This window comes from Olsenella sp. CU969 (assembly GCF_905219715.1).
In the GTDB taxonomy this organism is placed as follows: Bacteria; Actinomycetota; Coriobacteriia; order Coriobacteriales; family Atopobiaceae; genus Granulimonas; species Granulimonas faecalis.
The window spans coordinates 1-57671 of record NZ_CAJMXC010000001.1 but is presented as its reverse complement, the minus strand read 5'-3'; the positions used below and the strand labels follow the sequence as shown (position 1 = coordinate 57671).

Genomic DNA, 57671 nt, shown 5'->3' with positions numbered 1-57671 from the left:
AAGCCGTTCGACGANGTTCGCGTGCGCCAGGCCTTCTTCTACGCCGTCGACGTCGAGAAGATCATCGAGAACGCCCTCGACGGCCTCGCCCAGCCGGCCACCTGCTACCTGCCCGAGAACTTCCCCGGCTACCACAAGGCCTCCACGGTCTACACCTACGACGTCGACAAGGCCAAGAGCCTCCTCGAGGAGGCCGGCGCCACCGGCACCAAGCTGACCCTCCAGACCACCGACACCGCCTGGATCAAGGAGATCGCCGCCTCGATCCAGCAGGACCTCATCGCCGCCGGCCTCGAGGTCGAGCTCAACTCCCAGAAGAGCTCCGACCTCTAAGCCAACCAGGCCACGNCCGACGCCTCCGGCGTGTGCCCCTACGACGTGGTGCTCGCCTCCGGCGACCCCTCGGTCTTCGGCAACGACCCCGACCTGCTCATGAGCTGGTTCTACGGCGACGGCATCTGNACNCANTCCCGCTACGGCTGGCAGGGCATGGAGAAGTGCACCGAGCTCCAGACCCTCATGGCCAAGGCCGTCACCGAGACCGGCGACGCCCAGCAGGACACCTGGAACCAGTGCTTCGACCTCCTGGCCGAGCAGGTGCCCCTGTACCCGCTGCTCCACCGCGTCACCCCCACCGGCGTCTGGGCCGACAAGATCGACGGCTTCCAGGCCATCGGCTGCACAGGCATCGACCTCGTGGGCTGCAAGGCCAAGTAAGTTCCTTCAAGGTTCCAACCCCGGAGCGATCCGGGACGGGCGCGGGGAGGCACNGCACCATCGCCTTCCCGCGCCCCATTTGTGCACATAGGCAACCCGTTTCTATTGTGAAAGGAGAGACGCAACGTGAACAACCTCATCCGGTTGATAGGACGAAGGCTCATCGCCCTGCCCATCATGGTCCTGGGCGTCACCTTCCTGGTGTTCTTCGTCATGTCGTTCNCCCCGATTGACCCGGCCTACGNNGCCCTCGGCGAGGGCGCCACNCAGGAGGCCGTCCAGATGTACCGCGAGAAGCACGGCCTCGACCAGCCGTGGATCGTGCAGTACGGAGACTTCCTCGGGGGCATGTTCCAGGGCAGCCTCGGCGAGTACGGCGTCAACAGCGCCTCCGTGGCCGACCGCGTGATGAAGGCCTTCCCGGTGACCATGCAGCTCACCTTCCTCGGCCTCATCATCGGCGTCATCGTCGCGTTCATCCTCGGTGNGGTTGCCGCCGTGTACCGGGACAAGTGGCCANACCAGGTCATCCGAATACTGTCGATCGCCTGCATCGCCACGCCGTCCTTCTGGCTCGCCGTCCTGCTGATCCTGGTGTTCTCCTTCAACCTCAAGATCTTCCCGGCCTCCGGCGCCCTGCCGGCGTTCCTCACCGGCGGCTGGTGGATGCGCATGATCCTGCCCGCTTTGGCCCTCTCGGTGCCCCTCGCCGGCCAGCTCACCCGCGTCATCCGCACCTCCATGGCCGAGGAGCTCGACCGTGACTACGTGCGCACCGCCGTGGGCGCCGGTGTCCCCCGCAGCGAGGTCATCGTCAAGAACGTGCTCCGCAACGCCATGATCACGCCGGTCACCGTTCTCGGCCTGCGCATCGGCTACCTCATGGGCGGCGCCGTGGTCATCGAGGTCATCTTCAACCTCCCCGGCATGGGCATGGCCATCCTCGACGGCGTCACGTCCAACTACCCCACGCTCGTCCAGGGCGTCACCCTCGTGGTTGCCCTCGCGTTCATCGTGATCCACATCGTGGTGGACATGCTCTATATCCTTATCAACCCCCGAATCAGGAGCGTGNAACGTGGCTGAGACCGTCAAGCGCCGCAGCGGCATCTCCCGCCGCTGGCACGCCATGAGCATCGGCTCCCGCATCTCCATCGTGGTGCTCGTCCTCGTGGCCCTCGTGGCTATCTGCGCCAACTTCCTGGCGCCCCACAGCCCCTTCGAGATCTTCAAGTCCCGCCAGGCCCCCAACGGCGAGTTCCTCTTNNNCACCGACGAGAAGGGCCGCGACATCCTCTCCCGTATGATGTTCGGCGCCCGCTACTCCTTGGCTATCGGNTTCGGCGCCACCCTCCTCGCCCTCGTGGGCGGCTGCATCATCGGCTCCGTGGCCGCCGTGAGCCGCAAGTGGATCTCCGAGGTCATCATGCGCATCATGGNCGTGGTGATGAGCTTCCCCGGCATCGCCCTGGCCGCCGTCTTNGTGTCGGTCTTCGGCAACTCNGTACCCTCCATCGTGCTGGCCATCGGCNTCATCTACATCCCGCAGGTGACCCGTATCGTCCGCGCCAACGTGGTGGCCGAGTACGGTGAGGACTACGTCCGCGCCGTCGTGGTATCGGGCGCAAAGGCCCCCTGGATCCTCGTCAAGCACGTNATGCGCAACTGCATCGCGCCCATCCTCGTGTATGTCATCGTGCTCGTGGCCGACGCCATCATCCTCGAGGCCTCGCTGTCCTTCATCTCCGCTGGCATCCAGGAGCCCACGCCCACCTGNGGCAACATCCTGTCCGACGCCCGCTCCGGCGTCCTGGCCGGCCGCTGGTGGCAGGCGCTCTTCCCCGGCCTGGCCATCATGACCACGGTCCTCTGCCTCAACATCTTCTCCGAGGGCATCACCGACGCCATGGTGGCGGCGCCCAACGCCCCCATCGAGGACGACGGCAAGCACGCCCGCAAGCAGGACCGCCTCCTGTTCGACCCGGTCGAGGCCTACAAGCAGCAGGCCGCCTCCCTCGACAGGTCCCTCACGGCCCTCGCCGCCGTCGAGGCCAGGCGCGACGACCGCCACAAGCCCGACTACGACGTGCAGCCGGTGCTCGAGGTCAAGGACCTCTGCATCAAGTTCCCGCGCCACGGCGACNTCAACGTGGTCGACCACGTGAACTACGCCGTGCGCCCCGGCCAGACCATGGGCCTCGTGGGCGAGTCCGGCTGCGGCAAGTCCATCACCGCCCTCACGATCATGGGCCTCATCGACTCCCGCGCCCAGATCTCCGGCGAGATCCTCTACCAGGGCAAGAACCTGCTCGAGATGGATGACGCCGAGCGCAACGCCCTCCGCGGCCACGACATCGCCATGATCTACCAGGACGCCCTCTCCGCCCTCAACCCGTCCATGCTCATCAAGAACCAGATGAAGCAGCTCACGGACCGCGGCGGCACCCGCTCCGCCGAGGAGCTCCTCGAGCTCGTGGGCCTCGACCCGGCCCGTACCCTCGAGAGCTACCCCCACGAGCTCTCCGGCGGCCAGCGCCAGCGCGTCCTCATCGCCATGGCCCTCACCCGCGACCCCAAGGTGATCATCGCCGACGAGCCCACCACGGCCCTCGACGTCACCGTCCAGAAGCAGGTCATCAAGCTCCTCAACGACCTNCNGGCCAAGCTCGGCTTCGCCATGATCTTCGTGTCCCACGACCTCGCCCTCGTGGCCGAGGTGGCCAACTACGTCACCGTCATGTACGCCGGCCAGGNCGTGGAGCAGGNGCCCACCATCGAGCTGCTCATGCACCCCACCCACGAGTACACCCGCGGCCTCCTCGGCGCCGTGCTCTCCATCGAGGGCGGCTCCGGCAGGCTCCACCAGGTGCCCGGCGTGGTCCCGAGCCCCAAGGACTTCAACGACGGCGACCGCTTCGCGCCGCGCTCGAGCCACCCCACGGTGGGCCTNNACGTCCGCCCGGTCCTCAAGAAGATCCCCGGCACCGAGCACTACGTGGCCGAGCTCCCCGACAAGGACCTCGCGGCCGCCGGCCTGACCTCCGTCGTCAACACCCCCAGCACCCCGAAGGGAGATGCATAAAGCCATGAGCGAGACCCAGAACCCCGCCGTGAACGACGGCACCGTCGACGGCGTCACGCCCATCATCTTCCNCGATGATGTGAAGGTCACCTTCAAGACCCGCACCGGTTCCCTGCTCCACCCCAACCTCGTGCAAGCCGTCAAGGGCGTCACCATGCGCGTCATGCCCGGCAAGACCCTGGGCATCGTGGGCGAGTCCGGCTGCGGCAAGTCCACCACGGCCAACGTCATGTGCGGCCTTCAGCCGCCCACCTCGGGCAAGGTCTTCTTCAAGGGCAAGGACGTGACCAAGCGCACCGCGGAGGACCGCAAGCACATCGGTTCCGTGCTCTCCGTGGTCTTCCAGGACCCCGCCACGGCCCTCAACGCCCGCATGAGCGTCCACGACCAGCTCCTCGACCCGATGCTCGTGCACAAGGTGGGCACCCCCGAGGAGCGCGAGGAGCGCATCCAGGAGCTCATCGGCCTCGTCGGCCTGCCGTCGAGCGCCCTCGACGCCCTGCCCGGCCAGCTCTCCGGCGGCCAGCGCCAGCGCGTGGCCATCGCCCGCGCCCTGTCCATCGGCCCCGACTGCATCATCGCCGATGAGCCCACGAGCGCCCTGGACGTCTCCGTGCGCGCCCAGATCCTCAACCTGCTCACCGACCTCAAGGAGCAGCTCGGCCTGGCCATGGTGTTCATCAGCCACGACATCCAGACCGTGCGCTACATCTCCGACGAGATCTGCGTCATGAACGGCNGCACCGTGGTGGAGCACGGCCCCGCCAAGCAGATCTTCGAGCACCCCCAGGACCCCTACACCAAGCTCCTGCTCGGCGCGGCCCCCTCGTTGCTCCACCCCAATCTTGGGAAAGCTTCCTGAGGCAGGCCGATAGGCACCGAGGGCCCGGCGCACCGCCGGGCCCTTCCATAGACAGCCAGACCATGAAAGGACCCCTGTTTCCCATGAGCTCAGACTTCAAGATTCGCGGAGTCGTCCCTCCCGTCGTCGTCCCCCAGCTCGACGACGGCTCCATCGACCACGAGGCCTTCGAGCGGCACCTCAACCGCATGATCGACGCCGGCATCGACGGCCTCTTCTTCCTGGGCTCGTCGGGGCAGGTCGCCTTCTTCGACGAGGAGACGCGCCTCGAGGTGGTGCGCGAGGGCATGCGCATCAACAACGGCCGCGTGCCCGTGATCGCCGGCTGCACCGACATGCNGACCGACGCCGTCATCGCCCACGCCCGCTCCATGGCCGAGCTCGGCGTCGACGCCATCGTGGCCNCNGCCNCGTTCTACGCCATCCCCGGCCCCGGCGTGGTGGCCCGGCACTTCCGCGCCATCCACGAGGCCGNCGACNTGCCGCTGTTCGCCTACGACATCCCCGTCNGCGTGCAGACGAAGCTCGACTGGCGCCTGCTTGCCGAGCTCGGCGCCGAGGGCACCCTCGCCGGCGTCAAGGACTCCTCGGGCGACGACGTCTCCTTCCGCTTCCTCATCCGCGAGAACGACCGCATCGGCCACCCGCTGACGCTGCTGACCGGCCACGAGGTCGTGGTCGACGGCGCCTACCTCGGCGGCGCCGACGGCTCCGTGCCCGGCCTCGCCAACATCGCCCCCGAGCCCTACGTGGAGATGTGGCGCGCCGCCGAGGCCGGCGACTGGGCCCGTGTGCGCGAGCTGCAGGACTACCTCGCCGACCTCATGCTGATCACCCAGGTGACCACGGGCGTGGGCGGCTACGGCGCCGGCGTGGGCGCGTTCAAGACGGCCCTGCGTGAGATGGGCGTCTTCTCCAGCAACCGCATGCCCGAGCCCGTCGCCGAGCTCGAGGGCGAGAACGTCGAGGCCATCCGTCAGGTCCTCGCCACCTGCGACCTGCTCTAGCCCGCAGAGAGGGGGGAGACNATGGAGCCGNCCACCGTCNTCGCCGTCGACATCGGCGGTACCAAGATCGCATGCGGCCTCGTGACCTTTACGGGGGAGGGGGTGCCGGTCGTCGAGTCGGTCGAGCGCGTCCCCACCAACCCGCTGCGCGGGGGGAAGGCCGTGCTGGCCGACGTGATCGCGGCCGTCAAGGCGGCCTGCGCCCGCTCGCCGCGTCCCGTGGCAGGGGTCGGCATCTCCACCGGCGGCGTCGTCGACCCGCGCACGGGCGACATCACCTACGCCAACGAGATGATGCCCGGCTGGTCGGGCACCCCGCTCGGCACGGCCGTCGAGGAGGCCTGCGGCCTGCCCTGCAGGGTCCTGAACGACGTCCACGCCCATGCCCTCGGCGAGGCCCGCTGGGGCGGCGGCCGCGGCTACGAGTCCGTGCTCGTGGNGGCCGTGGGCACCGGCATCTCCGGCGCCATCGTGGACGGGGGCGTCTTGTCCCTGGGGGCCCACGACATGGCCGGCAACGTGGGCCACATGGCCTGCGAGGAGGCCGCCGGCATCGAGTGCACCTGCGGCGCCGTGGGGCACCTCGAGTCCGTGGCCGCCGGNCCGGCCATCGTGGGGGAGTACGTGCGCCTCTCCGGCACCGACGCCGACCCGGAGGGCAACCCCGTGGGGGGCGCCTACATCTCCCGGGCCGCCGAGGAGGGCGACGAGGCCGCCGTCGCGGCCGAGACCCGCAGCGGCCGCGCCCTGGGCGGCGTCCTCGCCTCGTCCGCCAACCTCATCGACCCCGAGGCAATCATCCTGTCGGGCTCCGTGGTCCAGTGCGGCCCCGTCTGGCACGACGCCNTCGCCTCCGGCTATGCCGACCGCGCCATGGCCCCGGTCCGCGACCTCCCCGTCGACCGGGGCCTCCTCGGCGACGACGCGCCGCTCATCGGCGCGGCCGAGCACTTCGTGAAGGACGGCTATGGCGACCTCTCCTAGCCGCGACCCCCGCCTGCGGCGGGAGAAAGGCAATCNTGCGATGACAGCCCAAAACCTCATCGACTCGCTCCGCGGCGGCCTCGTCGCCTCGGTCCAGGCCTACCCCGGCGAGCCCATGCGCCACCCCGAGACCATGGCCCAGATCTCTCGGGCCTGCGAGCTTGGCGGCGCCTGCGCCATCCGCTGCCAGGGCCTCTCCGACATCTCCGCCATCAAGGGGCGCGTGGAGGTCCCGGTCATCGGCCTCTGGAAGGAGGGCCACGACGGCGTCTTCATCACGCCCACCCTGCGCCACGCCCGGGCCTGCGCCATGGCCGGCGCCGACATCGTGGCCCTCGACGCCACCGACCGCCCGCGCCCCGACGGCCGCACCTTCGAGGAGACCGTCGCCGAGCTCAAGAAGGAGGAGGTCCTCGTGNTGGCGGACTGCTCCTCCATCGAGGACGTGCGCCGTGGCTTCGCCGCCGGGTGCGACCTCTGCTCCACCACGCTCTCGCACCCCGGCGCCGCCATCGACCAGGCGGCCGGCCAGGGCCCCGACCTCGACCTCATCCGCCAGGCGGTGGCCGAGTTCCCGGGCCGCCCCGTGGTCTGCGAGGGGAGCGTCCACTGCCCGCAGGACGCCGCCGACGCCGTCGAGTCCGGCGCCTGGTGCGTGGTCGTGGGCACCGCCATCACCCACCCCACGTCCATCACGAGCTGGTACGTGGGCGCGGTGAACGGGTCGTAGCCCAACGCCCCCGAGACGGCCATTTCCCAAGACCGCAACCGCCCGCCACGGTCTTGGGGAACAATCTGGAGGCGGTCGGTCCCCGAGACCGACCGCCTTTCATTTTGGTGCGAAGCCGTCGTCTCCTTGCGGTTTGGGGTCGTCAGGTCGTCCTGCGCCCGCCCATCCCGGTCGCCCGGGGAGAGCGGTGCACCGGGTACAGGGTCTTCATAGGGGCGGGGTAGAATCGCCCCGACTGCCGTCCGATGGAGGTTCCTATGGAAGACGAGGCCNTACGCCTCACCCACGGCCTTGCCGAGGCCACCCGCACGAGTCCCGAGGANTGGTACCTTGTGTACAAGGCCCGCTACGCCNTGGANGTGGTCTTNGAGGCCCTGGNCGCGTCGGANCCTTCGGTGCGCTCGGTCGTCACGCAGCCTTTCACCTGTTGCACCGCCGTGGACCCCATCCTCGTGGCCGGGCTCGTCCCGGTGTACGGCGACATCGATGCCGACACGGTGTCCCTCGACCCGGCCGTGCTGCCCCTCGGGGAGGGTGTCGGGGCCGTCGTGCTCCAGCACTCCTTCGGCATCATCGACGACGCCTCTTCGCGCGAGTTGGTCGAGAGGGCCCACGGGGTCGGGGCCCTCGTGCTCGAGGACAGCGCCCATTGCGCCACTCGCATGGCCCTCACCGACCAGGGTCGTCCCGTGGCCGACGTCTCGGTCCACTCGTTCGGTGCCGAGAAGATGCTGCGCACCTCGTTCGGGGGTGCCGTCTGGATCAACCCCCGTGGTCGCCGGCCCCAGGCCCTCTCCATCGCCCGCGAGCGCCTCGCCGCCCTCGAGCCAGTGTGCGGAGGCGTGGCCAGGGCCGCGCGCCTTTACCTCAACGAGAACCGTGTCCTCAACCGCCTGCCCCGCAAGGCCGCCGTTTTCCTGCGGCCCAGCCTGGTNGNGGCTAGGCTCCTCGAACCGGCCGTGGCNGACANGGAGATGGCCGGGGGGCTTCTTCACGGCCCCANGGCGCCCGATCGATGGATCTGTGCCCAGGTGAACAACGAGCTCAAGCGGGCCCCGCAGAACATGGGATCGCGCCGGGAGGTGGTCTCGGCGTTCATCGAGGCCNTTGGCGGCTCGGTACCGTACCCGGCGGCCCAGGGCTCCGACCCCGTCCAGCCNCTCCTGCGCTTCAGTGTGGTCGCACCCTCCACCGAGACGTCGCGCGAGGTGATCCGCAGGGTCAGGGAGCTNGGTTACCTCGCTGAGGACTGGTACCGTCCGTCACTCTACCCCGGTGTCGTCGACCCCGGAGCCTACGGTCTCCCCGCGGTCGGGACCCTGCCGGTCTGCGACCGGGTGACCGCGGGCATCGTCAACCTGCCCACCGAGGTCCCGGTCGACGCGGTGGCACCCATGGCTGAGGCCGTCAAGCAGGTTCTCTGGACCCCATCGAACATGTAACGGAGGAAACGATGCCCGCTGTCACCATCANCGACGAGAGCCAGGTCCCCGAGCTTCTGCAGCCCGTGTGCATCGGAGGCGACATTCTCGGCTACTCCTATGCGAGGTCCTTCCACCGCCGGTGGGGGGTCGACCCCGTCATCCTATCNGCCGTCGACGTCCAGGTGACNTCGTCGAGCCGCCTGTGCGACTACCGCGTCGTCCCCGACCTTGGGGAGCCCGGCCGGCTCCTCGAGGAGCTCCTTGCCCTGGGCAAGGGGCTCAAGGCCGCCGGCAAGCTCGGCATCGTGCTTGGTTCGGCGGACTGGCACGCCAGGATCCTCTCCGAGCACGCCGAGGAGCTCTCCGAGTTCTACGCCGTGCCTTACCCGGACTTCCCCCTCCTCGACCGCATCACCGACAAGGGTGAGTTCTACCGCATCTGCGAGGAGCTCTCCATCCCGTACCCCAAGACCTGGACCGTCCTTGCCTCTGAGGGCGACCTGCCTGACGACCTGCCGTTCCCGCTTGTGGNCAAGCCGGNCAACNCGGCGNCCTACGACCNGCTCGAGTTCCCGGGCAAGGAGAAGGTCTACGCCGTCGACGATCGTCGCGGCCTCGACGAGGTCATGGGCTCCCTCGCCCGTTCCGGCTACTCCAAGGAGGTNGTGCTCCAGGNCTTCGTGCCTGGAGGTGACTCGGCCCTGTGCTCGCTCACGGTCTTCACCGACCGGCATGGCGAGGCCCGCGTGGTGTCCGGCGGCCGTGTGGTCATCCAGGACCACTCGCCCATCCTCATCGGCAACCCCTGCTGCATCATGGGGGAGCGGGTGGAACAGATAATCTCCGATGCCAAGCGCTTCCTCTCTCATGTGGGCTATCACGGCGTGGCCAACTTCGACATCAAGTTCGACGAGCGTGACGGCTCCTACCGCTTCTTCGAGGTCAACACGAGGCCCGGGCGCAACAGCTGGTACGTCACCTTGGGCGGCGTCGAGTTCACCGAGCCCATCGTCCGCNACTTCGTGCTCCACGACCCCATGGAGTACCGCGNGGCCTTCGACCCGTTCCTCTATACGGTGGTTCCCAGGAAGGTCGTGGCCGACCCCGTCGCCGACGACGGGCTCAGGGCTCGCGCCCTCGAGATGTTCCGAAAAGGAAAGGCCGGCTATCCCTACGGCAATCCCGATGACACCCTCAAGCACCGGGTGCTNGCGCGCCTTCTGCTGTTCAACCAGGTGAGGAAGTTCAACATCCATCTCGGCAAGGGGACGAGGGTCTAGGGATGTGGAGGCCTCCCGCAGCTGTAAAACCCTTCAGTTTGGCGCCCTGAAGGCCTATGATAAGATGCGACACTGGGTACGCAGCCTGACGAGGGACGCCTTGGCGCCCCATATCCATATCAAGGAGCGATTCCATGAAACGAGCCCGTAGCGTTTGCGCCGCCATCGCCGCCACGGCCTTTGCCCTGACCGTCGTGGTGGCCGTGCCGTCCCCGGCCGTCGCCGAAACCTCCTCGGAGCTTCAGGCCCAGCTCGACAAGGCCAAGGCGACCCGCGACGACTACTACGCCCAGGCCGAGGCCGTCTCCGACCAGCTCAACGCCACCCGCGAGCAGCTCTCCGAGACCGAGTCCCAGATCGCGGACACCCAAAAGAACATCGACAAGGTCCAGGAGGACATCAAGGTCAAGGAGGCCGAGCTGGCCAGACGCCAGGCGCTCCTTGCCGAGAACGTCTCCGAGAACTACAAGTCCGGCGGCGTGTCGCTGCTCTCCCTGGTCCNCGAGGCCAACTNGTTTGACGATTTCGTGACCAGGGTCTACTACGCTGACAAGATCAGCGAGACCCAGGCCNCCAACATNGANGANANCNACCGCCTGCGCACCGATCTCGCCGTGAAGAAGGGGGAGCTCGACAACGAGAAGGCCACCCTCGAGGACCAGAAGTCCCAGCAGGAGCAGCTGGTCTCCCAGCAGGAGGCCCAGCAGGCCGACCTCAAGAGCAAGGTCGACGAGGCCGACTCCTATGTCAACAGCCTCGATTCTCAGGTGAAGGAGGCCCTGGCCCAGGAGGCCGAGGCCGCCCGCCAGGCCGCCGAGCGCGAGGCGGCGGCCGCCGCTGCCGCCGCTGCCGCCAACTCCGGCAGCTACTACTCCGGTGGCGGCACCTCCGGTGGCGGCACCTCCGGCGGGGGAACCTCGGGCGGTTCCGTCTCTTCCGGCGGAAGCACCTCCGGCTCTGTCGGCGGGCTCACCTCTGCCCAGCGCAACACCATCCTCAGCGCCGCGTACTCCCTGGTCGGCAAGGTCAACTATGTCTGGGGCGGCGAGAATCCCTCCACCGGTCTCGACTGCTCCGGCTTCACCCGCTGGTGCTACNCCCAGGCCGGCATCAGCCTNCCCCNCANCTCCGCGTNCCAGCGCGCCATGGTCTCCGCCGNCTCCGGGCTCAAGTCGCCCTCCAGTGNCATCCCCGGCGACATCGTCTGCTGGGAGGGCCATGTGGGCATCTATGCCGGCGGCAACACCGTGATCGACTGCAACTGGCCCCCTGACGGCGTGCGCGTGGCAACCATCTGGAACACCGCGGGCAGCCGTCTCTACGGCGCGGGGTCGCCCATCTAAACGGGTCCGCACCCTCGTGCTCCGCGTCGTCCCTGCAGGGGCCGCACCCTCTCCGGTGCGGCCCCTCTTCTTTTGGCCGCCGGGGACGTCGGGCCCCTGAGGCCGCGGGCCATGGGAAAGGCCCGTCCGGAGCGGTGACTCCGGGCGGGCCCGTACACGTCTCGTGCCTTGGGTGCCTCAGCGGTCCTTGATTCTCTTGGCACCCTTGAGCGCCTTGTAGAAGAGGCCCTTGACGGGGATGTCGCGGTCGGGGGCCACATCCACCACGTCCTTGGAGAACTTGGTCTTGAACATGTTGAGCCCCTTGAGGTTGGGGGAGAAGTCGTTGCCGATGCCCATGANGTCGTAGGTGGTGCAACCCAGTCCGGCTAGGATGAGGCAGGTCTCGAATACCTCGGCGTCCACGAAGTTCTTGACGCCCTCGAGCATGCGGGAGGCCCCGTAGTAGCGGGTGGCGCGGGTACCCTCAATGACGTTGAGCGCCCAGCACGCGAGCTCGCCGTCGATGCGGCCGGCGGTGAGGCGGGCGCGGTCGGGGCCCAGGATCTTGAGCATGTCCACGTAGTCCTTGGCGGGGGAGGGGGTGAAGCCGTCGCGGGCACAGGTCTCCTCCATCACCGCGTAATAGGGGGCGAAGTCCTCCAGGGCCTGGGTCGTCTCATCGGCCACGGTCTCGTTTGACTCGCGCAGAGACTTGCGAACGTCCCTGCGGCCGCGGGTCTTGAACTTGGAGAGGATCTCGTCGGCGTCGCCGTGGTCGAGGTCGATGACCACGGTCTGGTTGTAGGGGCTGGTGGAGAGCACCGGACGNCTCGAGGGAATCTCGTGCTCCACGGCCATGCGGATGAAGGCCACCTTGGGGTCGCGCCTCTTGACGTAGGCCACCAAGGCCCGGGCAAGCTCCTCCTCCCGGTCGGCCGTGGGCGGCACGAGCCATACGGGGGCGTGGTGGCCGCGGAGGTAGTGGTAGCCGTGGGTCTCATAGTCCATGAACGANGCTACGGCCACGGGCCTGCCGTCCTGCTCGAAGGCCACCGACCCCCAGTAGGTGCGGTCGGTGATGGTGGACTCGTACTCGCACCAGTCCTCGGTCTGCTCGACGGGGAGCGGANGGTCNTGCTCCTTTGCTGCCTCCTCGACCCTGGCTGCCGAGATCTCATGCAATTCCATGTTGTGATACCTTTCCTCCACNCGCTGCGCACGGGACCGGTNGTGCGCACCTATGATAGCCGCGGGCCCCCNTGGGNCCTCTACCGGGCAACCTGTTATGGAGGATCTTTGGACCGACCGCGCACCGCCCAGGACGGCGCCGTTCCCGACGGCGCCCCCTCCCTCGCCGAGCAGGTGTCCCGGGTCCCTACGGACCCGGGCTGCTACCTGTGGAAGGACGCCTCGGGCCGCNTGCTCTACGTGGGAAAGGCCAAGAACCTGCGCGCCCGCATGCGGCAGTACGTGAACGGCGACGACGAGCGCGCCATGATCGCGCTCATGATGCCCCAGGTGGCCTCCTTCGACTACCTGGTGGTGGGCTCCGAGCACGAGGCCCTGGTCCTCGAGATCAACCTGATCCAGCAGTACCACCCGCCCTACAACGTCGCCCTCATGGACGACAAGAGCTACCCCTTCATTGCCGTCACCGAGGGCGACCTCTACCCGGCCATCAAGTACACCAGGGAGAGGCATCGTCCCCACACCCGTTATTTCGGCCCCTACACCGACGCCCGCGCCGCCCGGGAGGCCATCGACACGGTCCGCAAGCTCTGCCCCCTCTGCATCGGAACCTGTGCCGAGTGGAAGCGCGTCAAGCGCCTCGCCGACGCCCACCCGGAGCGGGCCGACCTCCTGCCCATGGAGCTCGCCGAGTCGGGGCGCCCCTGCTTCGACTACCACGTGGGCCGCGGCCCCGGCGTGTGCGCGGGCGCGGTCTCGCCCGAGGAGTACCGCGAGAACGTGCGCACCGTGGAGGGGTTCCTCGAGGGGCGCCGCACCGCCCTCAAGGAGGCGCTCCGCGCCGAGATGGACGCCGCCGCCCGCGACCTGGACTTCGAGAAGGCCGGCCGCTACAAGCGTCGGCTCGACCTCGTGGGCCACCTCGACAACGACCAGAAGGTCGTCTTCCGCAACCCTGTGGACGCCGACCTCGTGGGCCTCTGGCGCGAGGAGACCATCGCTGGCGTGTGCGTGTTCGTCGTGCGCGAGGGCCGCATGGTCAGGAGCGCGGAGTTCATCCTCGACAAGGGCATGGACGTCGGCGAGGAGGAGCTGCTCTCGGGCTTCCTCAAGCGCTACTACGGGCGCACCGACGAGGTGCCTCCGGCCATCGAGGTGCCCGCGCTGCCNGACGACTCNGAGACCCTCGAGTCATGGCTGGGGGAGCGCCGCGGCCACCGGGTGCACCTCCACGTGCCCCGGCGCGGCGAGCGGGCGCGGCTGCACGAGATGGCGTCTGCCAACGCCCGCCACGCCCTCATGCGCCACAAGATGCGCACGGGTTACGAGGACGACCGTGCCAACCGTGCCCTCCTCGAGCTTGAGAGCGCCCTGGCCCTCCCCGAGGCCCCCCTGCGCATCGAGTGCTTCGACATCTCCACCATCCACGGCCGCCACACGGTGGCGTCCATGGTGGTGTTCACCAACGGCCGGGCCGACAAGTCGCAGTACCGCCGCTTCAAGGTGCGCACGCCCCTGGAGGAGGCCAACGACTTCGCGTCCATGGCCGAGGTCCTGGGGCGCCGCTACGCGCCGGAGCGCATGGCCGACGGCAGGTTCGGGTCCAGGCCGGACCTCCTCATCCTCGACGGCGGCAAGCCACAGCTCACGGCGGCCATGGGCCAGCTCCAGGCCCTCGGGCTCGACATCCCGGTGGCCGGCCTCGCCAAGTCCGACGAGGAGCTCTTCGTGCCGTGGGACGACGCACCCGTGGTGCTCCCCAGCGGTTCGCCGTCGCTCTACCTCGTCAAGCGCGTCCGCGACGAGGCCCACCGGTTCGCCATCACCTACCACCGCGAGCTCCGCGGCNAGGCCATGACGGCCTCGGTCCTNGACGAGGTCCCCGGGGTTGGGGAGGGTCGCAAGAGGGCCCTGCTCAAGGCCTTCGGGTCCATGAGGGGGCTGCGGAAGGCCGCCCTGGAGGAGATCGAGNCCGTCCCCGGCATTCCGGCGCGGGTGGCGGCGGACGTCTACGGGACCCTCCGCTCGTGGGAGGAGGAGCTCGGCCGCGCCCGCGCGGCGGGCAGGGGGTCCGCCGACGGGTGACCACGGCGCGCCCCTCCGTGCCGGGGGCGTTGTCCCCTGACGGCCCGGCGCCGGCACGGCACCTGTCATACTTGCACCCGAACCCGCCGAGAGGAGCTCACATGGAGAGGACCGAGGACGTTCCCGACGTCGTCGTCATCACGGGCATGAGCGGTGCCGGGCGCACCGAGGCNATGCACACGTTCGAGGACCTGGGCTANTACGTTATCGACAACCTGCCGCCCTCGCTGCTGCTGCCGCTCTCCCGCGTCGTGGGCATCGACTCCGGCGTCGGGCGCCACCTGGCCGTGGTCTGCGACCTCCGCAGCCAGGGGCTCTTCGACGAGCTCCAGGACTCCCTCGCCGAGCTTGCCGACCACGAGCTCTCCTCGGCCCTCATCTTCCTCGACAGCTCCGACGAGGTCCTGCGCCGCCGCTNCGCTCTCTCGCGCCGCCGCAACCCCATCGNCAAGGAGGGGGAGAGCAACCTCGCCGCCATNGCCCGCGGGCGCGCCCAGCTCGAGGACGTGCTGCACCGCGCGGACTACGTCATCGACACCTCCAACCTGCGCCCCATCGAGCTGCGCCGCCGCCTCCAGGGGCTCTTCTCCGAGCTCACCGACCAGCAGCTCATGGAGGTCCACGTCTTCTCCTTTGGGTTCAAGTACGGCATGCCCGAGGAGGCCGACCTCATGATCGACGTCCGCTTCCTGCCCAACCCCTACTGGGACCCGGCCATGCGCCGGCTTACGGGCAAGGACGAGNAGGTGCGCTCCTTCGTGCTCGACCACCCGCAGACCAAGGGGTTCCTGGGGGCCTGGGAGCGGCTGCTCGACTGCGTCATGCCCGGCTATGTCGCCGAGGGCAAGAGCTCGCTCTCCATCGGCGTCGGGTGCTCCGGCGGCCAGCACCGCTCCGTGGCCCTGGCCGAGGCGACGGCCGCGCACCTGGAGGCCGAGGGCTACCGCGTCACGGTGTCCCACCGCGACCTCCACCGCGCCCAGCGGGGCTGACCATGTCGTTCACCGCCGAGGTCAAGGACGAGCTCTCCCGCGTCGAGGGCGGCCCCGAGGCAGATGTCTCGGAGCTCTCCGCCCTGGTGCGGGTCTGTGGCACCCTCTCCTTCTACGGCTCGGGCGCCTACGCCGTGCGCGTGACCACCGAGACGGGGGCCGTGGCGCGCACCGTCATCCGCCTCTCCCACAAGGTGTTCGAGCTCGACACGCAGCTCACCGTGCGCCGCTCCGTCCTGCACAANACCGGNNACTACNTCATNGAGATGCGCGACCAGCCCGGCCTCGAGGACGCCCTCGTGGAGCTCGGGGTGCTCGTCCCCGGCCGCGGGCTCGCCTCGGGCGTCCCCGGGCAGGTGGTCTCCACGCCGGGGCGGCGCGCGGCCTTCCTCCGCGGCGCCTTCATGGCCGGCGGCTTCATCGCCGACCCCCGCGGCGACTTCCACCTCGAGATGGCCGTCACCGGCGNNGCCCTCGCCGAGGCCCTCGTCTCCGTCTGTCGCGACGCCGGTGTCCAGGCCCGGCTCAACCGCCGCCGCGGCGCGTTCGCCATCTACATCAAGAGCTTCGACGACATCGTCCNGTTCCTCCTCGTGGTGGGCGCTGCGCGCACGGCCCGGGCCGTCTCCAACGTGCGGCGCATGAAGTCCGTCAAGAACGACGTCAACCGGTCCGTGAACGCGGAGATGGCCAACGCGCGCCGCGCCTCAGGGGCCGCCGCCGAGCAGCTCGCCCTCATAGACCGCGTGNAGGCCGGGCCNGGCCTNTCCNGACTGCCCCCGGCCCTGCGTGCCTTCTGCGATCTCCGCCGCGAGTACCCAGACCTCCCCCTGGCGGAGCTCGGCCGCCGCGCCTACCCGCCGCTCTCCAAGTCGGCCCTCTACCACCGGGTGCTCCGGCTCGAGGCCCTCGACGCCGAGTGGCGNGACGGCGGGGGAGGGGCCGGCCGATCCGGCGAGGATGGATAAACTACAACAAATATTCTTGCTACCTCCCTGCCNGTAATTCAAAGTTGTCCACTCGCCCGTAGACAATCATGGGCCCTAACTGCAGATTCAGAGTCATTTGTGGGTTCTCGGGCCCGGCGTGCCCCAAACGGGTTACTATGCACGCAGTGGTTCAAGTCATGGCCCTCGACCCGGCCGAGAGGCTCGGTCNGGGAGGGGCCGCGAAAGGAGAAGCGCATGGCAGTCAAGGTTGCGATTAACGGTTTCGGTCGCATCGGCCGTCTGGCCTTCCGTCAGATGTTCGGCCACGAGGGCTCCGAGATCGTCGCGATCAACGATCTCACCAGCCCCGACATGCTGGCCTACCTGCTCAAGTACGACTCGACCCAGGGCAACTACGCCCGCGACCACAAGGTCGAGGCCGGCGAGGACTCCATTACCGTCGACNGCAAGACCATCAAGATCTACAAGGAGGCCGACGCCCACAACCTGCCGTGGGGCGATCTCGACGTCGACGTCGTCCTCGAGTGCACCGGCTTCTACACCTCCAAGGCCAAGGCCCAGGCCCACATCGACGCCGGCGCCAAGAAGGTCGTCATCTCCGCTCCCGCGGGCAACGACCTCCCCACCATCGTCTACAACGTCAACCATGACATCCTGACCGCGGACGACGACATCATCTCCGCCGCCTCCTGCACCACCAACTGCCTCGCCCCGATGGCCAAGNCCCTGAACGACTACNCCCCCATCAAGAGCGGCATCATGGCCACCATCCACGCCTACACCGGCGACCAGATGATTCTCGACGGCCNCCAGCGCAAGGGCGACAAGCGCCGCAGCCGCGCCGGCGCCGTCAACATCGTCCCCAACTCCACCGGTGCCGCCAAGGCCATCGGCCNGGTGATCCCCGAGCTCANCGGCAAGCTCATCGGTGCCGCCCAGCGCGTNCCCGNNCCCACCGGCTCCACCACCCTCCTGTTTGCCGTGGTCGAGTCCGACAAGGAGGTCACCGTCGACTCCATCAACGCCGCCATGAAGGCCGCGTCTGACCCCGAGACCTTCGGCTACAACGAGGACCNGATCGTCTCCACCGACATCGTGGGCATGACCTNCGGCTCGCTCTTCGACGCCACCCAGACCATGGTCCAGGATCTCGGCGACGGTCAGTACCTCGTGCAGGTCGTCTCTTGGTACGACAACGAGAACTCCTACACCTCCCAGATGGTCCGCACCATCAAGTACTTCGAGAAGTTCGTCGCCTAAAGCGGCACCTTCCCAGCGTCTCGCGGCCGTGAGGCGCCCATAGCGTCAGCCAGGGGCGCGGACGAGGCCCGAAGCCCAGTCCGCGCCCCTTCCATTGCAAACCGATAAGGAGGAGTCCCATGGCGTTCACCAAGAAGACCGTCAAGGACGTCGACGTCGACGGCAAGCGCGTCCTCATGCGCGTCGACTTCAACGTGCCGCTGGCCGACGGCGTCGTCACCGACGACACCCGCATCAAGGCGGCCATCCCCACCATCCAGTACCTCGTCGACCATGGCGCNAAGGNCGTGCTCATGAGCCACCTCGGCCGCCCCAAGGGCGACGGCGTGGAGCCCGAGCTCTCCCTCAAGCCTGCCGCCGAGAAGCTCGCCGAGCTCACCGGCCTCGACGTGACCTTCGTGCCCGACACCTACGGTCAGGAGGCCGCCGACGCCGTGGCCGCCATGGAGCCCGGCCAGGTCGTCGTGCTCGAGAACGTCCGCTTCGACAAGCGCGAGAAGAAGAACGACCCCGAGATCGCCGACAGGCTCGCCGCCCTCGGCGACATCTTCGTGCTCGACGCCTTCGGCACCGCCCACCGCGCCCAGGGCTCCGTGGTCGGCCCCGCCGCCAAGCTGCCCGCCGTGGCCGGCTTCCTGCTCGAGAAGGAGGTCGACNCCCTCACCAACATCTTCGAGGCCCCCGAGCGCCCCTTCGTCGCCATCGTCGGCGGCTCCAAGGTGTCCTCCAAGATCGGCGTGCTCGACCACCTNCNCGACNCCGTCGACACCCTGATCATCGGCGGCGGCATGGCCTACACCTTCTTCCTCGCCAAGGGCTACACCGTGGGCACCTCCCTGCAGGAGCCCGACTGGGTTGACCGCGCTCGCGAGATGATGGAGAAGGCCGAGAAGAACGGCGTCAAGCTGCTCCTTCCCGTGGACAACGTGGTCGCCGACCACTTCGGCCCCGACGCCGTGGGCGTCGTCGTCAAGTCCAACGCCATCCCCGACGACATGATGGGCATGGACATCGGTCCCGAGACCGCCCAGCTCTACGCCGACGCCATCGCCGGCGCCAACACCGTCTTCTGGAACGGCCCCATGGGCGTCTTCGAGTTCGACCAGTTCTCCGACGGCACCAAGGCCGTGGCCGAGGCCGTGGCCGCCAACGAGGACTGCACCTCGATCATCGGCGGCGGTGACTCCGTCGCGGCTGTCAACAAGTTCGACCTTGCCGACAAGATGAGCTGGATCTCCACCGGCGGCGGTGCCTCCATGGAGCTCGTCGAGGGCAAGGCCCTTCCCGGAGTGGAGGCCCTTCTCGATGCCTAACAACACGCGCACCCGCCTCATCGCGGGCAACTGGAAGATGAACAAGAACTACACCGAGGGCGTGCAGCTGGTCCAGGACCTGGCCAACGAGCTCGGCCACGACACCCACGGCGTCGAGGTCGTCGTCTGCCCNCCGGCCACCGACCTCAAGGGCNTCTCCGNCGNCATCGNGTTCGACCGCGCCCCCTTTGGCCTCGGTGCCCAGAACGTCTNCTGGGAGGCNTCCGGNGCCTTCACCNGTGAGNTCTCCTGCGACATGCTCAAGAGCGTCNGCTGCACCCACTGCATCGTGGGCCACTCCGAGCGCCGCGACTACTTCGGCGAGACCGACGGCGACATCAACCTCAAGGTCAAGGCGCTGCTGGCCGCGGGCATCGTGCCCATCTCCTGCTGCGGCGAGTCCCTCGAGGTCCGCGAGGCCGGCAACCAGGTCGACTTCGTCGTGGGCCAGATCCGCGCCGACTTCGACGGCGTCGAGCTCGAGAGCGGCGACCAGCTCGTCGTGGCCTACGAGCCCATCTGGGCCATCGGCACCGGCAAGACCGCCACGCCCGAGGACGCCCAGGAGGTCNGCGGCGCCATCCGCGCCGCCCTCGTCGACATCTTCGGCGCCGACATCGCCTCCCAGATCCGCGTGCTCTACGGCGGCTCCGCCAAGCCCGGCAACGTCGCCGGCTTCCTCGCCGAGGAGGACGTCGACGGCGCCCTCGTGGGCGGCGCCTCGCTCGTCGCGGCCGACTTCGCCGCCATGGTCGAGAGGGCTGCTGAGTAATGAGTTCCAACAAGGGAAAGAAACCCGCCCTCCTCGTCATCATGGACGGCTTCGGCCTCGCGCCCACCGGCCNCNAGAACGCCGTGAGNCAGGCCAAGCTGCCCTATATCCAGTCGCTCCTCGCCACCTACCCCCACACCACCCTGGGCGCGTCCGNCGAGGACGTGGGGCTNCCCGACGGCCAGATGGGCAACTCCGANGTGGGCCACCTCAACATCGGCGCCGGCCGCATCGTCTTCCAGGAGCTCTCGCGCATCAACAACGCGGTGCGCGACGGCTCCATCGAGGAGAACCCGGTGCTCNCCGACGCCATGGACGCCGTGAAGGAGAGGGGCTCCGTGCTGCACGTCATGGGCCTCGTCTCCGACGGCGGCGTGCACTCCTCCATGGAGCACGCCGAGGCCGTCGTGTCCATGGNCGCTAANCGCGGCGTCCAGCGCGTGCGCATCGNCGCCTTCACCGACGGCCGCGACGTCGACCCCCAGTCCGGGGCCGGCTTCATGGAGTCGCTCCAGGCCTTCTGCGCCAAGGTCTCCGAGGCCACCGGCGCCGACGTCAAGATCGCCACGGTCTCCGGCCGCTACTGGGGCATGGACCGCGACAACCGCTGGGAGCGCGTCGAGCGCGCCTACGACGCCATCGTCGGCGCCGAGGGCGTCGAGGTGGCCAGCGCCGCCGAGGGCCTGCGTGCGTTCTACGAGAAGGACCCGCGCGGCGACGAGTTCGCCGACCCCATGGTGGTCGNGGNCGCGGCCCTCGGCACCCACGACGGCGACGCGTTCATCTTCTTCAACTTCCGCCCGGACCGCGCCCGCGAGATGACCCGCGCGCTCACCGACGCCACCTTCGACGGCTTCGAGCGCCGCTCCACCCCCGAGCTCTCGTGCTTCGTCACCATGACCGAGTACGACCCCGAGCTCGACGTCGAGGTCGCCTTCCCCAAGACGGTGCCGGCCCACGTCCTGGCCGACGTCATCTCCGACAACGGCCTCAGGCAGCCCCACACCGCCGAGACCGAGAAGTACGCCCATGTGACGTTCTTCCTCAACGGCGGCGTGGAGGAGCCCAAGGAGGGGGAGACCCGCGTGCTCGTCCCGAGCCCCAAGGTCGCCACCTACGACCTCAAGCCCGAGATGAGCGAGCCGGAGGTTACCGAGCGCCTCGCCAGGTCCATCCGCGAGGACGCCGCCGACCTCTACGTGGTCAACTACGCCAACTGTGACATGGTGNGCCACACCGGCGTCGNCCAGGCCGCCACCGCGGCNTGCGAGGCCGTGGACGACGGCCTCTCCCGCATCGTCCCCGAGATCCTGGCCAAGGGCGGCTTCGCGCTCATCCCCNCCGACCACGGAAACGCGGACNATATGTACGACGTCTCCTCCACCGGCGAGCGCAAGCCCTTCACGGCCCACACCACCAACCGCGTGCCCCTGATCGTCGTCGACCCCGACGCCAGCCTGTCCGGCGTCGAGGACGGCCGCCTCTCCGACATCGCCCCCACCATCCTCGCGATGATGGGCATCGACCGTCCCGAGGAGATGACGGGCCGAGTGCTCGTGAAGGAGTAAGGAACCGTGGCGTCCCTCGCGACGCTGTGGTAGCCTTATGGGCTGTGATCTCAGACCGTCTGCCCGGCCCCGCCCCGCGCGGGGCCGGGTCGTGCAAGGAGGAGTCCCCGTGGGTCCCTTGAACATCGCCCACATCGTCGTCTGGGCCCTGTCGGCCGCCGCGTCCATCGTCTTCGTGCTCATGCACTCGGGCAAGTGGACCGGCGTGTCCGACATGATTGNCAGCTCGATGTACAACTCCAACGCCGGCTCCGGCGTGTGGGAGAAGAACCTCGACCGCCTCACGGTGGTCAGCTGCTGCGTCTTCGCGGCGACCCTCCTGATCTTCATGCTCACGTTCCCTCAGGGGAGCCTGGGCTAGGCCCTTCGGGCAATGCGCGTACCGGGACCGCCGCCCCTCCGTGGGGCGGCGGTCCTTCTATTGTGTGTCGATGCGTGAAACATCGGTTCNTTCCGCCGACGACTGTATAACTCGAGCCGTTTGACGCATAAACCCCCGGACCACCGCATGCCGGCGCCAGCNGGACGAGCGGGCCGNCGNCGCCCGCGCTGACCCAAGGGGGATCTATGAATGGCATCGCAGGTACGAGCGGCGTGACGAGGCGCACCTTCCTCACGGGGTGCGCCCTGGCCTCCGGGCTCGTCGCGCTCTCCGGCTGCANGNAGAGCGACGGCGCCTCGGCNGGGGAGGGCGGCGGCAAGCTCTCCTACTTCATCACCAACCCGCCCTCGATCGACCCCTTCAACGCGCAGGATGTGGCCGGCTGCATGGTGGCCCGCCAGCTGTTCGACCCCATGTGCACCTACGACTTCGACAAGCAGGAGCTCGTGCCCTGCGCCGGCGAGTCGTGGAGCAGCAACGACGACGGCACCGTGTGGACCTTCAAGGTCAAGGAGGGCAACACCTTCCACAACGGCGAGACCGTNGACGCCGAGGCCTTCAAGCGTGCCTGGAACCGCCTCTGCAGCCCCAAGACGAGCGACTCGCCGTCCGTCGTGAGCTACTACCTCAAGCTGGTCAAGGGCTACGAGGACGTCGTCTCTGGCAAGGCCGACGAGCTCGCCGGCGTCTCCTGCCCCGACCAGTACACCNTCCAGGTGGAGCTCTCCGAGCCCTTTATGGACTTCCCCATGATCTGCTCCATCATGCCCACGGCCCCCGTGCCCAAGGCCGCCCTCGACGACTTCCAGACCTTCTTCCGGGCGCCCATCGGCAACGGCCCCTACACCATGGACGGCCCGTGGGAGGACGGCCAGTACATCAACCTCAAGACCTACGAGGATTACAAGAACGGCGACAAGCCCAAGATCGGCCANCTTACGTTCAACATGCAGAAGGACGTCGAGACGGGGTACCGCGAGTTCCAGGCCGGTAACGTCGACATCTGCGACATCCCCACGGCCCAGGNGAANNGCGCNCACGAGCAGTACNGCGTCTCCGAGGACGGNTACACCATCACCCCGGGCAAGCAGTGCCTGGACGGCGACCAGCCCTCCACGTACTACCTCGTGCTCAACCTCAAGGACCCCGNCATGGCCGACGTCANCCTGCGTCGCGCCATCTCCCTGGCCATCGACCGTCAGANCATCTGCGACTCCGTGCTCCAGGGCACGCNCCTCNCGGCCACCAACCTCTGCCCGCCCCCGTGCCGCGGTTACGAGGAGNGGCAGTGGGCCTGNTGCAAGTACGACCCCGACCAGGCCACGGCCATCCTCGACCAGTACTACCCCAAGGACGCCAACGGCAGCCGCGGGGTCAAGGTGACCNTGATGTACAACGTCGATGGCTCCCACAAGGAGATCATGGAGGCCGTGCAGGGCAACCTCAACCAGGTGGGTATCGACGTGGAGCAGAGCACCCTCGAGTGGGCCAGCTACCTCACCAAGCTCCAGTCCGGCGACTTCCAGATGGGCCGCAACGGCTGGGTGGCCGAGTACCCCTCCATCGACAACTTCCTGTACTCGCTGCTCTACACCGGCAACGCCGACAACCTCTCCGGCTACTCCAGCCAGCAGGTGGACGACCTGATCATGGAGGCCCGGGCCACCAGGGACGACGACCGCCGCTACCAGCTGCTGCAGGAGGCCAACAAGATCGCCGGCGACGACGTGCCCATGGTCCCGCTCTTCTACTACAAGTTCGCCAAGGTGGGCTCCAGCCGCATCGCCCATGCCTACCTCTCGCCCATCGAGCAGTCCTCCGCCGCCACCTGGGAGCTGCAGGCCTGACGCAGACGGCGGCGCCATCATAAAAGACCGTGGTTCCTGCATAGGCCCCCGGCGCACCGGACGCGGTGCGCCGGGGGCCTTCCCGTGGGTAGGGGAGGAGCCCGGTCGCGCCATGGGGTGCGCACCGCCGCCCCTACATNGGAAAATAAGGCACCTTCNTTACACCTGCCCGCACTGCCTTGGATTTCGGAAACGTTACAATCCATAAAATCAATGNAGGCNANCCGCCGTTTTCCTTGCATATCAGGAAACTTTGAGAAATACTTTTGTCCCATGCAGACGCTCCATGGAGGTCCGTAACCTCCGGCGATTGCTGGCCGTGCCGAGGGNATGGNCAANAGACAGAAGGAGAGAGCATATGAGTGAGCAGGTGAAGATCGGCCGCCGNACGTTCCTCAAGGGGTCCGCCGCGGCGTCCGCGCTTCTNGCGCTCGCGGCTTGCAAGAAGGCCGACGACGCCCCCACTGCCGAGGCCGAGGGCACCGGTGCCACCGCCAAGGTGTACATCAACAACCCCGTCTCCATCGACCCCTACAACTGCCAGGAGTCCGAGGGCACGCAGGTCTGCTACCAGATCTTCGACAGCCTGACCGACTACGACTACGAGAAGGGCGAGCTCGTCCCCAGCGCCGCCGCCTCCTGGAAGGCCAACGACGACGCCACCGAGTTCACCTTCACCCTTGTGGAGGGCGCCAAGTTCCACAACGGCGACCCTGTNGACGCCGAGTCCTTCAAGCGTGCCTGGACCCGCCNGGTCGACCCCAAGACCAACGAGTCGTCCCCCTCGGCCGTCAACTACCACATCGCCATGGTCGACGGCTACGACGCCCTCGTGGCCGGCGAGACCGACGAGCTCACCGGCGNCNNCTGCCCCNACGAGAAGACCCTNGTGGTCAAGCTCACGGTGCCCTATGCCGACTTCCCCTACGTGGCCAGCCACCCGGCCCTCGGCCCCGTGCCCGCCGTGGCCCTCGAGGACTTCGACACCTTCTTCCGCGCCCCCATCGGCAACGGCCCCTTCATGATGGACGGCAAGTGGGAGGACGGCCAGTACATCAACGTCAAGCGCTTCGAGGACTACGTGGGCGACAAGCCCTCCATCNCCGCGGTGCAGTTCAACATCCAGAAGGACATGGAGACCGCCTACAAGGAGTTCCAGGCCGGCAACTACGACTTCTGCGANGTNCCCACCGCCCAGATCAAGAGCGCCCAGGACACCTACGGCGTCTCCGAGGACGGCTACACCATCACCCCGGGCAAGCAGATGCTCCTGGGCGACGAGGCCTCCGTCTACTACCTCACNGTCAACAACAACGACCCGGTGCTCAAGGACCCCAACCTGCGCAAGGCCATCTCCCTGGCCATCAACCGCCAGGCCATCTGCGACACCGTCTTCTCCGGCACCCGCACCCCGGCCGCCAACATCGTGCCGCCCGGAATCGCCGGCTACGAGGACGACGTCTGGGAGTACTCGCACTACGACAAGGACGCTGCCGTCAAGCTGCTCGACCAGTACTATCCCGCCGATGCCGACGGCAAGCGCAACGTGAGCTTCCAACTCTCGTTCAACGGCGACGGCAACCACGGCGACATCATGGAGGCCATCCAGGCCGACCTCGTCGCCGTGGGCATCGATGCCCAGCTCGACCAGGGCGAGTGGGCCGCCATTCTCGACCGCTACCAGAACGGCGACTACCAGGCCNGCCGCCTCGGTTGGATCNCCGACTACCCCATCATGGACAACTTCCTCTACCCTCTGTTCTACACCGGCAACGGCGACAACCGCTCCCTGTACTCCAACCCCGCCGTCGACGAGGCCCTCGACAAGGCCCGTCAGACCACCGACGACGACGAGCGCATCGCCGCCCTCCAGGCCGTCAACAAGACGANCTCCGAGGACTTCCCGGTGATCCCGATCTTCTTCTACAAGCACACCTNCGTGGGTTCCGACAAGGTCAAGAGCGCCTATGTGGACCCCTCCAAGAAGATCAAGCTTCGCGCCGCGNAGATNGAGGGCTANGNCCAGACGGCCGCCTCGGTGGATATACCGCCGCCTTGATTGCATAACGAGGCACCGGGTCTTTCAGGCCCGGTGCNTTATTTTGTTCGTTTCGTTGGCAAGGCGCGGGTCAGATGGGTCCTCGGTGCGCAAAACGCCCCGTGGATTGCTTCGAAACTGTTTCCAGTAGGTAGTAGGGTGCATAGGAGGGGCTTGGATTTGCATTAGGCGGCTATACTTGCCCAAGGCCCTGTTTTAGCCAAAATAAACGGAAAAGCAAGGCTTCGTATCGGCCCAGGACACGGGAGACACCGAGTATGGTCAAGTACATCCTGAAACGTCTCCTGCAGTTCATCCCGGTTTTCATCGGCGTCACGATCATCCTGTTCGCCATGGAAAACATCGTCCCCGGCGACCCGATCAAGCTGATCGCCGGCGACAAGGCTCTCAATCCGGAGACTGAGCTGCAGCTGCGCATCGCGAACCATCTCATCGAGACGGATTCCGAAGGCAAGCCCCTGTACGACGCGGATGGAAACACCATCCCCACGCCCCTCTGGAAGCAGTACGGCTACTACATCAACGGCCTGCTCCACGGCGACCTCGGCAACTCCTACAGCCGCAAGCTCCCTGTGACCCAGATCTTCGCCGACAAGTACCCCTACACCGTGAAGCTCGCCCTGGTGGGCATCGTCATCGAGGCGGTGGTGGGCATCGGCGCCGGCCTCATATCGGCCATCAAACGCTACTCGTTCTGGGACGTGCTCGTGACCCTGGTCACGGCCGTCCTCGTGGCCATGCCCGCCTTCTGGCTCGGCATGCTCCTGCAGCTCTTCTTTGGCGTGGTGCTCAAGAACGCCACAGGGGGGGCTTCTACCTGCCCATCTCCGGTGCCGGCGGCCCCAACTCCGAGTTCGAGAGCTGGGTGCACTACATCCTGCCCGGCATCACCCTGGCGGCCGTGTCCACGGCCTACGCCGCCCGCATCATGCGTTCCCAGCTCCTCGAGGTCATGAACCAGGACTACATCCGCACCGCCAAGGCCAAGGGCCTCTCCCGACGCCAGGTCATCCTGCACCACGCCCTCAAGAACGCCCTGATCCCCGTGGTCACCTACATCGGCATCGACTTCGGCGCCATGCTCTCCGGCGCCATCCTCACCGAGACGGTGTTCAACTGGCCCGGTGTGGGCTATGAGATCTACCGTGCCATCACCCAGCGCGACTGGCCCATCGTCATGGGCGGCGTCACCATCATCATCGTCGTGGTGATGGTGATCAACCTCGTCGTCGACGTGAGCTACGCCTTCCTCGATCCAAGGATCAGGTACGGCGCGCCCAAGGACCAANGCTAGGGGAGGGGTAGACCCATGGAGAAGAANCAGCATGGGGCGGACCTCGACCGCGAGGCCGCCAAGGAGCTCAGAGAAGAGACGGACAGGGCCTACGAGGTCCACGAGGAGGAGGCCCAGGCCGCCGGCGAGCGGGTCTCCCTCGACCACGACGACTCCGAGGCGGAACACCACCGCGACTTCCGCGGCGCCTACAACGCCGTGGTCGNCGAGGTGGACAATGACAACTCCGCCCGCACCCTCTGGGGCGACGCCTTCGGGCGTCTGCGCAAGAACAAGCTCGCCGTCATCGGCGCCGTCTGGATCGTGTTCATCGCCATCGTGGCGATCACGGCCGACCTCTGGGTCCCCCAGACGCTCGGTTCCCCCATCGCCATCGACTCGTCGCAGATGGCCGACCTCGCAAGGCTCCCCCCGTCGCCGGAGCANCCCTTCGGCACCGACTCCCTCGGCCGTGACGTGCTCTGCCGCGTGATCTACGGCGCCCGCGTGTCGCTGATGGTGGGCCTTCTGGCCACGGCCATCTCCACGGTGCTCGGCCTCATCATGGGCGCCCTCGCCGCCTACTACGGCGGCATCTGGGACACCATCATCATGCGCCTGGCCGACATCTTCCTGGCCTTCCCCTACACGCTCTTCGTCATCGCCATGCTGGCGGTGCTCGGCCAGGGCATCCAGAACGTCTTCATCGCCATCGGCGTCCTCGGGTGGCCCTCCATCGCCCGCGTTTTCAGGAGTGCCATCCTCTCGGTCAAGGAGAACGACTACGTCGACGCGGCCCGCTCCATGGGTGCCTCCGACCTCCGCATCGTCGCCCGCCACATCTTCCCCAACTCCGTGGCCTCCATCGTGGTCTACGCCACGATGAACATCGGCGGCGCCATCCTCACCGAGAGCGCCCTGAGCTTCCTCGGCATGGGCGTCACTCCGCCCAACCCCTCGTGGGGCTCCANGATCCAGGACGGGCAGACCTACCTCGCCACCGAGCCCTGGCTCATGCTCATGCCCGGTATCGCGATCCTGTCCACCGTGCTCGCCTTCACCCTGCTGGGNGACGGCCTGCGCGATGCCCTCGACGTCAAGATGAAGGATGCGTAAAGACCCATGGCCAAGAAGCAGAACGAGTCCGTCAAGGACCTCAAGACGGCCCCCATCCCCGAGGGCTCCCATCTTCTCGAGGTGGACGACCTCAAGATGTACTTCCACACCCAGGACGGCGTGGTCAAGGCCGTCGACGGCGTGACCTACACCCTCGACCGCGGCGAGACCCTCGGCGTGGTGGGCGAGTCCGGCTCCGGCAAGTCGGTGACCGCCATGACCATCATGGGCCTCATCGACATGCCCCCGGGGCGCATCGAGGGCGGCGACGTGCGCTATCGCGGGCGCTCCCTGCTCGAGATGACCGAGCAGGAGATGCAGTCCATCCGCGGCAACGACATCGCCATGATCTTCCAGGACCCCATGACCTCGCTGAACCCCGTCTACACCATCGGGCGCCAGCTGGGGGAGGGCCTGAGGATTCNCCGCGGCTATTCCAAGAAGCAGNCNCTCGACCGGGCCACCGAGCTCCTCGAGATGGTGGGCATCCCCAACGCCGAGCAGCGCGTGAAGGACTACCCGCACCAGTTCTCCGGCGGTATGCGCCAGCGCGCCATGATCGCCATGGCGCTGGCCTGCGACCCCGACATCCTCATCGCCGACGAGCCCACGACGGCCTTGGACGTCACCATCCAGGCCCAGATCATCGAGCTCATGCAGAAGATGCAGGAGAAGAACGGCAACGCCATCATCATGATCACCCACGACCTCGGCGTCGTGGCGGACATCGCCGACAAGATCATGGTCATGTACGCCGGGCGCCCCGTGGAGTTCGGCACCGCCGACGAGATCTTCTACTCGCCGATCCATCCCTACACCTGGGGCCTCATGCGGTCCATCCCCGAGCAGGTGACCGACGAGAAGAAGCCGCTCACGCCCATCAAGGGCAACCCGCCCTCGCTGGTGAACGTGCCCAAGGGCTGCTCCTTCTCGCCGCGGTGCCCCTACGCCACCGACCTCTGCCGCACCGAGAGGCCGTCCCTGTACACCACGCCGTCGGGCCACTACGCGCGGTGCCACTACTGCAACGACCCCGAGTTCGTCGCCAAGAACTCGCCCAAGAACTCCCGCAGCGCCGACGTGGCTNACGGGGCCAAGAACGTCGACGGAAGCGAGGCCTAAGCCATGGCAGACAAGAAGGAGCCCCTGCTCTCCGTTCAGCACCTGACCAAGGAGTTCCCCGTCGACTCCGGGGTCTTCGCCAGCCGCATGGCCAAGAAGGTCTCGGCCGTGCAGGACGTGAGCTTCGACATCTTCCCCGGCGAGACCTTCGGCCTCGTGGGCGANTCGGGCTGCGGCAAGTCCACCACCGGCCGCTGCATCATGCGCCTCACCCACCCCACGGACGGCCGCGTGGTCTTTGACGGCAAGGACGTCGCCTCGATGCACAAGAAGCAGCTCAAGGCCGTCCGCCACGACATGCAGTACATCTTCCAGGACCCCTACGCGTCCCTGAACCCCCGCATGACCATCGGCGAGATCGTGAGCGAGCCGCTGGCCATCCACAACGAGATGGACAGCAACGAGGAGCGCATCGACTACGTCCGCCAGCTCCTCGACATCGTGGGCCTGAACCCCGAGCACATCAACCGTTACCCCCACGAGTTCTCCGGCGGCCAGCGCCAGCGCGTGGGCATCGCCCGCGCCTTCGCCCTGCACCCCAAGCTCATCATCTGCGACGAGCCGGTCTCGGCCCTGGACGTCTCCATCCAGGCCCAGGTGCTCAACCTGCTGGGCGACCTCCAGAAGGAGTACGGCACCGCCTACCTCTTCATCGCCCACGACCTCTCTGTGGTGCAGCACATCTCGGACCGCGTNGCCGTCATGTACCTCGGCAACCTCATGGAGTGGTCCGACTGGTGCACGCTCTACGCCGAGCCGTACCACCCCTACACCCAGGCGCTCCTGTCGGCCGTGCCCGTGCCCGACCCGGATGTGCAGCGCAGTCGCGAGCGCATCATCCTCGCCGGCGACCCGCCCAGCCCCATCGACCCGCCGAGCGGCTGCCGCTTCCACACGCGCTGCCCCATCGCCCAGGAGATCTGCTCCCGGGAGAAGCCCGAGATGCGCGAGGTGGCGCCCGGCCACCACTGCGCGTGCCACTTCGCCAAGCCGTTCCCCATCCAGGGTTCCTCCATCGAGCTCTAGGACGGGCTCCGGGCACGACGCCTTCGACCGGGCGCCCAGCGGGGCGCCCGGTTTTTGTTTCCCGCCGCATACTTTTCTGCGGCTCCGGGCACAGGTAGAGTGACATACAGGGCGACAGTGAGGTTTTGAGACGTGACTTCCACGGATGAGGGGCGCGCCCACGGGGCGCCCATCGCACTTTCACAGGCGGAGGTGGGGCGCACCTACCGCCTCGTCTCCTTCGACGGACTCCNCGNGGCCACGGCGCGCCGGCTCGAGTCCGTGGGCATGACCTGCGGCACCCAGGTGACCGTCCTCAACAACAAGAGCCGCGGCACCGTGATCGTGCGGGTGCGCGAGACGCGCTGGGCCATGGGCCGCTCCATCAGCGGCGGCATCCTCGTGGAGCCTGCCGTCGGCGCCCCCGCCGACGGCCTCGTCTCCGAGCGGCATTTCGTGGCCACCGCCGCGAGCTGCGCCATCGGCGCGCCCGGCATGGACTCCGTCTCCGCGGGGGAGAGCGGCTTCGAGGGGGGCGAGGGCCGATGAACGCCTTCGAGGAGCACTTCACCTACGAGCCCGTGGGGGCCGAGCCCGGCCCCGAGGTGGGNCACCCGGGCATGACCATCGCCTTCGTGGGCAANCCCANCTGCGGCAAGACCACGCTCTTCAACGCCTACACGGGCTCCAACCTCAAGACCGCCAACTGGCCCGNCGTCACCGTGGANGNNAAGNNGGGCTCGNCNCGGNTCGAGGGCTACGAGGTGCGCCTTGTGGACCTCCCGGGCACCTACTCCCTCACGAGCTACACCATGGAGGAGGAGGTCGCCCGCAACTACGTGCTCTCCGGCGACGCGGACGTCATCATCGACGTNGTGGACGCCTCGTCCCTCGAGCGCTCCCTCTACCTCACCCTGCAGCTCCTCGCCCTCGGAAAGCCCGTGGTCGTGGCCCTCAACATGATGGACGTCGTGGCCAAGCGCGGCATGGAGATCGACGTTCACCGCCTCTCGGAGACCCTGGGCGCACCCGTCATCCCCGTGAGCGCCCGCAGGCGCGAGGGCCTGCAACCGCTNCTCCACGCCGCCTACNACCACCGCGGNGTGGCCCACGACCCCATCCAGCACTTCCACCCGGTGGACGACGGCATGGCCGAGAAGCACGCCGAGAACGTCATGGTCTACTCCCGCGACCTCGAGGGGCGCATCGACGCCGTGCAGGCGGCCNTCGAGGGGCGCTACCCCGACGTCGCGAACCCCCGCTGGTANGCGACGAAGCTCCTGGAGGGCGACGTCGCCGTGCGGCGCGACTACCCCCTGGACGTCCCCGAGCTCGAGGAGGACCTCNAGGAGCGCTTCATCGCCGAGCGCTACGACTTCATCAGCGGCGTGGTGGCCGAGTGCGTGTTCANCCGCGAGCGCCGTGCCGAGGCGACGGACCGCGCCGACCGCGTCCTGACGAGCCGGGTGTGGTCCATCCCCGTCTTCCTCCTCATCATGGCCGCGGTGTTCGGGCTCACGTTCGTCCTCGGCGACGCCGTGAAGGACGTCTTCCAGACATGGCTCGACCTCTTCAACGGCTGGGTGGCCGACGGCCTTGCGGCCCTCGGCGCCTCCGAGGCGGTGGTGAGCCTCGTGTGCGACGGCGCCATCTCCGGCGTGGGCACCGTGCTCACGTTCCTGCCCAACATCTTCATCCTCTTCTGCGCCCTGGCGTTCCTCGAGGACTCCGGCTACATGAGCCGCGTGGCCTACGTCATGGACGGCATCATGGGCGCCCTCGGGCTCTCCGGCCGCGCGTTCATCCCCATGATCCTGGGCTTCGGCTGCACCGTCCCCGCCATCATGAGCTCGCGCACCCTTGAGAGCATGCGCGACCGGCGCCGGGTCATGCTCGTCACGCCGTTCATGAGCTGCTCGGCGAGGCTCCCCATCTACGTGCTGCTGAGCGGCATGTTCTTCGGGCAGTGGGCCGGCCTCGCGGCCTTCTCCATGTACGTGCTCGGCATCGTCGTGGCGCTCCTCGTGCTGCTGGTGCTCAAGGTCATGGGCCACGCCACCGACGACGAGGGCGGCATGCTCCTCATCGAGCTCCCCGAGTACAAGATGCCGGACGCCTACACCGTGTGGGTGTACGTGAAGGACAAGGTCCTCGACTATCTGGAGCGCGCCGGCACCGTCATCTTCGCGGCGTCCGTGATCATGTGGGTGCTCCTGAACTTCGGGGCCACGGGCTACGTTGGCGAGAACGTGGACGGGTCGTTCGCCGCCGTCGTCGGCCGCGCCATCGCGCCCGCGCTGGCACCCTTCGGCTCCGGCGACTGGCGCCTCGCCGCGGCGCTCCTCGCCGGCATCTCCGCCAAGGAGGTCGTGGTCTCCAGCCTCTCCGTGCTGTTCGGCGTGAGCGGCACGGCCGTGGGCACGGCGNCCCTCCACGACGCCCTGCTGGGCATCGGGTTCGGCCCGNCNNACGCCCTGGNGTTCATGANNTTCTGCCTGCTCTACGTGCCCTGCATCGCCACGATCGCCACCATCAGGAGCGAGAGCGGCTCGTCGCGCTACGCCCTGTTCGCGGTGGTGTTCCAGCTGGCAGTGGCCTGGGTGGTGGCCTGGCTCGTGTTCCTGGTGGCCGGGTCGCTGCTGGGCTGAGCGGGCCGCAGCCTGTGCGTGGGGGAGGGTCTGTCCGACGGGGGCAGGCCCTCCCTATCTGTGCCGCCGTCCCGGTAGGNCTCAGGGACGAANGTCCAGGCGGTGTCGACGGACGGGTCGAGCTCCGGNAGCCCCTGCCAGAGGCGCTTGGGCATGAGGTGCACGCGGAGGTCGTAGCCGCGCTGGTCCCTGCCACGGCCGGGGAGGGACNCGGCGTNGTAGAAGCCCTTCCAGAGGGCGCGGACGTAGGCCTCCTCGCGGTGGGTGTCGTCCANNCTGNGGCACGCCTCGCGCGCCGCCTCGCCGTCGAGGCGCACGAGGGCGAGGCGGCCGCCCTCGTGCAGAACGGCCGAGCCGTGGGCCGGGTCGACGATGCAGAACCGCTCGGTGCCCATGCGGCGGCGGAAGTGCCCGGCCACGAGGGGCACGACGTCCGCCTTGGGGCGGTAGACGGCCAGGTACTCGCCAGTGGACAGACGCGAGAACCGGATGAACTGGCGCGCGTGCTCGCACTCGCCGGCGGCGGCCGTGGCGAGTTCCTCGGCNCGGGCGATNGCCGGGTCGCTGTTGTGGGTGCCCACGGCCGGCCCCCAGGTGAAGCCGCCGCGGAGGTAGCGGTGCAGGGCCTCCGCCATGTCGGGTTCGTCCACCATGGACGCCACGAGGCTCACGAGGTGCCGCGGGGAGTGCACGTAGCGGGGCAGGCCGCGCCCGGAGGCCATGGGGGCCGTGGCGGCGAGGAAGCCGTCCAGGACCCGCTGGGCCACGGCGGGGTCCGTCCCCACGGCGGCGGTCGCCTCCCCGAGCCGGGGCTGCCCGGCACCCTCCGCCTGCAGGCGCACGGCGTCGGGGCGCAGCCNGGCCAGGTAGGCGGCGCCCACGGCCGTGAGCACGCCCTCGGCGCTGGCCTCGCACGAGAGGCAGAGCGGCCCCCGGGCCCCGAGGGCCGCTAGGTCGCGGAGCACCTCCGGGGGCAGGGTGGCCTCAGAACAGGGCGAGCTGCCCNTCGGCGGCGCGGCGGGTGCGGTTGTAGCGGGAGCCTCGGGCATCGGATACCACCTTCTCCCGTATGAGCTCGGGGTCGGCGGGGCTTCGCGGGTCCCTCTTTCCCCCGCAGGTGAGGAAGTGCCGGGCGCGGCGCAGGGTGAGCCGCAGNCGCTCGAGGTCGTCGAACCCCNGNTGGTGGCTCCTGCGGGCGCGGCAGATCTTGCGGGCGCCCTCCGGGCCGATGCCCGGCACCCGCAGGAGCTCCTCCTTGGTGGCCGTGTTGACCTCCACGGGGAACTCGTCGATGTGGGCGAGGGCCCAGGCGAGCTTGGGGTCCACGTCCAGGTCCAGGAAGGGCGCCTCGGGGCTCACGAGCTCGTCCGCCGTGAATCCGTAGAAGCGCATGAGCCAGTCCGCCTGGTAGAGGCGGTGCTCGCGGCGCAGGGGCACCGGCGTCTCGGGGTGGGGGAGCCGGCCGTCCTCCACCACCGGCATGTAGGCGGAGAAGAACACGCGCTTGAGCCCGTAGGTGGAGTAGAGCGAGGAGGACAGCTTGAGGATGCGGTTGTCGTCCTCGGGGGAGGCGCCGACGATGAGCTGGGTGGACTGCCCCGCCGGGGCGAACGGGGCCGGGGCGCCGGGCTTGCGGCCGCCGCGCCTCCGGAGGCCGCCGCGGGCGCCGGGGAGGCCCCTGGGCGCCGGCGGGAGGTCGGGCCTCACCGTCGAGAGGTGCGAGCCGCCGCCCAGGTAGCCGGGGCCCGTGGCGCCGAGGAGGCGCTCCCGCTCCATGGTNTCCCGGATCTGGCGCATGGGGGAGAGCACCGTGCCCGCGCGCTTCTCGGGGCAGAGGGCCTCCAGCGACCCCGAGCTGGGGAGCTCGATGTTCACGGAGATGCGGTCCGCCAGCCGTCCCAGGGCGTCGAGAAGCTCGGGGGAGGCGCCGGGGATGGCCTTGGCGTGGATGTAGCCGTTGAAGCGGTGCTCCTCTCGGAGGAGCCGGAGGACCTCGATCATGCGCTCGCACGTGCGGTCGGCCCCGCCGAGCACCCCGGAGCTCAGGAAGAGCCCCTCGATGTAGTTGCGGCGGTAGAAGTCCATGGTGAGCTGCGCGAGCTCCGCCGGCTCGAACGTGGCCGTGGCGTGGGGGTTGGAGCGGCGGTTGACGCAGTAGGCGCAGTCGTAGGAGCAGGCGTTGGACATGAGCACCTTGAGCAGGGTCACGCNGCGGCCGTCCGGCGTGAAGCTGTGGCAGCACCCCGCGGCGCTCGCGGCGCCGAGGGACCCCTCCCGCGGCCCGCGGTCCACGCCCGACGACGTGCAGGCCGCGTCGTACTTGGCGGCGTCCGCCAGTATGGTGAGCTTAGAGAGGGTGTCCACGCCGCCTCCTGGTAGAACGGGTGTTCCTTCTCCTCAGTATAGCAGGGGCAAACGGATGTTCGGCCGCGATCAGAACNCGGCGAACCTCGGCCCGTGCACCACGCAGAGGTCCCGCCCGCTGGCGAGCTCCGTGACCTTGGCGCGGAACGCCTCCTCCTCGCCGGCGCGGAAGTCGCAGGTGAGCTGCACCTCGTCGGTAAAGATCTGGCCCACCACCTTGCCGCCGGCGTCTCTGGCCATGCGTCGCACNTGGTCGTACCAGGCGTAGGGGATGCAGCAGGCGACGCGGGTCACGGGCCGCATCTCCACCACGATCCCCTGGGAGCGGGCTTCCTCCACGGCGCCCGCCACGGCGCCGCCGTAGGCGCGCACCAGCCCGCCGGGCCCCAGGAGCGTGCCGCCGAAGTAGCGGGTGGTCACCGCGCAGACGTCGGCCAAGCCGGCCCCGCGGAGCGCGTCGAGGGAGGGGAGGCCCGAGGTCCGCTGGGGCTCGCCGTCGTCGCTCGCGCGCTCCTTGCCCGAGGCCAGCACCCAGGCCGGCACGTGGTGGCGGGCGTCGTGGTGGAGGGCGCGCACCTCGTCGACGAACCCCTCGGCCTCGGCCTCCGTCTCCACGTGGCGCAGGGCNGCGATGAAGCGGCTCTTGCGGTCAACNAGCTCGAAGACGGCCTCGGTTTCGGGTTTCAGGGTGAGATAGGTCTTCACGGGGCGCTCCTCGGGGTGTCGTCGGTCTGGTGCAATGCTATACTGCTTGGTCGCGAAGCGGGCCGGACGGCCGCGCCCCTCTCCGGGGGTGAGGAAAGTCCGGGCTCCATAGGGCAAGATGCCGGCTAACGGCCGGGCGGAGCGATCCGACGGAAAGTGCCGCAGAAAAGAAGACTCCCACTGGCCCGCAAGGGTTAAGGGAAAAGCTGAAACGGTGGTGTAAGAGACCACCAGCACCCCGGCAACGGGGTGGCTTGGTAAACCCCATCCGNANCAAGCGCAAATAGGAACGCCATGGGTTGGCCCGACCCGCGTTCGGGTTGCGCGCGAGAGAAGGACCGCGGCGACGCGGCCTCGAGATAAATGGTCGTCTATTACAGAACCCGGCTTACAGGCCCGCTTCGCACCTTCTCGCACACAGGCCCGCCGCCCCCACGGGGACGGCGGGCCTTCCCCGTGGGGCCCGTGCGGAGGGGCTCAGGAGAGGCCGGCCACCTCGGCCTCCAGGGCNTCCATGTCGCCGGTGAAGTGGAAGGCGTGCATACCGGCCCGCTCGGCGCCCACGCAGTTGACCGCCGTGTCGTCCACGAACAGGCAGCTGGCCGGCTCCACGCCGAACCGCTCGCAGAAGCGCAGGAAGATGATGGGGTCAGGCTTCATCATGTGCTCCTCCGCCGAGACGAGCGCGCCGTCCGCCACGTCGCACAGCGGGATCCTCGGAGCGAACTCCGAGCGGAACCTCGAGCTCACGTTGGAAAGGATGTAGACGCCGTAGCCCCGCNCCTTGAGGCGCCGGCCGAGCTCGTTGACCTCGGGGATCACGGCCTGCATGGAGGGGAAGCGCCGGAGGGCCTCGGCCGCCGCGCCGTGNAGGCGCTCCGGTAGGGCGTGGCAGGCCTCCATGAGCACCGTTTCGGGGCCGAACACGCCGGCGTCGGAGAGGGTCCAGGCGCTCCCCTTGAAGAGGGCCTCGAGCACCAGCCCCGCGTCCTCGTCGTTGTCCGTCACGTTGCGGGCGTAGACCTCGGGCTCCCACCTCAGGAGCACCCCGCCCATGTCGAAGACGACGTTCCGCACCGTGCCCGTTCCCTGTGGCGCCATGGCCCCTCCTCGTTCGCTCCCGTGCCTTCGGTCACGGCTCCCAGTGTATCCCCAACGGCCGCGCCCCCCTGCCCGGTGCTACGCTGGATGGGCGAAACCCCGGCTTCGAGAGAGGTATCCCATGGCACACGTACCTGCCGACTCCGTCACCGCCCAGGACCGCGAGGCCTGGCTCGCCCGCTTCTCCCGCGAGCGCGCCAACGTCGTGGCCAAGAACGCCGTCACCTCCGTGGGCATCCGCGCCGCCGCCCGGGTCCCCGAGGGTGTGGCCGCCAACGCCATGGGCTTCGACGTCGAGGTCCCCCAGGGCGACCGCTGCGACCAGCAGCGCTCCGGGCGCTGCTGGATGTTCGCGAGCCTCAACACCATGCGCCAGGCCGTCATCGAGCGCCTCGGCCTCAAGACCCTCGAGCTCTCCCAGAGCTACCCGCTCTTCTTCGACAAGCTCGAGAAGGCCAACTGGTTCCTCGTGAACGCGATCGACACCGTCGACGAGCCCCTGGACGGCCGTCTCGTGTCGTACCTGCTTCAGGACCCCGTGGCCGACGGCGGCCAGTGGGACATGTTCCGCTCCATCGTCAAGAAGTACGGCGTGGTGACCAAGGAGGCCATGCCCGAGACCGCCTGCTCCCGCAACACGTCCGAGCTCGACCGCTACCTCACGCGCTACCTGCGCGGCTGCGCCATGCGCCTGCGCCGGGCCCACGGGGAGGGCGCCGACGCCGCCGAGCTTGACGGCCTGCGCCGGGCCATGATGGCCGACGTCCACTCCATGCTCGTCACCTGCCTCGGGGAGCCGCCCGCGAGCTTCGAGGNGNGCCTGCGCGACAAGGACGGCAGGCTCGTGCTGCACGGCACCTACACGCCCCGCGAGTTCTTCTCCGACGTGGTGCAGATGGACGTGGACGCCCTCGTCTCGTGCATCAACGCCGAGACCGCCGACAAGCCCCTCATGCACGCCTTCACCGTCGACCGTCTCGGCAACGTCGTGGAGGACGGCGGCGTGCGCCACCTCAACCTCCCCATGTCCCGCCTCAAGGAGCTCGCCGTGGCGCAGCTCCGCGACGGCCGCCCCGTGTGGTTCGGGTGCGACGTGGCCCAGAGCTACGTGCGCGACGAGGGCATCATGTCCTGCGGCGCCCTGCAGGTGGACGAGCTCTTCGGCTTTGCGGTGGAGGGCTGCATGGACCGCGAGGAGCGGCTGGACTACGGCGAGTCCGTCATGACCCACGCCATGGTGCTCGAGGGCGTGCGCCTCGACGCCGAGGGGCGCCCCGAGGTCTGGAAGGTCGAGAACTCCTGGGGCAAGGATCACGGCCGCGAGGGCTTCGACACCATCACCGNCGCCTGGTTCGACCAGTACGTCTACCAGGTGGTCGTGGACCGTCGCTACCTCACCGACGNGGAGCNCTCCGTCATGGACGGCGCCGAGGCGATCGTGCTCGCGCCCTGGGACCCCATGGGCTCCCTTGCCTGACGCCCCCCGCCTCCGGTCGCCCGACGGCCTCGCCGCCCCTCCGGAGGCCGGGTTCGTCCTGCGCACCCTCGAGGACGCCGGCCACAGCGCGTGGGTCGTGGGCGGCTGGGTGAGGGACTCCCTCCTCGGCCGCCCCGTCCNCGACGTCGACGTCGCCACGAGCGCCCGTTGGGAGGACGGCGCCCGCGCCCTGCGCGCGGCCGGCATCCCCGTGGTGGAGACGGGCACGGCCAACGGCACCGTGACGGCCGTCGTGGGGGGCGTGCCCGTGGAGGTGACCACCTACCGCGTGGACGGCGCCTACAGCGACGCCCGCCACCCGGACGCCGTGCGGTTCGTGGACTCCGTGGACGACGACCTCGCCCGCCGGGACCTCACCGTCAACGCCATGGCGTGGCACCCGGAGAGGGGCCTGCGCGACCCGTTCGGGGGTCGCGACGACCTCGCCCGCGGCCTCGTGCNNTCCGTGGGCGACCCGGACGCCCGCATGGCCGAGGACGCCCTCAGGGTGCTTCGGGCCGTGCGGTTNNCGGCGCGGCTCGGCTTCTCGGTGGAGCCGGCCACCCAGGCCGCCGTGGACGCCCACGCTCCGGGCCTCCGGCACGTGAGCCGCGAGCGCATCGGGTCCGAGCTCCGNGCTCTGCTCGCCACCGGCCGCGGGGGAGGGGCGCTCCGCACCCAGCGGCCCGCGCTCTTCTGTGCCGTGCCCGAGCTCGNCGCCATGGACGGGTTCCCCCAGCGCACGCCCTACCACTCCATGGACGTCCTGGGCCACGTGGCCCGCGTCATGGACTACGTCGAGGTCTACACGGGCGGCACGGCCACCGAGCACCTGCGGTGGGCCGCGCTGCTCCACGACGTGGGCAAGCCCGACCGCCTCACCTACGGCCCCGAGGGCACCGCCCACTTCTTCGGCCACCCGGCCCGGAGCCGCGACATCGCGCGGGAGGTCATGGCGNGGCTCGCCGTGCCGCGCGCCGTGGCGGTGCCCGCCCTGGNCCTCGTGCGCCTGCANGACCGGCCCGTCGCGGACGACGACCGCTCGGTGACCTCCATCCTCCGCGACCTCGACCGCCTGGCCCCGGCCATGGCGCCGGGNCTCTTCTTCGAGCTCATGGCTCTCAAGCGCGCCGACGCCGCCGGCAAGGCGCCCGCGTACCGCGGCTACGCCGTGGAGGTGGACGCCCTCGAGGCCCGCGGCCGCGCCCTCCTGACCGCCGGCGTGCCCCTCAGGCCCTCCGACCTCGCGGTCTCGGGCGCGGACGTCATGGGGGCGCTCGGCCTGCCCCCGGGCCCGGCCGTGGGCCGGGCGCTCCGTGCGGCCCTCGACGCCGTGCACCGGGGCGAGGTGGGGCCTGGGCGCGACGAGCTGCTCCGTTGGATCGAGGAACATGGGGATGATTCATCCGTTTGCGGAAAACCTTAGACCCTTCACCGAATTCCGGAGNGGGGGGACACTNGCCTTGCACGTGNCGGATCGGATGCCGCCCCTTGCCCTGCGTCGAAAGGTGCTCCATGGGCGAACCCCGTTACACCGCCGCCGAGGCCGATAGGCTGGAGAGGAACCGTACCGCCCTCTGCTCCGTCGTAGGCGGGAGGTCCCGGACGAGGCGCCCCGAGGATGGTCGCACGNTCGGCCTCGAGCTCGAGCGNATCGTCATCGACCCCGTCACCGGCACCCGCGTGGCCTTCGACGACGTCCTCGGCATCTCCACGCTCCTCGAGCGCTGGCAGCGCTACTTCTCGCCAGACGAGCGTGTCCTCGTGGACGGCAGGGTCTTCGGCTACGCGGGCACGGTCGACGTGGGCTGCGGGCGCTCCGTGGGCATCTCGGTCTCCTTGGAGCCTGGCGGCCAGCTCGAGGCCTCCGTGGGCCCCTCGTCGAGCGTGGTGGACCTCCTCGGCGCCCTCGAGGCCNTCGACGAGCAGTTCCTCGCCATCTGCGACGAGCTCGGCGTGGAGTGGCNGCTCGTGGCCCTGGGCTGCGACCCCGTGACGGCCGACCCCCGGGAGGTGCCGCTCATCCCCAAGGAGCGCTACCGCCTCATGGACGCCTACCTCTCCCGCACGGGCCGCTACGCCCGCGACATGATGCGGCTCTCGGCCTCCACCCAGGTCTCCATCGACTGCGGCGAGGAGGACTCCATGGTGGGGCAGTTCCGCCTGGCCGTGGCCCTGGGCCCCATCCTCTCGTTCCTCTGCGACAACGTGAGCTCCTGGCGCGGCCTCGCCCCCTGCGACACGCCGTCCATGGTGCGTTCGCGCATCTGGGACTCCGTGGACGGCGACCGCTGCGGCGTCGTGCCCGGCACGTTCGACGGGGACTTCTCGCCGGAGTCCTACGTGGACTGGCTCATGGGCGTGAGGCCCATCCTGTTCACGGACGACCACGGCCTCACAATCTCCACCTGCTCCGCCACCGAGGCCGACATCATGGCCATGCGCGACCTCTCCGGGGGCGAGGTCGCGCACATGTTGTCCATGGTGTTCCCCACGGTGCGCCTCAAGGGCATCGTCGAGATGCGCGACNCCGNCTCCATGCCGCCCCGACTCGCCGCCGCCCTCGCCGCCTTCGTCAAGGGCGTCTTCTACGACGCCGACGCCTTCGGGCGGGCGAGCGCCCTGCTCGTGGACGGCCGCACCGAGGAGGACGTCCGCATGGCCTACTGGCAGCTTCGTACCCTCGGCTGGGAGGCGGAGGTCTACGGCACCCCCATGACCACGCTCGTGCAGCGCCTCATCCAGCTCGCCGAGAACGGCCTCACCGACCACGACGAGCGGCGCATCTTCCACGGCCTTTCGAGCCTGTGGCAGTCGCGGCTCGTCCCCAGGGACCTCTACCTCAAAGGATAGGCCCCGCGCGGGCCCGAAAGATTGGATTGGCCATGCTGTTGTTCGACCGCATCCTGCCCATCGTGCTCCTCGTCGCCGCCGTGGGGGCGCTCTTCGCCTCGGTGGTCGTGGTGAGGCAGCAGCACGTGGCCGTCGTGGAGCGCTTCGGCCGCTTCAACCNCGTGCTGCGGCCGGGTCTCAACCTCCTCGTCCCGGTGGTGGAGACGGCTCACGACGTCTCGCTCATGACCCAGGACCTCCACCTGGACTACGACGCCAAGACCAAGGACAACGTCACCATCGGCCTCGAGGTGGCCATCCAGTACCNGGNGGACCAGGAGCCNTGCGCCGACGTCCGGGAGTCCGGCATCTACAAGTCGGTCTACACCCTCGCCGACCCCGTGGGACAGATAAAGGACTACTTCGCGGACGCCCTGCGCTCCCAGATTCCCACCCGCGACCTCGAGACCGTCTTCTCCGAGAAGGACGCCATCGCGAGTGCCATCGGCGAGGACGTCAAGGAGAAGATGGTGGGCTACGGCTACGCCATCGTGACCACGCTCATCACCTCCATCAAGCTCCCGGCCGACGTCCAGGCGTCCATGAACCGCATCATCACCACGGCCAACGACCGCGTGAGCGCCACCAACGAGGCCGAGGCCGCCAAGGCACGCTCCGTCATCGCCGCCCAGGCCGACGCCGAGTCCATGAAGATCCAGGGCGAGGGCATCGCCCAGCAGCGCATCGCCATCGCCGAGGGCCTGGCGCGCTCGCTCTCCACCATCCAGGAGTCGGGCCTCTCCAGCAACGAGGCCAACATGCTGCTCATGTTCACCCAGCGCCTGGGCATGCTCGAGAAGTTCGCCGAGAAGGGCTCCTCGACGCTCCTCATCCCCGAGGACCTGGGTTCCACGGACGTCATGGCCCAGGTCATGGCGGCCATCGAGGCCGAGCGCCGGGACGGTGGAAAGGCCTAGGGGCCCCACGGGGTGTCCCTTAAGGGAAACGGCGGCCGGTGCCGGGGGTACACACCCGGCACCGGCCGTTTTGCATATCCGCGAGGAGAGCCCATGGGACAGCGTCCAGAGTCTAGCCCGAGCCCCGTCCGACCGCTCGACGGGAGGGCGCGGCTCGTCGTGGCCCTCATGCTGTTCTCCATGTTCTTTGGCGCGGGCAACCTCATCCTCCCGCCGCTGCTGGGCCTCCAGGCCGGCACGGCCGCCGTGCCGGCCACCGTGGGGTTTCTGGTGTCGGGCATCGGGCTGCCGGTCCTCGCCGTGGTGGCCGTGGCCCTGGCGGGCGACGCCCGGGCGCTCGCCGGCAGGGTCTCGGCGCGCTTCTCGGCCGTGTTCGTGGCCCTGGTCTACCTCTCCATCGGCCCGCTGCTGGCCATCCCGCGCNCGAGCTCCACGGCCTTCGAGATGCTCTCGCCGCTCCTGCCCGACGGTTCCAAGGCCGTGCCCCAGCTCGTCTTCTCGGTGGCGTTCTTCTCCGTGGCCTTCGCCATGGCGCTCCGCCCGGGGCGCCTCTCGCGGTTCCTCGGCAGGGTGACGGGCCCGGCCCTCGTGGCCCTCATCGCCGTCCTCGCCGTGGCGAGTCTNGTGGACCCGCTCGGCGTGCCGGGGCCCGTGCAGGCGACGTACGCGGCGTCTCCCGCCGTGGACGGCTTCGTGACCGGCTACCAGACCATGGACCTCCTGGCGGCCATGACCTTCGGCCTCGTGGTCGCCGAGAACCTGGGGTCCCTCGGCGTGGCCGACAGGGGCGCCCAGGCCCGCGAGGTCTCCCTGGCGGGCCTCGGCGCCGGCGCCCTCATGGCGGTCATCTACTGCGCGTTCTCGTTTCTCGGGGCCACCATGGGCACCGTGGCGCCCGGCGCGTCCAACGGCGCCGAGGTGCTCACGGCCGCGGCCTACGGGCACTTCGGCACGGCCGGCGTGGCCCTCGTGGCCGCCATCTTCCTGCTCGCGTGCCTCAACGTCTGCGTGGGCCTCGTGAGCTGCTGCGGCACGTACTTCTTCGAGACCTACGGCGCCGGCTCCCCGGAGCCCGGCACCCACCGTCTGGGGCGCGCGCCTTACGTGGCGTGGGCGGCCGCGTTCGCCGCGTTCTCCTGCGTGGTGTCCAACGTGGGGCTCACCCAGATCCTCGCGCTCTCCGTGCCCCTGCTCGAGGCGCTCTACCNGCCGGCCATCGTGCTCGTGCTCATGGCCTNCGGCGCCGGGGCGTTCGACCGGCGGCCGTGGTGCTGGCCGGCGGCCGTGGGGTGCGCCGCGGTGCTTGGCGTGGCCCAGGCCGCATGTGGGGCCCTGGCCCCCGGCACNCCCACCGGGCTCGACTGGCTGCCCCTGGCCGGCGTGGGCCTGGGGTGGGCGGTCCCCACGGCCGTGGTCCTCGGCGTTACGTGGCTGCTGTCGCCGAGGCTGCCGGCGCGCGGGTAGGGGAGCGGGCTGCGACGGACCCCCGTCTGACCTCCCCGAGCCGCGGAAACGGGCCGGTGGCANATTCGTCGCGATTGTGGGTTGCACGGCCTAGGGCATTGCGTTAATGTAACTACTCGCGNCGAGCAATCGGCGCACAGGGATATTGGGATGTCGTCTAACGGCAGGACAGCGGATTCTGGTNCCGTCAATGGGAGTTCGATTCTCTCCATCCCAGCCATCCCCTACGGCCCGTTCGTCTAGCGGTTCAGGACGCCGCCCTCTCAAGGCGGAGATCACCAGTTCGAATCTGGTACGGGCTACCNGGCCCGTTCGTCTAGCGGTTCAGGACGCCGCCCTCTCAAGGCGGAGATCACCAGTTCGAATCTGGTACGGGCTACCAAACGTGACCGCGGGTCCCTCTGGGGCCCGCGTTTTTGTCTCGCGGCAGTTCGTCCATGCCTGCCGCCCTGCTGGCCCCGCTTTTCNCGTNGAGCGCACGGCACAGCGTCAGGGCGCGCGGCGGTTCAGGTATAACCATCAGAATGAGCTTGAGGAATGCCGTCGGAGAGGGGAGGGGTATGGACGAGGGACGTCGCGACGGGGTCGACACCGCGTCTTCCGCCGACGCCCCCCAGGACCGCCCCGTCGACCCCGTCGTGGACGTGGACGGCCTGGAGCTCCCCGCCGACGGCCCCGCGCCCCAGGCCCTCGAGGCCGCGGAGCAGCCGCTGGAGGACGCCCTGGGCTTCTTCGACGTCGACGGGGCTGATGCGGGGAACGCCGAGCCCGCCGAACACGCCTCTCAGGCTCCCGGTGCCCGCCCAGCCGACGAGACCGCCCGCCGCGCCAAGCCCAAGGGCCTCCGCATCGGCGTGGCCGGCGCCGCCCACCGCGCCCCCAAGAAGGCCAAGGCCGGTTCCAAGGCCGCCGCCAAGCCCGTCCCCAGGCCCAAGGGGTCCCACGCGGGCCCGCGCACCCGCGTGGGCGAGGAGGAGAGCCGCGACAAGGCGAAGGCCCGCAAGGGCGCCCTGTTCATGGCGGCGGTGCTCGCCGCCAACATGCTCTGGATCGTGGTCTCGGGGCAGTTCGACGAGTTCGTCCGCGCGCTCCACAACGCCGAGGCCGGCTGGTTCGTGGCCGGGCTCCTCGTCATGGGGCTCAACTTCGCCTTCGGGTCCCTGGCCTTCGTGCTGGCGGCCTACATCGACCCCGACAGCCCCCTGGGCCTGCGCGACTGCATGTCCGTGGAGGCCAACGGCGTGCTCTTCGGCAATCTCACGCCCATGAGCACGGGCACCATGCCGGCCCAGATCTTCCGCCTCACACAGGCCGGCCTCGACGTGGGCGAGGCCTCCGCCACGCAGCTCACGCGCTTCGTCATCTACCAGGCCGGCGAGGTCGTCGTGGCCGCTGTCCTGCTGCTCCTGCGGTTCGACTTCTTCCTCGAGACCTACGGCGACATCGTCTTCGTCAACATCGTCGTCTTCATCATCCAGACGGCCCAGGCCCTCGGCCTGCTCTGCGTGTGCCTCTTCCCGCGCTTCGTCAACCGCGTGGGTCACTGGGGGCTGGGCTTCGCCAGCCGCCACGGCTGGCTCTCCCGCGAGCGCGTCGAGCGCTACGAGGACGTCCTCCAGACCCAGGTGATGTCGTTCGGGGGCACCTTCCGCGACTCGTTCCGCCACAAGGAGTCCCTCGCCCTCACGCTCCTGGTGACGCTGGGGCAGATGCTCGCGTTCTACGCCGTGCCGTGGTTCGTGCTCCGCGCCTTCGGCGGCGACGCCGACTTCGTCACGTGCCTCGCCGCGGCCTCCATGGTGCAGATGATCGGCAACTCCGTGCCCCTGCCCGGCGGCACCGGCGGCAACGAGGCCGGCTTCGCGCTCTTCTTCGGACCCATCTTCGGCAGCGCGGCCGCCGCCGGGTTCATCGTCTGGCGCCTCATCACGTTCTTCATCCCCACGGCCGTGTCGCTGCCGCTCACCACGCTGCGCTCGTCGCACCGCCGCTCCATCTACCAGCGCTGGCAGCGGTTCCGCACCCGCAAGGGGCGCGTGGCGCACGTCTCGGTGTCCAGGCGCGGCCGGAGGCGCTGAGGCCGGACGAGCCCGCCCGCCTTGCCTGCCCACCTGCCCGCGGGCGCGGCCGCCTACGGCAGCCGGTACCCCTCCGCCGGGTCCACCGTGCCGTCCTGGAGCGCCCGGATNAGGCCCGGCGCCACGTGGCAGTAGCCGCCGGGGTTGCGGTCCAGGTAGCGCTGGTGGTACCCCTCGGCGGGATAGAAGCTTTCCACGGGGCCCAGCTCCACGGCGAACCCGGGATGCCTTCTCGCCACGGCGCCGGCCACGGCGAGTACCTCTCGCTCCGTGGCGCCGTCGCCCGGCTCCCAGAAGACGCCGGTCTGGTACTGCTCGCCCACGTCGTTGCCCTGGCNGTNCCTGGCCGTGGGGTCGATGACGGAGAAGAACGAGAAGAGCAGGGACCGTGCGACGTCTCCGCCCCCGCGGAAGGTGCAGCGCACGCACTCCCTGAAACCGGTGCCGCCGGCGCACACGCGCTCGTAGACGGCGTCCTCGGGCCTGTCGCCGTTGGCGTAGCCCACCACGGTGGACGTCACGCCGGCCATGCCCTCCATCAGGTGCTCGATGCCCCAGAAGCAGCCTCCGCAGAGGTACAGGGTCCTGTCCATGGGGTCCTTTCCGGTCGCGGCCTCAGGATCCGAGTCGCTCCACCAGCCCGCGCATCCGCTGGCGCACGGTGGGGGAGGACNGCTTGGTGGAGACCATGGTAGCCGCGCCGCAGNGCGCGGTGTAGCCGTAGAACGTCACGAGGAGCCATACGAGGTAGCCGGCCGTGGCGGCGGAGCCGAACACCGGCCCCAGGAACAGCGCGAAGGAGGCCTCGACGCCGCCGGTGCCGCCCGGCAGCGGGATGGAGCTCGCCACGAACTGCACGAGGGAGCCCGCGGCGCAGGTGACGAGGGGGTCCTGGTGGATGCCGAAGGCCCCCAGCACGAACCACGGCGACACCCACAGGCACGCCTGCTGCGCCATGGAGAACGCGAGCATGACGGCCATGGCGCCGCGGTGGCGCACGGCCGTGCGGAACGTGGAGGAGAACTGCGCCACCTGCGTCCTCACGGAGGAGCGCCAGCCCTCCGTGCGGCTGCGGANGCCGAAGAGGCTCCTGCGGTCCACGAGGTCCAGGGCGGAGAGGGCCACCTTGGTCACCCAGTCGGGGAACAGGCAGGNGGCGAGCAGNACCGCCATCTGGGCGGCCTTGAAGGCGAACAGGAACAGGTTCACGAACATGACGGCGCCCACCTGCGCGTAGAAGCGGTCCCAGGTGAGGGCCAGCAGCGCGCCGCCGAGCACGATCTCGGCCGTCTGGAACATGAGGAAGCGCGTGATCTGCACTGCGCCGGCCGCGCCGAGCTCCAGACCGCCCTTGACCAGGCGCCAGATCTGGCCCGGCACGGCNCNCGCCATCATCGGGGTGAGGTTGCCGAAGAAGGTGCCGGCGGCCTCCGCCGAGCACAGGTCGAGGAAGCCCGCCGGGGCGTCGGGCGTCACCGCCACGGTGGTGACGAAGGCAAGCGTGCCAAAGAGCAGGTAGGCCACCATGACGGCGAAGGTGGCCCAGACCCAGGGCGCCTGGACCCGGCCCAGGGCGTCCATGAGCGCCGGGCCCCGGCCGCTGCCCTCGATGTAGACGAGGAGGGAGGCGAACACGGCCGCCATGAACAGCGCCCCCACGACGGCGCCCTTGCGGTCGGGCTTGGCCTTGGGGCCGGGGGCCGCCGGGGCCCGGCCGCCCTCGGGGACGGCGCGCCCCTGCTCCCAGGCCTCGAGCGCCGCGACGGCCTGGCCCTTGGTGGCGTAGTCCAGGACGTCGGGGGCGTCTCCCGTCTTTGGCGGCGTGTGGGGGACCGGTGGCACGGGCGGCTCCTCTCCGGGTTCGGGGCTTGTCTGGGTAGGTCCCTACCCAAAGAGCGCCTGCCGCCGCATCGGGCCGCCGGAGCGGTGTATCAGGGACTCAGTCCCAGGAGCCGCAGGCAGCGCAGGCGCTCGGGCAGGCNGCAAGGCCCCCCTGGGCGGTCTCGCGGAGGCTCACCGGCAGCGCGTTTCCCACGAGCGTCATGGCCTGCACGGCCTCGTCGAAGGGCACAGGGCAGCCCACGGACGAGAGCGCCAGCTGGGCCGAGGTGAAGGCGTTGGCCACGCCGATGGCGTTGCGGTTCTGGCACGGGAACTCCACGAGGCCGCCCACCGGGTCGCACACGAGGCCCAAGAGGTTGCCGAGGGCGATGGAGGCCGCTGTGAGGCAGGTCTCGGGGCTGCCGTAGAGCATCTGGCAGAGGCCGGCCGCGGCCATGGCGCTCGCGGTGCCCACCTCGGCCTGGCACCCGCCCTCGGCCCCCGATACGCTGCCGTTGGCCATGACGACGGCACCCACGGCCGCGGCGCACCAGAGGGCGCCCTCCAGCCGCTCCTGCGCCCCCAGGGCGTCGGCGCAGGCGATGAGGGCGCCGGGCACGACGCCGGCCGAGCCCGCGGTGGGGGCGGCCACGATGACGCCCATGGCCGCGGAGCGCTCGAGGACCGCCATGGCGCCGGCCACGGCGGCGGAGAGGGCGCCTCCCAGGAGCGGGGCGGCGAGGGCGCCCGAGCGGCGCTCCACGGCGCGGGCCTGGCCGTGGAGGAACCCGCCCAGGGAGCGCTCGGGGCGCTCCACGGTGGCGCGCACGGAGACCTCCATGGCCCGGCGCACCCGGCCCATGGTCTCGTCGGCGGCCCGGGCCCCGCCCACGGCGAGGCAGGCCTCGCGCTCGCGCATGACCGAGCCGATGGACGCGTGCCGCTCCCGGCAGAGGGCAANGAGGTCGGCGCCGCAGGAGAAGTCGGGCCCCTGGGGCCCCTCGGCCGCAACGGGGAGGGCGCCGGGGATGGTGAGGGACGTGGCGAAGATGACGCCGGGGGCGGCCCCCACGGCGTCGACGAGCTCGGCGGGCAGGGCCTCGTCGAGCTCGGCCACGGTGTAGGCGTCGCCGCCCCGGGCGTCGCGGAACGTGCGGATGGTGGCGATGTTGATGGAGGCCGCCGACAGGGCCCCCGTGAGGCGCGCCAGGACGCCCGGGCGGTCCCCGTGGTGCACGAAGAGCGTGGGGTACTCGCCGGCCACGTCCACGGCCACGCCGCCCACGGCCGAGAGACGCACGCGGCCGCCGCCCACGGACTCTCCGCGCACCGTGAGCGACCCGCCGTCGGCGAGGCCCATGGCGATGTCCACCGTGTTGGGGTGCAGGCCCGTCCCCTCGTCGGACGTGCGGAACGAGAAGGCGAGGCCCTGCTCTGCCGCCAGGGAGAAGGAGTCGCGGATGCGCCCGTCGTCGGTGTCGAGGCCGAGCATGCCGGCCACCAGCGCCTTGTCGGTGCCGTGCCCCAGGTAGGTCTTGGCGAACGAGTTGTAGAGCGTGAACTCCACGGAGGACACCNGCCCGGGGGCGATCTCGCGGGCCACGCGGGCCAGGCGCAGGGCGCCCGCCGTGTGGGAGCTGGAGGGCCCCACCATCACGGGGCCGAGGACCTCGAAGGCGCTGGGCAGCATGGCGGCTAGGCCTCCCTGGAGCCGGCGGCCACCTTGGCGATGGCGGCGTCNAGGCGGGCGAGGCCGCGGGCTCGGCCCAGGAGCTCTATGGAGGCGCCCAGGGGCGGCGAGACGAGCGAGCCNGTCTCGGCNGCGCGAACGNCCGCGAAGAACTTGCGCTTGTTGGTGCCGAGCTCCTCGGGCAGGGCCTCGAGGGCGGCGTCGACGGACCCGGCGTCGAAGTCGGCCAGGCCCTCCAGGGCGGCCCTGGCGGCGGCGAGGGCCTCGGCGGCGCCGTCCTTGGCGAGCGCCTTGGTCCAGGCCTTCTCCTCGATCTGCGGGGTGTCGCCGGAGTAGAGGAACGCGGTCAGCCCCTCGACGTCGGAGGCGCGCTTGGTGCGGGGCTTGAGGATGGCGGCGAGGGTGGAGAACCACTCGGGCCGGGCTTCCACGCAGCCGCGCTCCTCGCGGCCGGCCGCCACGAGGGCGGGCTCGAGCACGCGGCGGGCGAACTCGAGGTCGTCCATGGCCTCGTAGTACCGCCCGTTGATCCAGTCGAGCTTGGCCGGGTCGAAGGTGGCCGGGTTCTTGGACACGTGGTCGAGGGAGAACTCCCGGGCCAGCACCTCGCGCGGCACGATGGTGGTCTCGCCGTCGAGGGACCAGCCGAGCAGGGCCAGGTAGTTCACGAAGGCCTCGGGGTCGTAGCCGGCGTCGCGGTACTCCTCCACGGAGGTGGCGCCGTGGCGCTTGGAGAGCTTCTTGCCGTCGGCNCCCAGGATCATGGAGATGNGGGCGNACTCGGGCACGGGGTAGCCGAGGGCCTCGTAGACCATGACCTGGCGCGGGGTGTTGGACAGNTGGTCGTCGCCGCGGATGACGTGGGTGATGCCCATGAAGGCGTCGTCCACCACGGTGCAGAAGTTGTAGGTGGGGGTGCCGTCGGAGCGCNNGATGACGAAGTCGTCGAGCTCGCGGGCGTTGAAGGTCACCTCGCCGTGGACGGCGTCGCGCACCACCACGTCGCCGCGGTCACGGGGCACCTTGATGCGCAGCACGTNGGGCTCGCCGGCCTCGACGCGGCGCCGGGCCTCGGCGGGGTCGAGGTCGCGGCAGCGGCCCTGGTAGCCCTGGAAGGGGTCCTTGCGCTCGCGGGCGGCCTCGCGGTCGGCCTCCAGCTGCTCGGGCGTGCAGAAGCACGGGTAGGCGCGGCCCTCGGCCACGAGCCTCTCGGCCGCCTCGCGGTAGATGTCCAGGCGCTCGGCCTGCTTGTAGGGGCCGTGGTCGCCGCCCACGCCGGGGCCCTCGTCCCAGTCCAGGCCCAGCCAGCGCATGGCCCGCAGGATGACGCNCNCGTTCTCCTNGGTGGAGCGGGCCGGGTCGGTGTCGTCGATGCGCAGGATGAAGGTGCCGTGGTTGGCCCGGGCGAAGGCCCAGTTGTAGATCGCGGTGCGCGCCCCTCCCACGTGGAGCTTGCCGGTGGGGGACGGCGCGAATCGGACGCGGACGGCNGTGTCTTTCAAAACTGCTCCTAACACGGGGTGCAATGCCAACCCATGGTACTACGGCCCCTGGGCGCCGCGGCTCCCCTCACATCACCTTCGTCGAGGCCAGCTGGTGCTCCATCCACTCGTTGAGGCGGATGAGGGGGCGCCGCAGGAAGAGGCCCAGCACCACCGACGGGACGATGAAGGCCAGCAGCGCCAGCATGTGCCACAGGTAGTCCATGCCGTAGACCCCGGCCACGGCGCCGCGCATGAGCTGGATGGCCTGGACGAACGGCAGGAACGGNTAGGCCGCCTGGAAGGGGCCCGGCAGCATCTGGGGCGGGAACGTCCCGCCGGAGCCGGCCACCTGGATCACCAGGAGGAACACGGCGATGGCCTTGCCCACGTCGCCGAACGACACCGTGAGGGCGTACATGATGTTTACGTCCACGAAGGCGCAGGCGAAGCANGCCAGGAACATGAGGCCGGGGTGGACGCACTGGATCTGCAAGTAGAAGAGGTCGCCGGCGCACACCAGGGCCGCCTGGAGGAGCGCCAGCAGCACGAAGACGCCCATGCGGCCGAAGTAGGCCTGCCAGAGCCTGGCGCCGCCCACCTCGGCGAGCTCACGCTCGCTCGGCTGCACCTTGACGATGACCACGAGGATGAGCGACCCCACCCAGAGGGCGAGGGTGGTGTAGAAGGGGGCCATNGCGCTGCCGTTGTTGGCCACGGGGTAGACGGCGTTTCGCTCCAGCTCCACCGGGGCCGAGAGGAAGGCGGCCAGGGTCGCGGGGTCGCCGCNGAGGATGCGGCGGAGCTGGTCNANGTCNCCCGAGGCGANGGCCGCGTCGATGCGGCCCTGGAGGTCCCTGAGGTCCGAGGCGCTCGCGGCGAGGTCGTCGGCGGCCCCGGAGAGCTCCGACCGGATGGAGGAGAGGTCCGAGGCGGCCTGGCCCGACACCGCCGAGAGGCTCTCCATGGAGTCGTCCAGGGAGCCCTGGACGGCCGAGGCGTCCGCGCTGGCCCCGTCCACGGCCGNGGCGAGCGACGCCAGGGAGCGGCCGAGGGTGTCGCCGTAGGTGGTGTCCGCCCCCTTCACGGTGTCTTTGGCCTGGCCCACGATGCCGTCGAGGCGCTCCTTGGCCCCTGCGGCGTCGGTGGCGCCCTGGCGCAGGTCGGACGCGGTGGCGGTGAGGGAGCCGCCCAGGTCCCCCAGGGTCTGGGAGACCGACGAGAGCGACGAGAGGGCCCGCTCCGCCGCGGCGATGGCGCGGTCCACGGCGGCTAGGGCGGCCCGCTCCGGCTCGGTGATCGACCCGTCGGACGAGGCCGCCTGGTCGAGGGCGTCTCGGATGGACTGGAGCTGGTCCCTCTGGGCGGTGAAGNCCTCCNCCAGGGCGTCCACGGCCTCCTTGCGCTCCTGGGCCGTGCCGGCAGCGGCGTCGAGGCCGTCGGCGACCGTCTGGGTCTTGTCGCCGGCGTCGGCGAAGGCGGCGTCGATNTTGGCGGAGACGGCGTCCAGGGAGTCGGCGGAGCCGGAGAGGTCGTCCTTGANGGCGGAGTCGGCNGACCCGAGGGCGTCGTCGGCCGAGCGGACCCCCGAGGCGGCCTGGGAGAGCGCCTGGGGGATGGAGGCCCCCTCGGGGGCCGTGGTGTCGAGGAGCCCCTGGGCCCCGGAGAGCAGCGACGAGGCCGAGCCCACCAGGGAGGCGTAGGCGCGGGCGTCGGAGGCCGTGCGGTCGAGGGAGTCGGCCGTGGTCCCCACGCTGGCGCGCAGCCTCTGGGCCAGGGAGGAGATGGCGTCGGAGTCCAGGTAGTCGGAGAGCGACCCCAGGGCCGACGTGCCGATCCTGCCCACGGTCTCCACGAAGGTGGTGTCGATCTGCTCGTGCAGGNCCCCCGAGGCCTTGTCGGTCACCACGTTGGCTATGGCGTTCTCCTTCTCGTTGCTGTAGAACTCCAGCGTGGGCTTGGCGGCGTCGTCGTCGAGCACGCCGAGGAGGTTGCGGGAGAAGTCCGGCGGGATGATGATGGCCGCGTAGTAGGTGCCCGCCTCGAGGCCGCCCATGGCGTCGTCCTTGTCGGTGATGACCCAGCCGATCTGGTCGTNCTCCCGCAGGGCGCTCGNCACCTTCTCGCCCACGTTGATGTCCATGGGCATGAGGTCGCTCGTGTAGCCCTCGTCGGTGTTGGCCACGGCCACCTTGACGTTCCTGGTGTTGGCGTAGGGGTCCCAGCTGCCGGCGATGTTGAACCACGCGTAGAGCGACGGCACGATGATGAGGCCGATGCACACGATGCCGGCGATGACGTTCATGGTGGCGTGGCGAACGTCGAGGCAGAAGAGCTTCCAGACCTTCCTCATCGTTCGTCACCCCCTTTCCCGCGGTCGTCTTCCGCCGGTCCGTCGCCGTCCCCGCGCTCGTCCGCCCTGGCGTCCTTGAGCAGCTGCTCCAGGCGCCCCTTGGGCCACCCCATCCGGGAGAACGGGGCGATGGGGGCCACCTCGCGGTCGAGGCTCTCTCCCACCATCTCGAGGAGCCGGTCGTGGGGCAGCGACGTGAGGTCGGTCTTCTCGTTCATGCGCTCGTGGAGGTACTCCACCACCACGAGGAAGGCGATGAGTGCCAGGATTGCGCAGATCCATATCACCAGGACGGTGAACTTGACCTCGGGCCCCGCCGCGAACATGGGCACGAGCAGCACCGTGGAGCACAGCACCAGGCAGCGGAAGCCCACGTGGACCATGCGCTGGTAGTGGCGGTTGAACCAGGTGCAGCGCTCGTTGAAGACCTTGAGGTAGGACTCTGAGTCGAGGGCGGCCTTGAGCAGGGTGGAGAGGCGGAAGTGGGCCTCGGGCGGCTCGGTGCGCTCGCAGATCATGAGGTCGGTGTCGCGGAGNTTGGCGTCGAAGAGGTGGTTGAGGTTGAGCAGGTAGCGCCTGAGCACCACGCCCACCAGGAGCGAGGGCACCACAAAGAGCAGCAGCATGAGGATGTCGTGGCCGAAGTGCCCGTCGTAGAAACCGGCGATGGCCTCCCGCATGGCGTTGTTGCCGTAGGTGAAGGGCAGCCACGGGGAGAGGGCGCGGAAGAAGTCGGGCTGCATCTGGATGGGGTAGAGGCCCGACGACCCCGGGATCTGTAGGATGACGATGAGCACGGCGAGGGCCTTGCCCACGTGCTTGAAGGCCACGGCCAGGGCGTAGACCATGTTCACGTAGACGAACGACTCCACGACGCCGGCGAGGATGAAGGCGGCCGGGCTCACGCACTGGATGCCCAGGACGAGGTCGNCCACGCAGGTGATCAGCGCCTGGAGCACGCCCACCACGAACAGCAGGAGCCACCGGCCGAAGTAGGCCTCCCAGGGCTTGAGGTTCTCGATGNNCTCGNGGTCCACCTCGAGCTTGTAGATGGACACGAGCACGAACCCTCCCACGAAGAGGGCGAGGTCGGTGTAGAAGGGGGTCACGCCGGACCCGTAGTTGGCCACGGGGAAGACCGCCTTCTGCTCGATGGCCACNGGCGACCCCATGAAGTCGGCGAGGCGCCCGGAGTCCACCTCGGTGAGCTCCTTCAGGGATGAGAAGGCCTCGGAGCTCGTCACGGCCGCGAGGTCGGCGGAGAGGGAGTTGAGGGTGCCCATGGCCCCGTCGAGGGCCTCGCGGGTGTTGCCGAGGGCGCCGTCGGCCTCCTGCACGGTGGCGACGAGCTGGCCCAGGGACCCCCTGGCCCCCTCGATGGAGGTGGAGAGGGAGGCGAGGACCCCCTGGAGCGACGAGCCGGCCCCGGCGAAGTCGTCCAGGGCCTGCCCCGCCTGGGGCAGGGAGTCGCGGGAGAGCGCTTCCCGGGTGTCGAGGAGCCCGTCGGCGGCCCCCTTCACGGCGTCGTTGACCCCCTGGGCGCCGGAGTCGGCCGCCGACGTGGCGTTCTTCACGGCGTCAGAGAGCTTCGAGAGCCGGTCCAGGGCCTCCTNCTGGGCGTCGAGNTGGGCCTGGATGCGGCCGGACTGCTCCTGGAGGCGCTGCTTGAGCTCGGCGACNCGGTCGCCGAGGGGGCCGTCCACGGGCAGGTCGGCCACGGCCTGGTCGAGGCGCTGCTTCGCCTGGGAGAGGCTGTCCTGGGCCGACTGCAGCTGGGCCGCGGCCGAGTCAACCGTGGCCCGGGCGCCGCCGATGTCGCCCGCGAGGGCGCCGATGTCGTGGGAGGCCGTCGACGAGATGCCGGCCATGGTGGTGGCGCCGCCCACGAGGGCGTCGTCCAGGCGGGAGGAGAGGGTGCGGGCCTGGTCCCTGGCCTCGCCGAGCTGCGAGAGGGCGGAGCCGAGGGTGTCGGAGGAGCCCGCCACGGTGGAGGAGAGCCTGTCCAGAACCCCCTGGGCGTCGGTGGCCGCGGCCTGCGCCGACGTGCAGGTGTCGCGGGTCTTGTCCACGAGGCCGCCGATGGCCTCCAGGTCGCCCCTGGCCTCGCGGATCCTCGCCGACGCGCTGTCGGCCGCCCCCTGGGTGCCCTGGGTGACGTCCCCNGNCAGGGCCTTGGCCTTCTCGGTGACCACGTCGGTCACGGTGGAGACGAACTGCTCGTTGACGGTGCTCTCCACCGTGGAGGCCCCCGAGTCGGTGACCTTGGGGGCCACCGCGTTGAGCTTCTCATTGACGTAGTACTCCAGCCTGGGGCGGTCGAGCCTGCCGGTGACCACCGAGGCCAGGTCTGCCGAGAAGTCCTCGGGGATCACGATGGCGGCGTAGAAGCGGCCCGAGTCCACGCCGGAGAGGGCGTCGTCGCGGTCCACGAAGGCCCACCCGAGCTTGTGGTTGTCCTTGAGGGCGTCCACCACGGCCTGGCCCACGTCCACGTGGCCCTGGCCCTCCACGTCGGCGCCGTCGTCCTNGTTGGCCACGGCCACGGCGATCGTGCCGGTGTTCTCGTAGGGGTCCCAGTTGGCCAGGATGTTGAACCACGCGTAGAGGGCCGGAATCACCGCCACCCCCAGGGTGACCACGAGGGCCACCGGGTTCTTGAGGATGCGGACGAGGTCCCGCNTGAATATCAGAAGTATGTTGTGCACGCGTCTCCCCATGGAAGGTCNAGGGTCTGCNGGGCCGTCCCGAAAATCCCCAGTATGGCCCGTCCCGTCCCGGAGGCGGGGGAGGGGTCCGCTTGTATGCCAGCCGCCGCGGCCCTTTGCCCCGGATTCCCGGTGGCGCTACGCTCTTTGGGCCTTGNNGGNCCGCGGGGGACCATCGAGNCGATTTTTCTGGATTGTTCCACTCCCCCCCGGGGTAATAACGTGGGGACTGTTTTCGCCGCATGACGCGGCATGGCGCCGCAAAGGAGACTCTATGGCCACTGAGACCCATTACTTCACCTCCGAGAGCGTTACCGAGGGGCACCCCGACAAGATCTGCGACCAGGTCTCCGACGCCATCCTCGACGCCATCCTCGCCAAGGAGGCCGACCTCGAGGCCAAGGGCTACGTCTCCCCGTCGGGGTGTCACGCGAACGTGGACGCCGTCCGCTGNGCCTGCGAGACCTTCGTCACCACCGGCACCGTGCTCGTNGCCGGCGAGATCNGCACCCAGGCCTACGTGGACGTGCAGCACATCGCCCGCGACGTCATCNGCGAGATCGGCTACGACGACCCCGCCTACGGCTTCGACGCCGACACCTGCGGCGTCATCAACATGATCCACGAGCAGTCCCCCGACATCGCCATGGGCGTGGACGAGTCCTACAGCGCCCAGCGCGGCGAGGCCGCCGAGCTCGAGGACCGCATCGGCGCCGGCGACCAAGGCATGATGTTCGGCTACGCCACCGACGAGACCGAGACCCTCATGCCCATGCCGGTCCACCTGGCCCAGCGCCTCTCCGAGCGCCTGGCCAAGGTGCGCAAGGACGGCACCGTGCCCTACCTGCGCCCCGACGGCAAGACCCAGGTCACCGTGCGCTACGAGGACGACGAGCCCAAGGCCGTGACCGCCGTGGTCCTCTCCACCCAGCACGACCCCTCGGTGGAGTCCATGGACGTCATCAAGCGCGACATGATCGAGCATGTCATCGCCCCGGTGCTCGACGGCGAGGGCATCGACTGGTCCGACGCCGAGATCTACGTCAACCCCACCGGCCGCTTCGTGGTGGGCGGCCCCATGGGCGACACCGGCCTCACCGGCCGCAAGATCATCGTCGACACCTACGGCGGCATGGGCCGCCACGGCGGCGGCGCGTTCTCGGGCAAGGACGCCACCAAGGTGGACCGCTCCGCCGCCTACGCCGCCCGCTGGGTGGCCAAGAACGTGGTGGCCGCCGGCCTCGCCAAGCGCTGCGAGGTTGAGCTCGCCTACGCCATCGGCGTGGCCTACCCCATTTCCGTTCTGGTGGACACCCATGACACCGGCGTGGTGCCCGACGCCGTGATCGAGCAGGCCGTCAAGGAGGTCTTCGACCTGCGCCCCGGCGCCATCATCCGCGACCTCAAGCTGCGCCGCCCGATCTTCCGCAAGACCGCTGCCTACGGCCACTTCGGCCGCGAGGACGCCGACTTCACCTGGGAGGCCACCGACAAGGCCGACGAGCTCAAGGCCGCCGTGGCCGCCCTCACCGAGTAGCCCCACGGCGATCCGGCGACCGGACGCCGGTCGCTCTACAACGGGCCGCAGCCGCCCCGACGATGGTTCGGGGAGGTTGCGGCCTTTTCCGTGGA

41 protein-coding genes, 3 tRNA genes, 1 other RNA gene and 2 pseudogenes (1 of these 47 running past the window's edge) are annotated in these 57671 nt (G+C 69.5%); 36 read left to right on the top strand and 11 right to left on the bottom strand.

The genetic code is table 11. From position 1 onward, the window contains the following. The 9 genes and pseudogenes from JX283_RS00235 to JX283_RS00195 form a co-directional block, all read left to right on the top strand. Positions 1–333 carry the 3' end of an ABC transporter substrate-binding protein gene (locus JX283_RS00235; protein WP_204828792.1) on the top strand. 888 nt of this gene lie to the left of the window's left edge, so only the last 333 of its 1221 coding nucleotides appear in the window; its start codon lies off the left edge, out of view; its stop codon occupies positions 331–333. Between the two features lie 510 nt (positions 334–843). Then, positions 844–1803 carry an ABC transporter permease gene (locus JX283_RS00230; protein ID WP_239652384.1) on the top strand — a complete coding sequence of 320 codons (960 nt, stop codon included), beginning with the start codon at positions 844–846 and terminating at the stop codon, positions 1801–1803. Between the two features lie 43 nt (positions 1804–1846). Beyond that, positions 1847–3799, top strand: coding sequence for a dipeptide/oligopeptide/nickel ABC transporter permease/ATP-binding protein (locus tag JX283_RS00225; protein ID WP_204828805.1), 1953 nt, complete (start codon positions 1847–1849; stop codon positions 3797–3799). 4 nt (positions 3800–3803) lie between these two features. Next, a complete protein-coding gene (locus JX283_RS00220; RefSeq protein ID WP_204828791.1) occupies positions 3804–4661 on the top strand; it encodes an ABC transporter ATP-binding protein in 858 nt (285 codons plus the stop codon). A gap of 83 nt (positions 4662–4744) precedes the next feature. Then, the gene (locus tag JX283_RS00215; RefSeq protein ID WP_204828790.1) at positions 4745–5668 is read left to right on the top strand and encodes a dihydrodipicolinate synthase family protein; all 924 of its coding nucleotides are present in this window, start codon (positions 4745–4747) and stop codon (positions 5666–5668) included. Positions 5669–5689: 21 nt separating this feature from the next. Continuing rightward, on the top strand, positions 5690–6652 hold the full coding sequence (locus JX283_RS00210; protein WP_204828789.1) for an ROK family protein: 963 nt from the start codon (positions 5690–5692) through the stop codon (positions 6650–6652). Positions 6653–6692: 40 nt separating this feature from the next. After that, on the top strand, positions 6693–7382 hold the full coding sequence (locus tag JX283_RS00205; protein ID WP_204828788.1) for an N-acetylmannosamine-6-phosphate 2-epimerase: 690 nt from the start codon (positions 6693–6695) through the stop codon (positions 7380–7382). A gap of 257 nt (positions 7383–7639) precedes the next feature. After that, complete coding sequence (locus JX283_RS00200) at positions 7640–8824, top strand: DegT/DnrJ/EryC1/StrS family aminotransferase (protein ID WP_204828787.1); 1185 nt, start codon at positions 7640–7642, stop codon at positions 8822–8824. A 1396-nt stretch (positions 8825–10220) separates the two neighbouring features. After that, a pseudogene (locus JX283_RS00195) lies at positions 10221–11429 on the top strand (NlpC/P60 family protein). Positions 11430–11606: 177 nt separating this feature from the next. On the opposite strand, the gene JX283_RS00190 reads toward JX283_RS00195, so the two are convergent. After that, positions 11607–12599 (bottom strand): GNAT family N-acetyltransferase, encoded by a 993-nt coding sequence (locus JX283_RS00190; RefSeq protein ID WP_204828786.1) that lies wholly within the window; start codon positions 12597–12599, stop codon positions 11607–11609. A 108-nt stretch (positions 12600–12707) separates the two neighbouring features. Between JX283_RS00190 and uvrC the strand changes: the two genes are divergently transcribed. The 16 genes and pseudogenes from uvrC to feoB all read left to right on the top strand — a co-directional run bounded on the left by uvrC (position 12708) and on the right by feoB (position 32991). Continuing rightward, positions 12708–14684 carry an excinuclease ABC subunit UvrC gene (gene uvrC / locus JX283_RS00185; RefSeq protein ID WP_239652383.1) on the top strand — a complete coding sequence of 659 codons (1977 nt, stop codon included), beginning with the start codon at positions 12708–12710 and terminating at the stop codon, positions 14682–14684. Positions 14685–14785: 101 nt separating this feature from the next. Beyond that, complete coding sequence (gene rapZ, locus JX283_RS00180) at positions 14786–15676, top strand: RNase adapter RapZ (RefSeq protein ID WP_204828784.1); 891 nt, start codon at positions 14786–14788, stop codon at positions 15674–15676. 2 nt (positions 15677–15678) lie between these two features. Then, positions 15679–16644, top strand: coding sequence for a DNA-binding protein WhiA (gene whiA, locus JX283_RS00175; protein WP_204828783.1), 966 nt, complete (start codon positions 15679–15681; stop codon positions 16642–16644). Positions 16645–16860: 216 nt separating this feature from the next. Then, complete coding sequence (gene gap, locus JX283_RS00170) at positions 16861–17886, top strand: type I glyceraldehyde-3-phosphate dehydrogenase (protein ID WP_204828782.1); 1026 nt, start codon at positions 16861–16863, stop codon at positions 17884–17886. A 119-nt stretch (positions 17887–18005) separates the two neighbouring features. Continuing rightward, positions 18006–19199 (top strand): phosphoglycerate kinase, encoded by a 1194-nt coding sequence (gene pgk, locus JX283_RS00165; RefSeq protein WP_204828781.1) that lies wholly within the window; start codon positions 18006–18008, stop codon positions 19197–19199. Beyond that, on the top strand, positions 19192–19971 hold the full coding sequence (gene tpiA, locus JX283_RS00160; protein WP_204828780.1) for a triose-phosphate isomerase: 780 nt from the start codon (positions 19192–19194) through the stop codon (positions 19969–19971). The genes pgk and tpiA overlap by 8 nt, the downstream gene beginning before the upstream one ends. Further along, the gene (gene gpmI / locus JX283_RS00155) at positions 19971–21539 is read left to right on the top strand and encodes a 2,3-bisphosphoglycerate-independent phosphoglycerate mutase (protein ID WP_204828779.1); all 1569 of its coding nucleotides are present in this window, start codon (positions 19971–19973) and stop codon (positions 21537–21539) included. The genes tpiA and gpmI overlap by 1 nt, the downstream gene beginning before the upstream one ends. A gap of 109 nt (positions 21540–21648) precedes the next feature. Next, entirely contained in the window at positions 21649–21900 is a 252-nt protein-coding gene (gene secG, locus JX283_RS00150) for a preprotein translocase subunit SecG (protein WP_239652382.1), read from the top strand. 206 nt (positions 21901–22106) lie between these two features. Beyond that, on the top strand, positions 22107–23768 hold the full coding sequence (locus tag JX283_RS00145; RefSeq protein ID WP_204828777.1) for an ABC transporter substrate-binding protein: 1662 nt from the start codon (positions 22107–22109) through the stop codon (positions 23766–23768). A 358-nt stretch (positions 23769–24126) separates the two neighbouring features. Further along, a complete protein-coding gene (locus JX283_RS00140) occupies positions 24127–25827 on the top strand; it encodes an ABC transporter substrate-binding protein (RefSeq protein ID WP_204828776.1) in 1701 nt (566 codons plus the stop codon). Positions 25828–26084: 257 nt separating this feature from the next. Continuing rightward, positions 26085–27121: pseudogene (locus JX283_RS00135) on the top strand (ABC transporter permease). Between the two features lie 15 nt (positions 27122–27136). Further along, positions 27137–28216 carry an ABC transporter permease gene (locus JX283_RS00130; protein WP_239652381.1) on the top strand — a complete coding sequence of 360 codons (1080 nt, stop codon included), beginning with the start codon at positions 27137–27139 and terminating at the stop codon, positions 28214–28216. Between the two features lie 6 nt (positions 28217–28222). Next, a complete protein-coding gene (locus JX283_RS00125; protein ID WP_204828775.1) occupies positions 28223–29338 on the top strand; it encodes an ABC transporter ATP-binding protein in 1116 nt (371 codons plus the stop codon). A 3-nt stretch (positions 29339–29341) separates the two neighbouring features. Beyond that, positions 29342–30364 carry an ABC transporter ATP-binding protein gene (locus JX283_RS00120; protein WP_204828774.1) on the top strand — a complete coding sequence of 341 codons (1023 nt, stop codon included), beginning with the start codon at positions 29342–29344 and terminating at the stop codon, positions 30362–30364. 132 nt (positions 30365–30496) lie between these two features. Further along, the gene (locus JX283_RS00115; RefSeq protein ID WP_204828773.1) at positions 30497–30892 is read left to right on the top strand and encodes a FeoA family protein; all 396 of its coding nucleotides are present in this window, start codon (positions 30497–30499) and stop codon (positions 30890–30892) included. After that, positions 30889–32991 carry a ferrous iron transport protein B gene (gene feoB / locus JX283_RS00110; protein ID WP_204828772.1) on the top strand — a complete coding sequence of 701 codons (2103 nt, stop codon included), beginning with the start codon at positions 30889–30891 and terminating at the stop codon, positions 32989–32991. Before JX283_RS00115 ends, feoB begins: the two co-directional genes overlap by 4 nt. On the opposite strand, the gene JX283_RS00105 is transcribed toward feoB, so the two are convergent. From JX283_RS00105 to JX283_RS00095, 3 genes are all read right to left on the bottom strand, one after another. Next, entirely contained in the window at positions 32901–33956 is a 1056-nt protein-coding gene (locus JX283_RS00105) for a TIGR03915 family putative DNA repair protein (protein ID WP_204828771.1), read from the bottom strand. The two genes, feoB and JX283_RS00105, sit on opposite strands and share 91 nt — an antisense overlap. A 19-nt stretch (positions 33957–33975) precedes the next feature. Then, positions 33976–35355, bottom strand: coding sequence for a putative DNA modification/repair radical SAM protein (locus JX283_RS00100; protein WP_204828770.1), 1380 nt, complete (start codon positions 35353–35355; stop codon positions 33976–33978). A gap of 69 nt (positions 35356–35424) precedes the next feature. Further along, complete coding sequence (locus JX283_RS00095) at positions 35425–36060, bottom strand: YigZ family protein (RefSeq protein WP_204828769.1); 636 nt, start codon at positions 36058–36060, stop codon at positions 35425–35427. A gap of 54 nt (positions 36061–36114) precedes the next feature. On the opposite strand from JX283_RS00095, the gene rnpB reads away from it, so the two are divergent. Then, an RNA gene (gene rnpB / locus JX283_RS00090) (RNase P RNA component class A) lies at positions 36115–36467 on the top strand. A gap of 70 nt (positions 36468–36537) precedes the next feature. Here the strand turns inward: rnpB and JX283_RS00085 are convergent. Next, the gene (locus tag JX283_RS00085) at positions 36538–37161 is read right to left on the bottom strand and encodes an HAD family phosphatase (RefSeq protein WP_204828768.1); all 624 of its coding nucleotides are present in this window, start codon (positions 37159–37161) and stop codon (positions 36538–36540) included. Between the two features lie 121 nt (positions 37162–37282). Between JX283_RS00085 and JX283_RS00080 the strand changes: the two genes are divergently transcribed. The 9 genes from JX283_RS00080 (at position 37283) to JX283_RS00040 (ending at position 45989) form a co-directional block, all read left to right on the top strand. Then, a complete protein-coding gene (locus JX283_RS00080) occupies positions 37283–38638 on the top strand; it encodes an aminopeptidase C (RefSeq protein WP_204828767.1) in 1356 nt (451 codons plus the stop codon). Then, a complete protein-coding gene (locus JX283_RS00075) occupies positions 38631–40064 on the top strand; it encodes a CCA tRNA nucleotidyltransferase (protein WP_204828766.1) in 1434 nt (477 codons plus the stop codon). The genes JX283_RS00080 and JX283_RS00075 overlap by 8 nt, the downstream gene beginning before the upstream one ends. An 89-nt stretch (positions 40065–40153) precedes the next feature. Continuing rightward, positions 40154–41491, top strand: a complete 1338-nt coding sequence (locus JX283_RS00070; protein WP_204828765.1) for a glutamate-cysteine ligase family protein — start codon at positions 40154–40156, stop codon at positions 41489–41491. A 32-nt stretch (positions 41492–41523) separates the two neighbouring features. Further along, positions 41524–42447: an SPFH domain-containing protein gene (locus tag JX283_RS00065; RefSeq protein WP_204828764.1), complete on the top strand. Its 924-nt coding sequence runs from the start codon at positions 41524–41526 to the stop codon at positions 42445–42447. Positions 42448–42540: 93 nt separating this feature from the next. Further along, positions 42541–43911 carry a branched-chain amino acid transport system II carrier protein gene (brnQ, locus tag JX283_RS00060; RefSeq protein WP_204828763.1) on the top strand — a complete coding sequence of 457 codons (1371 nt, stop codon included), beginning with the start codon at positions 42541–42543 and terminating at the stop codon, positions 43909–43911. A 146-nt stretch (positions 43912–44057) separates the two neighbouring features. After that, positions 44058–44131: transfer RNA gene (locus tag JX283_RS00055), tRNA-Gln, on the top strand. Between the two features lie 8 nt (positions 44132–44139). Continuing rightward, positions 44140–44213: transfer RNA gene (locus JX283_RS00050), tRNA-Glu, on the top strand. A 3-nt stretch (positions 44214–44216) separates the two neighbouring features. Further along, positions 44217–44293 (top strand) — tRNA-Glu (locus tag JX283_RS00045). 178 nt (positions 44294–44471) lie between these two features. Further along, complete coding sequence (locus JX283_RS00040) at positions 44472–45989, top strand: lysylphosphatidylglycerol synthase transmembrane domain-containing protein (protein WP_204828762.1); 1518 nt, start codon at positions 44472–44474, stop codon at positions 45987–45989. A 53-nt stretch (positions 45990–46042) separates the two neighbouring features. Here the strand turns inward: JX283_RS00040 and msrA are convergent, their stop codons facing one another. The 6 genes from msrA to JX283_RS00010 all read right to left on the bottom strand — a co-directional run bounded on the left by msrA (position 46043) and on the right by JX283_RS00010 (position 56039). Next, positions 46043–46582 (bottom strand): peptide-methionine (S)-S-oxide reductase MsrA, encoded by a 540-nt coding sequence (msrA, locus tag JX283_RS00035; protein WP_204828761.1) that lies wholly within the window; start codon positions 46580–46582, stop codon positions 46043–46045. A 22-nt stretch (positions 46583–46604) separates the two neighbouring features. Then, on the bottom strand, positions 46605–47831 hold the full coding sequence (locus JX283_RS00030; RefSeq protein WP_204828760.1) for a lysylphosphatidylglycerol synthase transmembrane domain-containing protein: 1227 nt from the start codon (positions 47829–47831) through the stop codon (positions 46605–46607). A gap of 97 nt (positions 47832–47928) precedes the next feature. Continuing rightward, a complete protein-coding gene (gene sdaAB / locus JX283_RS00025; protein ID WP_204828759.1) occupies positions 47929–49500 on the bottom strand; it encodes an L-serine ammonia-lyase, iron-sulfur-dependent subunit beta in 1572 nt (523 codons plus the stop codon). Between the two features lie 5 nt (positions 49501–49505). After that, complete coding sequence (gene gltX, locus JX283_RS00020; RefSeq protein WP_204828758.1) at positions 49506–51002, bottom strand: glutamate--tRNA ligase; 1497 nt, start codon at positions 51000–51002, stop codon at positions 49506–49508. A 67-nt stretch (positions 51003–51069) separates the two neighbouring features. Beyond that, positions 51070–53334, bottom strand: a complete 2265-nt coding sequence (locus JX283_RS00015; protein WP_204828757.1) for a YhgE/Pip domain-containing protein — start codon at positions 53332–53334, stop codon at positions 51070–51072. Continuing rightward, on the bottom strand, positions 53331–56039 hold the full coding sequence (locus JX283_RS00010) for a YhgE/Pip domain-containing protein (protein WP_204828756.1): 2709 nt from the start codon (positions 56037–56039) through the stop codon (positions 53331–53333). Before JX283_RS00010 ends, JX283_RS00015 begins: the two co-directional genes overlap by 4 nt. A 274-nt stretch (positions 56040–56313) precedes the next feature. Here JX283_RS00010 and metK point away from each other — a divergent pair, with 274 nt between their 5' ends. Continuing rightward, positions 56314–57576: a methionine adenosyltransferase gene (gene metK / locus JX283_RS00005; protein ID WP_204828755.1), complete on the top strand. Its 1263-nt coding sequence runs from the start codon at positions 56314–56316 to the stop codon at positions 57574–57576. The last annotated feature ends 95 nt before the right edge of the window (positions 57577–57671 follow it).

Bases quoted from the DNA above. Each gene is read 5' to 3' on its own strand.
- JX283_RS00040 (WP_204828762.1), top strand. From the start codon at position 44,472: ATGGACGAGGGACGTCGCGACGGGGTCGACACCGCGTCTTCCGCCGAC.